Origin of the sequence: Curtobacterium sp. MCBD17_034 (assembly GCF_003234515.1) — a bacterium.
Taxonomy (GTDB): Bacteria; Actinomycetota; Actinomycetes; order Actinomycetales; family Microbacteriaceae; genus Curtobacterium.
In genome coordinates, this window is the sequence record NZ_QKTN01000006.1 from 57672 (window position 1) to 115342 (window position 57671).

The 57671-nt window shown below is 72.1% G+C and carries 48 protein-coding genes and 1 tRNA gene (2 of these 49 cut by a window edge); 19 read left to right on the forward strand and 30 right to left on the reverse strand.

Translation table 11 applies throughout. From position 1 onward, the window contains the following. The 3 genes from DEI92_RS11800 to DEI92_RS11810 all read right to left on the reverse strand — a co-directional run. Positions 1–505: the 5' portion of a CDP-alcohol phosphatidyltransferase family protein gene (locus DEI92_RS11800; protein WP_111013627.1), read on the reverse strand. The gene continues 389 nt to the left of window position 1, outside the view; the window shows 505 of its 894 coding nt (coding positions 1–505); the start codon lies at positions 503–505; its stop codon lies off the left edge, out of view. 1 nt (position 506) lies between these two features. Then, positions 507–1550: a glycosyltransferase family 2 protein gene (locus DEI92_RS11805; RefSeq protein ID WP_111010831.1), complete on the reverse strand. Its 1044-nt coding sequence runs from the start codon at positions 1548–1550 to the stop codon at positions 507–509. A 176-nt stretch (positions 1551–1726) separates the two neighbouring features. Then, a complete protein-coding gene (locus DEI92_RS11810; protein ID WP_258370185.1) occupies positions 1727–3535 on the reverse strand; it encodes a S1C family serine protease in 1809 nt (602 codons plus the stop codon). A 290-nt stretch (positions 3536–3825) separates the two neighbouring features. On the opposite strand from DEI92_RS11810, the gene DEI92_RS11815 reads away from it, so the two are divergent. Continuing rightward, positions 3826–5031, forward strand: coding sequence for an aminotransferase class I/II-fold pyridoxal phosphate-dependent enzyme (locus DEI92_RS11815; RefSeq protein WP_111013628.1), 1206 nt, complete (start codon positions 3826–3828; stop codon positions 5029–5031). Here the strand turns inward: DEI92_RS11815 and DEI92_RS11820 are convergent. The 4 genes from DEI92_RS11820 to DEI92_RS11835 form a co-directional block, all read right to left on the reverse strand. Continuing rightward, positions 5018–5824 carry a carbon-nitrogen hydrolase family protein gene (locus DEI92_RS11820; RefSeq protein WP_111013689.1) on the reverse strand — a complete coding sequence of 269 codons (807 nt, stop codon included), beginning with the start codon at positions 5822–5824 and terminating at the stop codon, positions 5018–5020. The two genes, DEI92_RS11815 and DEI92_RS11820, sit on opposite strands and share 14 nt — an antisense overlap. Positions 5825–5970: 146 nt before the next feature. Further along, positions 5971–6044 (reverse strand) — tRNA-Met (locus DEI92_RS11825). Between the two features lie 80 nt (positions 6045–6124). After that, a complete protein-coding gene (locus DEI92_RS11830) occupies positions 6125–9175 on the reverse strand; it encodes a UPF0182 family protein (RefSeq protein WP_181434875.1) in 3051 nt (1016 codons plus the stop codon). 162 nt (positions 9176–9337) lie between these two features. Beyond that, positions 9338–10450: a PDZ domain-containing protein gene (locus tag DEI92_RS11835; protein ID WP_111013629.1), complete on the reverse strand. Its 1113-nt coding sequence runs from the start codon at positions 10448–10450 to the stop codon at positions 9338–9340. Positions 10451–10585: 135 nt separating this feature from the next. On the opposite strand from DEI92_RS11835, the gene DEI92_RS11840 reads away from it, so the two are divergent. After that, complete coding sequence (locus tag DEI92_RS11840) at positions 10586–11947, forward strand: zinc-dependent metalloprotease (protein WP_111013630.1); 1362 nt, start codon at positions 10586–10588, stop codon at positions 11945–11947. Between the two features lie 81 nt (positions 11948–12028). Next, positions 12029–12988, forward strand: coding sequence for a hypothetical protein (locus DEI92_RS16560; protein WP_181434877.1), 960 nt, complete (start codon positions 12029–12031; stop codon positions 12986–12988). Here the strand turns inward: DEI92_RS16560 and DEI92_RS11850 are convergent. Both DEI92_RS11850 and nudC read right to left on the reverse strand, forming a co-directional pair. Continuing rightward, positions 12879–14594, reverse strand: coding sequence for an ATP-dependent helicase (locus tag DEI92_RS11850; RefSeq protein ID WP_111013632.1), 1716 nt, complete (start codon positions 14592–14594; stop codon positions 12879–12881). The two genes, DEI92_RS16560 and DEI92_RS11850, sit on opposite strands and share 110 nt — an antisense overlap. 71 nt (positions 14595–14665) lie before the next feature. Beyond that, a complete protein-coding gene (nudC, locus tag DEI92_RS11855; protein ID WP_111013633.1) occupies positions 14666–15601 on the reverse strand; it encodes an NAD(+) diphosphatase in 936 nt (311 codons plus the stop codon). A 147-nt stretch (positions 15602–15748) separates the two neighbouring features. On the opposite strand from nudC, the gene DEI92_RS11860 reads away from it, so the two are divergent. Further along, entirely contained in the window at positions 15749–16750 is a 1002-nt protein-coding gene (locus DEI92_RS11860) for a phosphotransferase (RefSeq protein ID WP_111010838.1), read from the forward strand. A 3-nt stretch (positions 16751–16753) separates the two neighbouring features. On the opposite strand, the gene DEI92_RS11865 is transcribed toward DEI92_RS11860, so the two are convergent. Both DEI92_RS11865 and DEI92_RS11870 read right to left on the reverse strand, forming a co-directional pair. Beyond that, positions 16754–20044 (reverse strand): ATP-dependent DNA helicase, encoded by a 3291-nt coding sequence (locus tag DEI92_RS11865; protein ID WP_258370186.1) that lies wholly within the window; start codon positions 20042–20044, stop codon positions 16754–16756. Further along, entirely contained in the window at positions 20041–23244 is a 3204-nt protein-coding gene (locus tag DEI92_RS11870) for a UrvD/REP family ATP-dependent DNA helicase (protein WP_111013634.1), read from the reverse strand. Before DEI92_RS11870 ends, DEI92_RS11865 begins: the two co-directional genes overlap by 4 nt. Positions 23245–23347: 103 nt before the next feature. Between DEI92_RS11870 and DEI92_RS11875 the strand changes: the two genes are divergently transcribed. Together DEI92_RS11875 and DEI92_RS11880 are read left to right on the forward strand one after the other, a co-directional pair. After that, positions 23348–23572 (forward strand): DUF3107 domain-containing protein, encoded by a 225-nt coding sequence (locus DEI92_RS11875; protein WP_111010909.1) that lies wholly within the window; start codon positions 23348–23350, stop codon positions 23570–23572. A 13-nt stretch (positions 23573–23585) separates the two neighbouring features. Next, positions 23586–23888, forward strand: coding sequence for a hypothetical protein (locus DEI92_RS11880; RefSeq protein WP_111013635.1), 303 nt, complete (start codon positions 23586–23588; stop codon positions 23886–23888). 101 nt (positions 23889–23989) lie between these two features. Here the strand turns inward: DEI92_RS11880 and DEI92_RS11885 are convergent, their stop codons facing one another. After that, positions 23990–24703, reverse strand: a complete 714-nt coding sequence (locus DEI92_RS11885; protein WP_258368670.1) for a ferritin-like domain-containing protein — start codon at positions 24701–24703, stop codon at positions 23990–23992. A gap of 119 nt (positions 24704–24822) precedes the next feature. On the opposite strand from DEI92_RS11885, the gene DEI92_RS11890 reads away from it, so the two are divergent. Beyond that, positions 24823–26373 (forward strand): DEAD/DEAH box helicase, encoded by a 1551-nt coding sequence (locus DEI92_RS11890; protein WP_111013637.1) that lies wholly within the window; start codon positions 24823–24825, stop codon positions 26371–26373. An 87-nt stretch (positions 26374–26460) separates the two neighbouring features. On the opposite strand, the gene DEI92_RS11895 is transcribed toward DEI92_RS11890, so the two are convergent. Beyond that, on the reverse strand, positions 26461–27336 hold the full coding sequence (locus DEI92_RS11895; protein ID WP_111010843.1) for a PHP domain-containing protein: 876 nt from the start codon (positions 27334–27336) through the stop codon (positions 26461–26463). Between the two features lie 93 nt (positions 27337–27429). Between DEI92_RS11895 and DEI92_RS11900 the strand changes: the two genes are divergently transcribed. Continuing rightward, positions 27430–28908 carry an aminopeptidase P family protein gene (locus DEI92_RS11900; protein WP_181434879.1) on the forward strand — a complete coding sequence of 493 codons (1479 nt, stop codon included), beginning with the start codon at positions 27430–27432 and terminating at the stop codon, positions 28906–28908. A 30-nt stretch (positions 28909–28938) separates the two neighbouring features. Continuing rightward, positions 28939–29424 (forward strand): GNAT family N-acetyltransferase, encoded by a 486-nt coding sequence (locus tag DEI92_RS11905; protein ID WP_111013639.1) that lies wholly within the window; start codon positions 28939–28941, stop codon positions 29422–29424. A 42-nt stretch (positions 29425–29466) separates the two neighbouring features. On the opposite strand, the gene DEI92_RS11910 is transcribed toward DEI92_RS11905, so the two are convergent. Continuing rightward, positions 29467–30336, reverse strand: coding sequence for a general stress protein (locus DEI92_RS11910; protein ID WP_111013640.1), 870 nt, complete (start codon positions 30334–30336; stop codon positions 29467–29469). 68 nt (positions 30337–30404) lie between these two features. Here DEI92_RS11910 and DEI92_RS11915 point away from each other — a divergent pair, with 68 nt between their 5' ends. The 3 genes from DEI92_RS11915 to DEI92_RS11925 are packed head-to-tail and all read left to right on the forward strand — an operon-like array spanning position 30405 to position 33505. Then, the gene (locus DEI92_RS11915; protein ID WP_111010847.1) at positions 30405–31733 is read left to right on the forward strand and encodes a magnesium transporter MgtE N-terminal domain-containing protein; all 1329 of its coding nucleotides are present in this window, start codon (positions 30405–30407) and stop codon (positions 31731–31733) included. 52 nt (positions 31734–31785) lie between these two features. Next, complete coding sequence (locus DEI92_RS11920; RefSeq protein WP_111013692.1) at positions 31786–32331, forward strand: DUF1003 domain-containing protein; 546 nt, start codon at positions 31786–31788, stop codon at positions 32329–32331. Further along, positions 32324–33505 carry an Mrp/NBP35 family ATP-binding protein gene (locus tag DEI92_RS11925; protein ID WP_111013641.1) on the forward strand — a complete coding sequence of 394 codons (1182 nt, stop codon included), beginning with the start codon at positions 32324–32326 and terminating at the stop codon, positions 33503–33505. Before DEI92_RS11920 ends, DEI92_RS11925 begins: the two co-directional genes overlap by 8 nt. A 110-nt stretch (positions 33506–33615) precedes the next feature. Here DEI92_RS11925 and DEI92_RS11930 read toward each other — a convergent pair whose 3' ends face one another. Then, positions 33616–33975, reverse strand: a complete 360-nt coding sequence (locus tag DEI92_RS11930; RefSeq protein ID WP_111010849.1) for a Sec-independent protein translocase TatB — start codon at positions 33973–33975, stop codon at positions 33616–33618. A gap of 62 nt (positions 33976–34037) precedes the next feature. Here DEI92_RS11930 and DEI92_RS11935 point away from each other — a divergent pair, with 62 nt between their 5' ends. Continuing rightward, positions 34038–34670 carry an O-methyltransferase gene (locus DEI92_RS11935; protein WP_111010850.1) on the forward strand — a complete coding sequence of 211 codons (633 nt, stop codon included), beginning with the start codon at positions 34038–34040 and terminating at the stop codon, positions 34668–34670. On the opposite strand, the gene DEI92_RS11940 is transcribed toward DEI92_RS11935, so the two are convergent. The 4 genes from DEI92_RS11940 to dapE form a co-directional block, all read right to left on the reverse strand. Continuing rightward, the gene (locus DEI92_RS11940) at positions 34671–35393 is read right to left on the reverse strand and encodes an AAA family ATPase (RefSeq protein WP_111013642.1); all 723 of its coding nucleotides are present in this window, start codon (positions 35391–35393) and stop codon (positions 34671–34673) included. A 157-nt stretch (positions 35394–35550) separates the two neighbouring features. Beyond that, complete coding sequence (locus tag DEI92_RS11945) at positions 35551–35721, reverse strand: DUF3117 domain-containing protein (protein WP_111010852.1); 171 nt, start codon at positions 35719–35721, stop codon at positions 35551–35553. A 106-nt stretch (positions 35722–35827) separates the two neighbouring features. Then, on the reverse strand, positions 35828–37072 hold the full coding sequence (locus tag DEI92_RS11950) for a hypothetical protein (protein WP_111013643.1): 1245 nt from the start codon (positions 37070–37072) through the stop codon (positions 35828–35830). Then, entirely contained in the window at positions 37057–38139 is a 1083-nt protein-coding gene (dapE, locus tag DEI92_RS11955; RefSeq protein ID WP_111013644.1) for a succinyl-diaminopimelate desuccinylase, read from the reverse strand. The genes DEI92_RS11950 and dapE overlap by 16 nt, the downstream gene beginning before the upstream one ends. Positions 38140–38353: 214 nt before the next feature. Between dapE and dapD the strand changes: the two genes are divergently transcribed. Beyond that, complete coding sequence (gene dapD / locus DEI92_RS11960; protein ID WP_258370189.1) at positions 38354–39301, forward strand: 2,3,4,5-tetrahydropyridine-2,6-dicarboxylate N-succinyltransferase; 948 nt, start codon at positions 38354–38356, stop codon at positions 39299–39301. A gap of 105 nt (positions 39302–39406) precedes the next feature. On the opposite strand, the gene DEI92_RS11965 is transcribed toward dapD, so the two are convergent. The 7 genes from DEI92_RS11965 to typA all read right to left on the reverse strand — a co-directional run bounded on the left by DEI92_RS11965 (position 39407) and on the right by typA (position 47457). Then, the gene (locus DEI92_RS11965; RefSeq protein ID WP_258376531.1) at positions 39407–40636 is read right to left on the reverse strand and encodes a citrate synthase; all 1230 of its coding nucleotides are present in this window, start codon (positions 40634–40636) and stop codon (positions 39407–39409) included. A 172-nt stretch (positions 40637–40808) separates the two neighbouring features. Beyond that, complete coding sequence (gene dapC, locus DEI92_RS11970; protein ID WP_111013645.1) at positions 40809–41957, reverse strand: succinyldiaminopimelate transaminase; 1149 nt, start codon at positions 41955–41957, stop codon at positions 40809–40811. A 3-nt stretch (positions 41958–41960) separates the two neighbouring features. Then, a complete protein-coding gene (fdxA, locus tag DEI92_RS11975; RefSeq protein WP_111010856.1) occupies positions 41961–42278 on the reverse strand; it encodes a ferredoxin in 318 nt (105 codons plus the stop codon). A gap of 37 nt (positions 42279–42315) precedes the next feature. After that, a complete protein-coding gene (locus DEI92_RS11980; RefSeq protein ID WP_146249150.1) occupies positions 42316–43578 on the reverse strand; it encodes a PIG-L family deacetylase in 1263 nt (420 codons plus the stop codon). Between the two features lie 62 nt (positions 43579–43640). Then, the gene (locus DEI92_RS11985; protein WP_111013647.1) at positions 43641–44228 is read right to left on the reverse strand and encodes a hypothetical protein; all 588 of its coding nucleotides are present in this window, start codon (positions 44226–44228) and stop codon (positions 43641–43643) included. Beyond that, the gene (locus tag DEI92_RS11990) at positions 44228–45421 is read right to left on the reverse strand and encodes an amidohydrolase (RefSeq protein WP_258370187.1); all 1194 of its coding nucleotides are present in this window, start codon (positions 45419–45421) and stop codon (positions 44228–44230) included. Before DEI92_RS11990 ends, DEI92_RS11985 begins: the two co-directional genes overlap by 1 nt. A 113-nt stretch (positions 45422–45534) precedes the next feature. Beyond that, positions 45535–47457: a translational GTPase TypA gene (gene typA / locus DEI92_RS11995; protein ID WP_111013649.1), complete on the reverse strand. Its 1923-nt coding sequence runs from the start codon at positions 47455–47457 to the stop codon at positions 45535–45537. Between the two features lie 86 nt (positions 47458–47543). Here typA and DEI92_RS12000 point away from each other — a divergent pair, with 86 nt between their 5' ends. From DEI92_RS12000 to DEI92_RS12010, 3 genes are all read left to right on the forward strand, one after another. After that, positions 47544–48344, forward strand: a complete 801-nt coding sequence (locus tag DEI92_RS12000) for a CPBP family intramembrane glutamic endopeptidase (protein WP_111010861.1) — start codon at positions 47544–47546, stop codon at positions 48342–48344. A gap of 133 nt (positions 48345–48477) precedes the next feature. After that, complete coding sequence (locus tag DEI92_RS12005) at positions 48478–48957, forward strand: peroxiredoxin (RefSeq protein ID WP_111013650.1); 480 nt, start codon at positions 48478–48480, stop codon at positions 48955–48957. A gap of 496 nt (positions 48958–49453) precedes the next feature. Next, positions 49454–50056, forward strand: a complete 603-nt coding sequence (locus DEI92_RS12010; protein ID WP_111013651.1) for a hypothetical protein — start codon at positions 49454–49456, stop codon at positions 50054–50056. 104 nt (positions 50057–50160) lie between these two features. Here the strand turns inward: DEI92_RS12010 and DEI92_RS12015 are convergent, their stop codons facing one another. After that, entirely contained in the window at positions 50161–51936 is a 1776-nt protein-coding gene (locus tag DEI92_RS12015) for an ABC transporter ATP-binding protein (RefSeq protein ID WP_111013652.1), read from the reverse strand. A gap of 92 nt (positions 51937–52028) precedes the next feature. Here DEI92_RS12015 and DEI92_RS12020 point away from each other — a divergent pair, with 92 nt between their 5' ends. After that, positions 52029–52664 (forward strand): PH domain-containing protein, encoded by a 636-nt coding sequence (locus tag DEI92_RS12020; protein ID WP_111010865.1) that lies wholly within the window; start codon positions 52029–52031, stop codon positions 52662–52664. Positions 52665–52708: 44 nt separating this feature from the next. Here DEI92_RS12020 and DEI92_RS12025 read toward each other — a convergent pair whose 3' ends face one another. The 3 genes from DEI92_RS12025 to DEI92_RS12035 form a co-directional block, all read right to left on the reverse strand. Then, the gene (locus tag DEI92_RS12025) at positions 52709–53725 is read right to left on the reverse strand and encodes an ABC transporter permease (protein ID WP_111010866.1); all 1017 of its coding nucleotides are present in this window, start codon (positions 53723–53725) and stop codon (positions 52709–52711) included. A gap of 31 nt (positions 53726–53756) precedes the next feature. Next, positions 53757–55283: an ABC transporter permease gene (locus DEI92_RS12030; protein ID WP_111010867.1), complete on the reverse strand. Its 1527-nt coding sequence runs from the start codon at positions 55281–55283 to the stop codon at positions 53757–53759. A 278-nt stretch (positions 55284–55561) separates the two neighbouring features. Then, on the reverse strand, positions 55562–57325 hold the full coding sequence (locus DEI92_RS12035) for an ABC transporter family substrate-binding protein (RefSeq protein ID WP_111013653.1): 1764 nt from the start codon (positions 57323–57325) through the stop codon (positions 55562–55564). Between the two features lie 338 nt (positions 57326–57663). Between DEI92_RS12035 and DEI92_RS12040 the strand changes: the two genes are divergently transcribed. Next, positions 57664–57671 carry the 5' end (the start) of a S9 family peptidase gene (locus DEI92_RS12040; protein WP_111013654.1) on the forward strand. Its footprint extends 2026 nt past the window's final position, so 8 of the gene's 2034 nt are visible here — the first part of the coding sequence; its start codon is at positions 57664–57666; its stop codon lies off the right edge, out of view.

Consider the following 57671-nt stretch of genomic DNA (forward strand, 5'->3'; position numbering starts at 1 on the left):
AGGTCGCGGCTCGGACGCCGAGCGCAGCCGGGATCAGGCCCTCAGTCGTGTAGTGCCCGACCTTGTCGAGGAACACCCCCGCGGGCGACCGGGTCCCCCGCCACCGGGCGACCTCACCGTCGGAGCAGTCGACGAGCATCTGGAGTTGTCCGAGCACGAGCGCGAGCGCGGCCCCGAGGAGTCCGGGCACGAGCAACGCGGCCGCCGTGCTCCAGCCGACGAGGATCATGACGCCCGTCACCTGGTTCGCGCTGATCCGGGTGCGCAGCAGGAACCAGGTCAGGTACGGGGAGACGTCGCGCAGGTACAGCGACGCCGTCCAGTGTTCCGCATTCGCGCGTGAGCGGACCTCGTCGGGCTGCGTCACCGCGCGGAGCTCGGCGATGGACCGCGGCCGGTCGTACGCGTGCTCGCCGTGGTCGCCGAAGGGGCGGTCCTGGGGCAGCGACTCGTCGTCCGCTCCCGACTCGCCCGGGACGTGCTCGGGGATCTGGTCGTCGGTCATGTCACCTCCCGGTGTGGGTCGTGAGTTCGGAGGTGCGGGCGAGGAACCCGAGGACGAACCCGATCCCCCACCCGATGTGGATGCACGGCAGCACGACGACGAGCCACGCCCGCGTCACCGGGTCACTGCGGCGTGCGACGACCGATGCACCGACCACCACGAACGCCAGGTACGCGCCCGGGACGACGAACCCGAGCATCGCCCAGGAGAGGGCCGACCGGAGGATCGCCCCGACGACGCCGACGATGCCGGCGATGACACCGCCGGACACCGCCACGACCATGACCGGGGGGACGAAGTACCGCAGACCGTTGCCCGTCGGGAAGCGCCGTGCGAGCTCGCCGCGCCACAGACCGGTCGCCACGAACTGCCGCACGAGGCGACGCAGGCTCGGCCGGGGCCGGTACGTCACCACGAGTTCGGGGGTGAACCACACCGTCCCGCCCGTCATCCGCAGACGACGGTTCAGCTCCCAGTCCTGGCCGCGCTTGATGCCCTCGTCGAACAGACCGACCTCGACGAGCCGCTCGCGTCGGAACACGCCGAGGTACGCGGTCTCGGCCGGACCGGCCTGACCGCCCACGTGGTGCGGGGTGCCACCGAGCCCGACCCGGCTGCCGTACGCGAGCGCGACCGCGCGCTCGAACGGGGTGCGTCCCTCGGCCCGCATGATGCCGCCGACGTTGTCGGCGCCGGACTCGAGCAGCACGCGGACCGCGACCCGCGTGTACTCCGGCGGCAGCACCGAGTGGGCGTCGACGCGGACGACGACCGGGTGCACCGAATGCCGGATGGCGACGTTGAGCCCCGCGGGCGTGGAGCCGACCGGGTTCGGGACGGCGCGGATGCGGGGATCGGCGCGGCTCATCTCCTCGACCAGCTCGTTGGTGCCGTCGATGGAGGGGCCGAGCGCCAGGATGATCTCGATCGGTCCGTCGTAGTCCTGGTCGAGCAGGCTCCCGACCGCCGCACGGACCTCGGTGACCTCGTTGAGGACCGGCATCACGTACGAGACCCCCGGCAGGGGCTGGCCGTCTGGCTGCATTCGATCAGTACCTCGTGGTCCTCGCGGAACGGAGCCGTGGCCCACCGGGGACCGCCCCGTAGAGCGTGCACGAGCCTAGCAGCGCCGTCGACCGCGCCCCTGCGCCGGGCCGGGATGGCGGGAGGCCCGGCCCACCTCGTCGAGGTGGGCCGGGCCTCCCGGTCGGCCGCCCGGCGTCAGCTGGCCTTGTAGGTGCCCAGCGTGACGTCGGCGGTGTGGCTCTGCCCGTTCCGGACGTACGTGACCGCGGTCTTCGCACCGCCCGCGAGGTACCGCACCTGTGCGGTGAGGTCGGTACCGTCGGTGACCTGGACGCCACCGAGCGCCGTCACGACGTCGCCCTTCTGCAGCCCGGCCGACGCCGCGGCGCCACCGCTCGTCACCGACTTGATGACCGCGCCCACCTGCGTGGCGCTCGTGTCGTCGGTCGCGTCGCCGACCGTGGCGCCGAGGAGACCGTGGCTGGCGGAACCGCTGTCGATGATCTCGCCCGCGACGCGCTTGGCGAGGTTCGCCGGGATGGCGAAGCCGACGCCGATGCTGCCCGACTGTGAGTCGGACGACGACGAGGAGCTGCCCGCGCTCGCGATCGCGACGTTGATCCCGATGAGACGCCCCTTGGAGTCGAGCAGCGCACCACCCGAGTTGCCCGGGTTGATCGCCGCGTCGGTCTGGATCACGGGCAGCGACACGACGTCCGATGTGGACGCGCTGCCGTTGTCGCCGTTCCCCCAGAAGTCGTACGGGCCCTGGCCGTTGTTGCCGCCGCCGTCGTTCGAGTCACCGGAACCGCTGCTCGGCGCGCTCGACGTGACCTGGATGCTCCGGTTCAGGGTCGAGACGATGCCGTCGGTGACGGTGTTCGACAGCCCGAGCGGCGCGCCGATCGCCACGGCGGTGTCGCCGACGTTGAGCTTCTCCGAGTTGGCGAAGTCCATCGGGGTCAGGCCGCTCGCGTCGATCTTGACGACCGCCAGGTCGACCGTGGGGTCGGTGCCGACGAGCGTGCCCTTGTAGATCTTGCCGTCCGAGGTCGTGACCTGGATCGTGCCCTTCGAGCTGTCGCCGTCGAGCGTCACCACGTGGGTGTTCGTGACGATGTAGCCGTCCTTGTCGAGCACGACGCCGGATCCGGTGCCGGCCTCGCCGCCCGCGGTCACGTTGATGGTGACGACCGAGGGCGTGGCCTTCGCCGCGACCGCGGTGACCACGGTCGCGGAGTTGTAGTCGTTCACCGTGAGGTGCCCGTTCGAGGTGGTGCCCGACGAGGTCGTCGTGGTCGTCCCGCCGTCGCGGTCGGCCACCGCCCACACGGTGGCCCCGCCCAGCCCGCCGATGACCGCGCCGATGACGAGCATCCCGATGAGCGGCAACGCGCCACGACGTCGGGCGTCGCGCGGCTGACCACTGTCGCCGCCCTCGAAGTACGTCCCGTTCCGCCGGTCGGCGCCGTCCACGTCGCCGAAGGCGCTCGTCGGCGCCTGCGAGGAACCCGGAGCGGTGGTCTGGTGCGCACCCGGTCCGTAGCCGATCGGGTGTCCGTACTGGTCGGTCGCTCCCTGGCCGCCGGCGGACGGAACGCCGTACGCCGAGCCGCCGTGCGACTGCCCGTAGGGCGACTGCTGGCCGTACTGGCCGCCCTCCTGGTGGCCCTGACCGTACTGACCGTACTGACCGTACTGGCCGCTGTCCTGGCCCTGCTGGCCGTACTGCCCCTGCTGGCCGTACTGCCCCTGCTGGCCGTACTGCCCCTGGCCGCCACCGTACTGCCCGGAGTGGCCCTGATCGCCGTAGCGACCCTGCTCGCCCGAGGCGCCCTGGCCGCCCGCGTCGCGGGGGTAGGGGGCCGTGAAGCGATCGGTCTGCTGCGCGCCCTGCGCTCGACCGTCGGAGCCGTACCCCGGCAGTCGCTCGCCGTACCGCGGCTGGTCCGCGTCCCCCGTGTCGGCCCCGGTCGTGCGGGCCTCGTCGTCGTCGGCCGTCATCGGCGTGCTCCAGTTCTCATCGCGGTCGGCTCGTCGGCGCCCCGCTCCGTGGCGGCCGCTCGACGGTCGTCGTTCCCGGTCGGGGTGGTGTCGGTCATGCTCGGCGTGCTCCCTTCCAGCGCAGAGCAGTCTCGCCCACGCACCTGAACGGTCGTCCTGCCACCCCTGGCAGGACCCTAGGTCGAGCATAAGCACCACCTGAACGTCGTGGTCGTCACGCCCGGACACATCGGTCGCCGGGTGCGCCGCGGCCGTTAGGTTGGACCGACCAGCCCAGAGACGGGAGCAGCATGCGAACCACCGGACCCTGGCTCCGCGCCGCCGAGGGAGCGATGCTGCTCGCCTCGGACGGACGACCCGCCCCGACCGTGTTCGCCGAGATGAGCGCGCTCGCGGCGGCCACCGGCGCCATCAACCTGGGCCAGGGGTTCCCGGACCAGGACGGGCCTGCCGCGGTGGTCGAGGCCGCGGCCGCCGCCGTGCTCGCCGGGGTGAACCAGTACCCGCCGGGCCGTGGCATCCCGGACCTCCGCGCCGCCATCGCCGAGCACCAGCGGCGGTTCCACGGCATCGACCTCGACCCGGAGCGCGAGGTCCTCGTGACGGCCGGGGCGACCGAGGCGCTCGCGGCCACCCTGCTCGCCCTCGTCGACACCGGGGACGAGGTCGTCACCTTCGAGCCGTTCTACGACGCGTACGGCGCACTCATCCGCCTCGCGGGCGGGACGCACGTCACCGTCCCCCTGGTCGCACCGGACTTCCTGCCCGACGAGGCCGCACTCCGCGCCGCGGTCACCGACCGGACCCGGGTGATCCTCGTCAACACGCCGCACAACCCCACCGGTCGGGTCCTGCCGCGCGAGGTCCTCGCGACCATCGTGGAACTCGCCGAGCAGCACGACGCGGTGATCCTCACCGACGAGGTCTACGAGCACCTCACGTTCGGCGTCCCGCACGTCCCCATCGCGACCCTGCCCGGCGCGTGGGAGCGAACGGTCACCGTCTCGAGCGCGGGCAAGACCTTCAGCACCACCGGGTGGAAGATCGGCTGGTTGAGCGGCCCGGCCGCGCTCGTGGAGGCGGCGCTCGCGGTCAAGCAGTTCCTCACCTTCGTGAACGGCGCGCCGTTCCAACCCGCGGTGGCGGTCGGCCTCCGGTTGCCGGACGCCGTGTTCCAGGGTGTGGCCGACGACCTGCGCGTCAAGCGCGACCTGCTGGCGGCCGGCCTCACCGCCGCCGGCTTCGACGTCATGCTGCCGGACGCCACGTACTTCGTCATCGCGGACGCGGCCCCCCTCGGCGCTCCGGACGCCCGCGCGCTCTGCCTGGACCTCCCGCGCCTCGCCGGGGTCGTCGGAGTGCCCGTGACCGCATTCGTCCGACCCGACCACGCGGCCGGCTACCGCTCCCTCGTCCGCTTCGCCTTCTGCAAGCGCCGCGAGGTGCTCGAGGAGGCCGCCGGCCGGCTCGCGGCACTTCGCGCTACCGCGGTGTGATCGCGTAACGGCGCAACGCCAGCGACGGGTTGACCGCCCGCACGCGTTCCACGGTCGCGGTCTCGATCGTCGCGGCCAGGAGGCCCGGATCCGCTCCGAGCCCGGCGACGACGACGCCCGACGGGTCGAGCACCACCGAGTGGCCGACGCCGACCGGGGGTGTCTGCCCGGCACCGACCACGTACACGGTGTTCTCGATCGCCCGAGCCGTCAGCAGTGTCCGCCAGTGGTGCTCCTTGCCCGGCCCCCGGACCCACTCCGCGGGCACGAGCAGGACGTCCGCGCCAGCGACCGCGAGCCGACGGCTGACCTCGGGGAACCGGAGGTCGTAACACGTCTCGACGCCGATCCGTACGCCGCCGCGCTCGAACACGGGCTCCTGCTCCGGATCCCCCGGCTCGATCCACTCCGACTCTCGAGCGCCGAACGCGTCGTAGAGGTGCACCTTGCGGTAGGCGAGCACGACGTCACCGTCGGCGCCGACTGCCACGACCGTGTTGCGGAACCGGCCGGCGTCCGTACCGCGTTCGCTCATGCCGGCGACGATGGTGAGGCCCGTCCTCCTCGCGTGCCGCGCGAGCCCCGAGACGAACGGGCCGTCCAGCGGCTCTGCGGCATCGACGTACGAACGGCCGAGCTCGGGCTCGAAGAACGAGCTGTACTCCGGTGCGACGAGGACGTCGGCACCACGGGCGGAGGCGCCGTCCGCCGCCGCACCGATGGTCGCCACGTTCGCTGCGACGTCGGCGACCGGCGCGAACTGGGCGACGGCGATGGTCAGGGTGGCGGGCACGGTCACGAGCGTAGACACCGGCCGGGAGGCACGCGACCCCACCGACGCGCCGTGTCTGCTCCGCCCTCGACCGGCAACGCACCAACGGGGAACACCGGAGCGGGAACGCAGAAGGCCCGGTCCTGGCGGACCGGGCCTTCATCTTGTTGCGGGGGCAGGATTTGAACCTACGACCTCTGGGTTATGAGCCCAGCGAGCTACCGAACTGCTCCACCCCGCGGCACGGTTCAGAAGCCTAACACGGCCCGGACGAGGACGCGAATCGGGGCCGCTCGCACGAGCGAGCGGCCCCGATCCGGCTCACTTGGAGGAGGAACTCGACGAGCTGCTCGACCCCGTGGTCGCTCCGTTCGACTCGGCCTGGAGCGCGTCCTGCACCGCCTGCTGCAGTCGCTTGTCGGCCTCGGCCGCCGCCACGAGGTCGTTGTCGGCGTAGGCCTGCTGACGGTCCTGGAGCGCCTGGCTCGCGTCCTGGAGCGCCTGCTGGAGGGCAGCGTTCGCGCTGACCGATCCCGCGCCGCTCGATCCATCGGAGCCGCTCGCGCCCGAGTCGGAACCCGTGTCGCTCGAGCCGGATCCGCTGGATCCGCTGGTACCCGAACCGGTGCCGCTCGAACCCGTCGACGCGCCCTGGTCGCCCGCCGCGGCACCGGAGTTCCCACCGAACAGCGAGTTGAGCGCGTCGTTGAGGGTGTCCTCGAACGCGATCTTGTCCCCGAAGGCGACGAGCACCTTCTGGAGCAACGGGTACGACGTGTTCGAGGTCGACTGCACGTACACCGGCTGGACGTACAGGAACCCCCCGCCGATCGGCAGCGTCAACAGGTTGCCGCGCTTGATCGTCGTGTCACCCCGCTTCAGGATGTTCAGCTCGGTGGAGACGTCGGTGTCCGCGTTGAACGACGACTGGACCTGACCCGGACCGGGCACGCTGTCGGTCTTCGGGATCGTCAGGAGCGACAGACGCCCGTACGCCTTCGAGCGCTTGCCCTTGCCGCGGCCGCCGGCGTCCGAGTCGACCGACAGGTACCCCGTCAGCACGTTCCGCGCGTTCGACCCCGACTGCTGCGGGATGTAGGTCGAGTAGAGCGTGTAGGCCGTCTGCTCCCCCGGGACCTTCATCGTGAGGTAGTACGGGTCCTGCAGGTCGGCGCTCGAGGTCGTCGTGGTGGTGCCGAGTGCGCTGGTGACCCTCGACGTGGACGAACTCGACGAGCTCGACGACGGGTCCTGCGGCGTGACCCAGGCGTCGTCACCGGAGTAGAACGAGTTCGCGTTCGTGACGTGGTATGTCCCGAGGATGGTCCGCTGCACCTTGAACAGGTCGGTCGGGTACCGCACGTGGTCGAGCAGCTCGGCACTCATCGACGACATCGGCTGGACGGTCGCGGGGAAGATCTTCTTCCACGTCGTCAGCAGCGGGTCCTTCGCGTCCCAGGAGTACAGGGTGACCTTGCCCGTGTAGGCGTCCACCGTCGCCTTGACCGAGTTCCGGATGTAGTTCACCTGGTCGGTGTTGTACCCGGACGAGGTGGTGCCGTTGATGCTGTCCGACAGGCTCGCGCTCTGGGAGTACGGGTACGCGTCGGTCGTCGTGTAGCCGTCGACGATCCAGACGATCCGGTGGTTGACGATCGCCGGGTAGACGTCCTTGTCGAGCGTCAGGTACGGCGCGACCTTCTGCACCCGCTGGAGCGGATCGCGGTCGTACAGGATCTGCGAATCCGCGTTCACCGCGTTCGACAGCAGGATCTGCTCCGACCCGAACTTGGCCGCGTAGACGAGCCGGTTGAACACGTTGCCGATGCTCGGTCCGCCGTTCGCCTGGTACGTGGTCGTCGCGTTGCTCGCCGCAGCGTCCTCGGCGCCCGAGGGGTAGTCGAGCTCGATCTTCTTCGTCCCCTTGGGCGCCCCGACGATCGAGTACGCGGGCGAACTCTCGCCGAAGTACACGCGCGGCTGGTAGTCCCCGAGGTCGCCCGTCGAGGGGATGCCGGACTCGAGGAACACGGGCTTGCCGTCGCTCGTGCGCTGGTTGCCGTACGCGGCGACGACCCCGTACCCGTGTGTGTACACGAACGTGCGGTTGTACTGCGTCGCCGAGGAGCCGAGGCCGTCCACATCGATGTCGCGCACGGCGATCACGGTGTCCTCGGAGGTGCCGTCGATGTCGTAGCGGTCGACGTCGAGGGTGGAGGGGAACTTGTAGTACTGGCGGTACTGCTGCAGCTGGCTGAACGACTCCGACACGATCGACGGGTCGATGATGCGGATGTTCGCCGTGGTCTGCGCGTCCGACGCGAGCGCTCCGGTCTGCGTGTCGGTCCTGGCGTCGTACGAACGCTCCTTCACTCCCGCGACGTCGTACGCGGACCGGGTCGCGTCGATGTTGCGCTGGATGAACGCCGACTCGTAGCTGCGCTCGCTCGGTGCCACCTGCAGGCGCTGGACGACCCAGGGGTAGATCCCGCCGACGACGATGGCCGACACGAGCAGCAGCGCGGTGCCCACGACCGAGATCCGCCACCGGCCGATGACCGCTGTCACGACGAACAGGAGCGCGACGACGGCGGCGATGCCCGCGAGGATCTCGCGCCCGGGGATGGTCGCGTTGACCTCGGTGTACTGCGCACCCGTGATGAGCGAGTTGTCCTTCGAGAGGGTCGCGTACTGGTCGAGCCAGAGGCTGACGGCCTGCAGGGCCACGTACAGGGCCGCGGTGACGGCCAACTGGACCCGAGCGGTCCGCGAGATCCGGACCTCCCGGCTGCCGAAGCGGAGCGCGCCGTACAGGTAGCTGGCGGCGACGGCGGCGAGTCCGGCGATGAGCACGACAGCGGAGGCGAAGGCGACGAGCGCACGCCAGAACGGCAGGTCGAACACGTAGAACGCGATGTCGAGGTGGAACTGCGGGTCGACGCGGCCGAACGGCGTGCGGTTGAAGTAGGCGAGCACGAGGCTCCAGCGCGGCGCGGTCGCGAGGCCGGCGAACAGTCCGAGGACCGACGGCACGCCGAACATGACGGCGCGGCGGAGCGGTTCGATGACCTGCTGGTAGCGGTCGAGTTGGGCGTTGAGCTTGGCGTAGACCGGCCGGAACCGGTAGGCGACGGCGATGCTGACGTACACCGGCACCGCCATGCCGAGGAAACCGGCGAAGAACATCGCGGTGCCGGCGAGCCACCGGGTGGTGAGGACGTGTTGGAACCCGAGCTGCGCGAACCAGAGGTAGTCGGTGTACAGGCTCGCGAAGACGAAGAACGCGATCACCAGCGCCGCCAGCACGATGATCGTGACGACGATCGGGATCCGCGGCGAGCGCCGCCGGACAGCGGACGATGTGTTCGTCACCAGGTGAGCTCCAGACGTGTCGACACGACGGCGTCGCAGCCGTCGGGACCCTGATCCTATGGGTTCGGGCTGACGATCACGCTGGGCGGAGCGCAGGCTGTGGAGCGTCGGTGGAACCGCCCGGAGCCGCCCCGGCGTGCCATGGACGGCGGCAGACCCCGGTCAGGATCCGCAGCGCGCCAGGTGGGCGGTGCTCGCGCCGCTCCGGACGACGGACAGGTCGTGCACGGCCTGCCGGAGCGTCGACACCGCGTAGACGTCGAGCCCGTCGGGGACGTGTCCGGCGACCTCGTCGCAGTTGCTCTCCGGGGCCAGGAACACCGTCGCGCCCGCCGAGCGCGCACCGTAGAGCTTCTGCCGGATCCCGCCGATGGCACCGACGTCGCCGTCGACGTCGATCGTGCCCGTCCCGGCCACGTGGGCTCCGCCGTTGAGGTGCCCGGGCGTCAGCTTGTCGATGGTCCCGAGCGCGAACATCATGCCGGCGCTCGGGCCACCGACGTCCTGCAGGCGGATCTTCACCGAGAACGGGAAGTCGTAGTGCTGGCTGACGCCGATGCCCAGGAGCACCGCACCGTCGGAGGCCTTCGGTGTGATCGAGACGGTCCGGGTGGCGCCGTCGCGACGGACCACGAGGGTGGCGGCCTTCCCGGCGCCGTTCGCGGTCACGCGCGCGCGGAGGGTGCTGGCGTCGCTGTCGTGCGTCAACGACCTCCCGTTGATCGACTCGATGACGTCGCCCTCGCGCAGGACGCCGTCGGCCGCCGACCGGGGTTCGACCGCCGAGACGGTGAGCGTGGAGCGGACCGTGAACCCCTGGTGGACGAGGGCCGCCGCGACCGCCGCCTGCTGGGAGTCCGCCATGTCGGCGGCGTCCTGCTGGTTCACCTGCTCGGTCGTCTCGCCGGTCGGGTAGATCGCCTCGGCGGGGACGACGGCCTCGGACTTCGTGAACAGCGCACGGATGACGCTGAGCCACGACGGGCGTTCGGTCTGGGTGCCCTCGACGCTCACGGTGAGCATGTCGAGCGCGCCCGCCGTGGGGTAGGTCGGGTGTCCCGACACCTGGATGAGCTGCACCCGCTTCGGCTTCGCCGCGGTGCCCTGCTGTTGCGTGCCGATGGTGTTGAACACCGGGCCCGGCAGTTCGATGACGTACGGGCTCGGCAGCACGGTGGCGAGGAGGGCGAGGACGACCGCGGCGACGACGAGCACCCAGCCGACGGTGCGAGCGCGGGAACGCGGGCGGGCAGGAGCCGGGGCGAAGAGGGTCAACGAGGTCCTTCCGACGGGCCGGTGCTCCGCGCGTCCCGGTCACGGGAGCGCGTGTTCGCCCACGGCGGAGCGCGAACGGGCGTCCGAGGGGCACGTCCCAGGTCCGGGTGCAGGGCAGCGGTTAGCGTAGTGCGCATGGCTGATGATCCGCAGCGGCAACCGGACGACGAGTTCCAGGAGATGCTGCGCCGCCTCCTCTCCGGCGGTGCCGACATCGATCCGTCCCAGCTCGCGGGCGCCGCGGGGCTCCCGAACGACCCGGCCTTCGTCGCCCGGCTGATGGGGCAGTTGCAGGACGCCGTCCGGGGCGGCGGCGACGGCATCGACTTCTCGGCTGCCACGGAGCGCGCGGTCGCGATCGCTCGCGAGGGCGGCCAGGGCGTCGACCCGGCGACGAGCGCCGCGTTGACGCAGGCGTTCCAGGTCGCCGCACTGTGGCTGGACGACGTCACCTCGGTCGCCGAGCTCACCGCGGCGCCGCGCCTCATGACGCGCGAGCAGTGGGCGTCCGCGACGATGCCGGTCTGGAGCCAGATCGCCGAGCCCGTCGCGACGAGCATCGCCGACGCCCTCACCGAGGTCATCGACCAGCAGGCGCCCGAGGAGCTCCGGAGCATGCTCAGCGGTGCCGGTCGCATCATGCGGAGCGTCGGCGGCGCCCTGTTCGCGGTGCAGCTCGGACAGGTCGTCGGGCAGCTCGCGACCGAGGTCGTGTCCGGCGGCGACGTCGGGGTCCCGCTCCTCGACGACCAACAGGCCGCCCTGGTGCCGCAGAACGTCGCCGCCTTCGCCGAGGGCCTCGACGTCCCCGTCGACGAGGTCCGGATCTACCTGGCGGTCCGCGAGCTCGCGCACGCGCGCCTGTTCCGCTCGGCGCGGTGGCTGCGCCTCCACCTCATCTCCTCGATCACCGAGTTCGCACGTGGCATCCACGTCGACACCTCCGCGATCGAGGAACTCGCGAGCGGCTTCGACCCCTCGAACGCCGAGGAGCTGCGCGACGCCCTGTCGAGCGGCGCCCTCATCCCCCCGCGGACGCCCGAGCAGGACCAGGCGCTCGCGCGACTCGAGACCATGCTCGCGCTGATCGAGGGCTGGGTCGACGTCGTGACCGCGGCGGCGACCACGCGCCTGCCCCGGTCGGCCGCCATCGCCGAGATGGTGCGTCGACGTCGCGCCGCGGGCGGTCCCGCGGAGTCCGCGTTCGCCACGCTGGTCGGTCTCGAACTCCGGCCGCGGCGGCTACGCGAGGCCGCGGCGATGTGGCAGCGGGTCGTCGACGAGCTGGGCCCGGGGCAGCGCGACGCGCTCTGGTCGCACCCGGACCTCGTCCCGACGTCCGCGGACATCGACGACCCCGACGCGCTCGTCGCGCGGCTGCGGGACCCGGGCACGGCCTCCGACGACATCGACCGCGCGCTCGAGGACCTGCTCAACGACACAACGGACGACCGTCCGCACGAGTCGCCGGACGGCACGGCGCGCGACGACGACTAGCGCTCGTCCACAGGTCCCGGTTCTCCACAGCTGCCGGGAGGTCCGGGAACCGTCCGCCCCGCACCGGCGAGACTGCCGGACATGGGCATCCGCATCGATCCGTCGCTCGAGTTCGTCTGGCGCGACCTGCACACGGTGCAGATCGGGGTGGATCCGCCACGGGCTGTGGTCCCCGTCGCCTCCGTGGCGGAGGAGCGCTTCCTGACGTCCCTCCGGCGTGAGACGAGCCGTGAGGCCCTCCCCGCTCTCGCCGCCCAGGCCCGGTGCAGCCCGGCCGCGGCGGCCGGCGTGCTCGCGGCGGTCGCGCCCGTGCTGGTCGACCGGCCGGTCGCACGCCGACGGTGCGTCGAACTCCACGGATCCGGGCCGGTCGTCGACCTGCTGCAGGGGCACCTGCGCAGCGAGGGCGTGACGGTGGCCCAGCCCGATCCTCCAGCGGGGGAACCGCATGGACCGGCGACCCCGGAGGCCGACCTGGCTCTGGCGGTCGCGGACCACGTCCTCGATCCCGCCCTGCGGTCGGCGTGGCTGCTCCGCGACCTCCCGCAGCTCACCGTCGTCGTCGGCGACGGGCGCGTCCGGGTCGGCCCCGTCGTCGAGCCGGACCGCGGTCCGTGCCTGCACTGCGTCGAGCTCGCGCGGGTGGACGAGGACGATCACTGGCCCACGCTCGCGACACAACTGTGGGGGCGACGCGCCGCGCCGTTGTCACCCCACCGCGCGGCAGCGGTGGCCGCGATCGCGTGCCGCCTGGCGCTCGACCGGCTGGGCACCGGGACGGCCGCCGGACCGATCACGACCTCGGTCACCGACGGCGAGGGCGAGGGCGAGGGCGTCGGCGACGGCGACGGCGACGCGTCCGCTGACCGGGACGCCACCACCGGTCACGCGGCTGGCGTGCAGGTGTTCGTCGACCGCGAGACGCTCGCGGTCACGAGCCGGACGCTGCTGCCGCATCCACGGTGCGCGTGCCGAGCGCTGCCAGGAAACGACTCGGCTGACGGTCTCCTCCGCGCCCCGATCCCCGCCGCGCCCACGTGACCGTCAGCGAGGCCCGCGCCCGCGTGACCCCGACGTAGAACAGGCGGCGCTCCTCGTCGACCTCGGCGTCCGTCGTCGCGTACGAGATCGGCAAGAGGCCCTCCGACGCCCCGACGATCGTCACGTGCGGCCACTCGAGCCCCTTCGCCGAGTGGAGGGTGGAGAGCGTGACGGCCTCGACCTCGGGCTCGTGATGGGTCGCCTCGCGGTCGACGAGGTCCGCCGCGAAGCGCTGGAGAGTGGTGCCGGGCGCGGCCTGCTCAGCGAGGCCCATGATCGCCTGGAGCGCCTCCCACCGGTCGCGCACTGCACCCGCACCGGCGGCATCGGGCGGCGACGCGGCCCAGCCGAGGGACCGCAGGACGTCGGACACGGTCTTCGTCACCGGCTCGTCCGTGATGCTCATCGCCGCACCCCGGAGGAGCAGCACGGCCTGGCGCACCTCGGGCCGGTCGAAGAACCGTGGGCCGCCCTGCACGCGCGTCGGGACACCCGCGCGCCCGAGTGCCGCCTCGAGCGCCGCGGACTGCGCTCCGATGCGGAACAGCACGGCGCACTCCGACGGCCGCGCCCCGCCGGCGATGCGATCGGCGACGCGGCGGGCGACCTCGCGCGCCTCGGCCGCGTCGTCGGCGACGGGGACGACCTCCGGTGGGTGCCCCGGCTCGTCCGTGCGGGCCTCCAGGTCGAGCGCCCCCGGCTGCCCGCGCATGAGCGTGTTCGCGACGTGGACGACCTCGGTCGTCGACCGGTAGTTCCGCTCGAGGCGGACGACCGAGGCGCGGGGGAAGTCGGTGCCGAAACCGAGGAGGTACCGGCTCGACGCACCCGCGAACGAGTAGATCGTCTGCGAGGCGTCCCCGACGACGCACACGTCGTCGCGGTCACCGAGCCACGCTCGGAGCAGGTCGTGCTGCACCGGGGAGACGTCCTGGTACTCGTCGACGACGAAGAAGCGGTACTGCTGCCGGACGTACGACGCGACCCGCGGTTCCGACTCGACCATGCCGAGCGTCGCGAGCAGGACGTCCTCGAAGTCGAGCTGCCGACGATCGTCCTTGAGGTCCTCGTACGCACGCATGAGGTCGACGACCCGGCGCGGCGTCGTCCCGGTCGGGATCGCGCGATCGGCCGCGGCGGCCTCGTACTCCTCGAGTGTCAGGCGTTGCACCTTCCGCCACTCGACCTCGGCGGCCAGGTCGCGGAGGGCAGCGGTGTCCACACCCATGCCGATCGTGTCGGCCGCGTGCGCGATGAGGCGGCCCTTCGACTCGACGATGCGCGGCGCCGGACCTCCGATGGTGTCGGGCCAGAAGTAGCTCAGCTGGGACATGGCGGCCGCGTGGAAGGTGCGGGCCGCGACCTGACCGGCGCCGAGTGCTCGGAGGCGCGCGCGGAGCTCGCCGGCGGCGCGGGTCGTGAAGGTCAGCGCGAGCACGTGGCTCGGCGCGTACGTCCCCGTCGCCACGCCGTACGCGATGCGGTGTGTGATCGCACGGGTCTTGCCGGTCCCGGCACCCGCCAGGACGGCCACCGGTCCGAGCAGGCGCCGTGCGACGGTCCGTTGCTCCGGGTCGAGCGCCTCGAGCAGGCGTTCGGGGTCCATGGGCGATCTCCCCTCTCGTGCGGTTCGGTCCGGCTCGTCAGCGGGACGCCGGGACGCCGGGCCGATCGACGTCAGGGGACGTCGAGTTCGGCTCCGTACCAGTCCTCGATGATGGCGCGAGCGATCGAGGTCCGACCGGGCAGGTGGACCGAGCGTCCGGCGACCGCCGCGAGGTCCGCACGCGAGAACCAGCGGACGTCCATGATCTCGACACCGTCGGGCCGGATCGTCGAGGCGTCCCCGCCCACGGCGCGAGCGCGGAACCCGAGCATGAGGGACGCGGGGAACGGCCACGGCTGGGATCCGAGGTAGACCGGGTCCTCCACGTGGACGCCCGACTCCTCGAAGACCTCGCGGCGCACGGCGTCCTCGAGGCTCTCGCCCGGTTCGACGAAGCCCGCGAGGAGCGAGTACCGGCCGGGCTCCCAGGCGGCGTTCGAGCCGAGCAGCAGGCGGTCCTCGCCGTCGGTGACGCCCACGATGATCGCCGGGTCCGTCCGGGGGAAGTGCTCATGGCCCTCCGGGTCGCGCCGCACCCACCCGCCACGCTCGGTCGTCGTGGCGCTGCCGGTCCTCGGCGAGAACCCGTGCACCGCGTGCCAGTTCGCCATGGCCACGGCCTCGACCGCGATGCCGGAGTCACGGGCCGAGAGCTCGGTGCCGAACATCCGGAGGTTCTCCCACGCCGTGTCGTCCGGCTCGATCGCGGTGGCAGTGGCGTCGTCGACGAAGGCCGCGACGAACCGCGTACCGCGCGGTGCGTCCGGGGCGTCCGCGAGCGCGCGCCCCAGGTACAGCAGCGTGGTGCCCTCGGGGATCGCGGCCGCGTCGACGAACCGCAGGACACCGTCCGGCTCCCGCAGCAACGCGGCGCGGCGGACGGGCAGGAACCGCGTCTCGCGGTCGGCTCGGAGCAGCCGCTCGAGGTCCGGTGTCTCCCGGTACTCGCCGTCGCGGTCGAGCTCGTTCCGGGCGAGCGGCAGACGATCGACGAACTCCTGCGACACGATGCGGTCCTCTCTGCGATGCGCCCGGGCGGACGCCGAGACGGTGGGACGCCAGGCGGGACCGCCGCGTCGAGTGCGCGGCGATGATCGTCCGGGAGACAGCGTGGCGTCGGTTCGACACCAGGGCACCGACCTACCCTTGAGGACATGGCGGGTTCCCACTTCACTCTAGCGGCGTTGGCCACCACGGCCGTTCCGGGGCTCGTGGTCACCGGCACCCGGACGCTCGGTTCCGCGCAGGCCGGGGACTACGACTCGGCGGTCCTCCGTGACGCCGAGGGCGAGCAGCTCGTCATCCGACGTCCACGCAGCCAGCGAGCCGAGGGGCGTCAGTCGGCCGACCTCGTCGCCATCCGTGCGCTGAGCACCGGGATCCGGACGCGCCTCCCGTTCGCGGTGCCGGAGTACCGCGGACAGGCGCCCATCGGCCAGACCCGTGCGATCGTGACCACCTACGTGGACGGCACGCACGTCGACCTCGGCGCGCTCGTCGAGCGACCCGATCTGGCGACCGCGCTGGGCGGCGCGATCGCCGCGGTCCACGCGCTCCCCACGAGCTTCGTGACGGACGCGGGACTGCCGTCGCTGACACCGTTCGAGATCCTCCGCTCGGCGGTGTCGGTGATGGACCGGGCCGTCGCCACCGGGCTCGTGCCGGCGGCGCTCACGGAACGGTGGGAGGGCGCCGCGCGCGACCAACAGCTGTGGCAGTTCACCCCGACGGTGGTGCACGGCGGTCTCGCCGCGGATCGGGTGCTCGTCGTGGGCGACCACGTCAGCGGCGTCCTCGGCTGGGGCGAGCTGCGGCTGGGCGACCCGGCACGAGATCTCGCCTGGGTCCTCAGCGCACGGAACGCGTCCGCCTTCGAGACGGTCATGCACGCCTACACGGCCGGCGGCGGCGCCCGGGACCGGCAGGTGCCGCAACGGGCGCGGCTCTACCACGAGCTCGAGACCGCCCAGTGGCTCCTGCACGGCGTCCAGGTGAAGAGCACCGAGGTGGTGGACGACGCGGTCGCGATGATGCACCGCCTCGTCGACGTGGTGCACTCGCCCCTCGCCCAGCCGCTCCAGGCCGCGTCGCCGGACACGATGGAGATCACCGAGGTGGAGCAGCTGCTGTCGTCGACGGAGCGTCGGCACGCCTGACGATCAGCCGATCGCACGCACCCACGCGCGCTCCAGACCGGCTCGGTCGAGCAGTTCCGCTGGACGCACCTCGAGGTCGTCCGCGACGAAGTAGAAGACCGCGTCGACGTCCTCGACCGGCCGTCCGGTGAACTCCGCGTACGCCACGCGGTAGAGCGCGAGTTGGAGCTGCCGCCGCTCCAGGTCCTCGGCCCCGGACGGCGCGCGCCCCGTCTTCCAGTCGACGATCTCGATCCGCCCGTCGATCTCGTACACGGCGTCGAGCTTGCACACGACGCTGTGCCCCAGGAACGGGATGTGGATCTCGCGCTCCACCTCGACCGGGGTGCGGTCGGCCCAGCGGGACCGTGCGAACGTGGCCTGGAACTCGGCGAGCCGCCGGGCGTCGTCGTCGGACGGGGCAGCGGCCGTGCCGCCGTGCTCGTCGACGTCGGCGTCGAGCTCGCCGTCCCAGGCGTCGAGGGTCTCGAGCGACCCCGACGGCCGGGCCCGGCGCTCGACCCACTGGTGGAACAGGGTCCCGAGGCGGGTCGCCCGGTAGGGCCGCTCCGGCATCGGGCGACGGAGCCGCTCCGCGACCGCGGCGGGTTCCGTCAGGTAGTCCTTGAACCCCGAGGCCGGGATCCGGTGGGGCACGGTCACGACGTGCCGGTCGCGGTGAGCGGCGCGTCGCTCGGCGAGCAGGAGGTCGAGGTCGGCCGCGTACCGTCCGGCAGCACCCGGGTGCGCTGCCCGCACCCGGTCGGCGGCCGCCAGGACACGCGCGCCCCGTTCGCCGAACGGCAGGTGGGGCCACGGCATGGTCGCGCCGGAGTCGGCGAGCGGGTTCTCGTCGAACTCGGTCCCCGCCGGGATCGCGTCCGGATCCACCACATCGGCGGCGACGAGGTCGGCGAGGTAGCGACTCGGCTCCGTCGGGCGCACGCCGGTCCCCCAGTACGAGCCGGTCACGAGCAGCGCCTGCCGTGCGCGGGTCAGCGCCACGTAGGTGAGCCGGCGCTCCTCGTCGAGGTTGCTGCGCCCGACGGCCTCCTTGAAGGTCGCGATCGCGTCCGCGACCGCCTTCTGGGTCTCGGCACCCCGCCAGGCGAGATGCGGGAGCTCGTCGGCGTCGCCGCGGAACTCGTACGGCAGCCGCCCGAAGCCGAGCCAGCCGGTCGAGCCCTCCTGCGGACGGGCCGGCAGCGCGCCCTCCACCATCCGCGGGACCGCGACGGCGTCCCACTCGAGCCCCTTCGCCCCGTGGATGGTCAGGATCTGGACGGTGCCGGGTTCCGGCTCCTCGCTCCGCGGCCCCATGTCGTCGCGGCGCGCGGCCGCGTCGAGCCAGCCGATGAACGAGCCGAGGTCGGCTCGGTCGTCCGTCGCCACGAACCCGGCGAGTTCGTCGAGGAAGGCGTCGAGGTGGTCGGACGCGCCCTGCTCGTGCGCCGCGACCTCGACGTCGAGCCGCATCTCCTGCACCACGAGCGTGACGAAGTCGACCAGGTCACCGCCGGCGCGGGCGCGGAGCGCCGCGAGTGCGGCACCGAGCGCCCGCATCCGGAGTCGCCCCTCGGCGCTGATGTCGGCGGTCGCCCCGTGCTCGTCGGGTGCGGTCGCGACGAAGTCGAGGGCGTCGACGAGCGACCCGTGCTCGCCGGCCGCGACCGAGCCCCGGAACGCGTCCGCGACCGCGGGGTCGAGACGCGCGTGCGTGTGGTCGCGCTCGAACAGCCACCGGCCGACGCGCTGCAGGGCGACGACGTCGGCGGGACCGATGCGCCAGCGTGCGCCCGTGAGCAGGCGGATGAGCTCGTTGCCGGCGGACGGGTCGTGCAGCACCCGCAGGCAGGCCACGAGGTCGACGATCTCCGGCCGCTGGAGCAGGCCGCCGGTGCCGAGCACGCGGTAGGGCACCTCGCGGTGACCCAACGCCGCGGTGAAGGCCGCGAGGTCCTTCCGGGCCCGGAGCAGCAGTGCCATCGACGTGCCGCGTCGCGCCGCCCGGCGGGCGGCGAACCAGTCAGCGACCGCAGCGGCTTCCTCCGGCAGGGTCTCGGGGAACCGTGCCTCGACCGTGCCGACCTCCGCACCCGGTCGGGGGCTGAGTTCCTCGACGCGGACGCGCGCGGCCTCGGTGAGCGGCGCCACGAGGGCGTTCGCCCCGACGAGCACCGACACGGGGTTCCGCCAGCTCGTCGAGAGCGCGTACGTCCTGGGCGATGGGTCGTCCGCGCCGAAGTCCCGGGGGAACCGTGCGAGGTTGGCCGCGCTCGCCCCGCGGAACCCGTAGATGGACTGGTGCGGGTCACCCACGGCCATGACGGGGTGCCCGCGGAACAGCCGCGCGAGGAACCGGGTCTGGACGACCGACGTGTCCTGGTACTCGTCCAGGAGCACGACCCGGTAGCGGGCGCGCAGGTCGTCCGCGACGCGCGGTGCCGCCTCGGCCGCGGCGAGGGCGAGGGCGATCTGGTCGGAGAACTCGACGAAGCCCCGCTCGGTCTTCTGGCGTCGGAACGTCTCGACCAGGTCCACCAGCGGCGCGAGTCCGCCGACGGCCGGCACCGTCCCGACCAGCGCGGCCGACGGCTTGCCCCGGGTGGCGGGGAGCTCGAGCAGCGCGGTGAACTGCTCCGCGAAGCGACGGAGCCGGTCCGGGTCGACCAGGTGCTCGCTCATCGCGCCGTTGAGGGCGACGAGCGCCGCGGTGACGGTGTCGACGTTCCGGCCCAGACCCGCCAGGCGGTCGTCCTGCGCGGCGACCACGACGCGTCGCGCGAGCTGCCAGGCCGACGGCTCCGTGAGGACCTGCGACTCGCCGTCACGCCCGACGAGCAGGGCGTTCTCGCGGAACACCGCGTTCGCGAAGGCGTTGTAGGTGGAGACCGTCGGGGCCTCGAAGGCGTCGGCGGGCTCGATCAGCCCGGCGCCCTCGAGCGCGGCGATCCGGTCGTTGATCCGCACGCCGAGCTCACCGGCGGCCTTGCGGGTGAAGGTCAGGCCGAGCACCTCGTCCGGGCGCACCGCGCCGTTCGCGAGCAGCCACACGACCCGGGAGGCCATGGTCTCGGTCTTCCCGCTCCCCGCGCCCGCCACGACGAGCGCCGGCGCGAGCGGCGACTCGATCACGGCGCGCTGCTGGTCGGTGGGGCGAGGCCGCCCGAGGGCGTCGGCGATCGCGTCCGCCGAGTACCGCGCCGCAGGGCGGGCCGCCGCGTGCATCGCAGCCGACGGGACCGCCGCGTCCGCCGATGCCGTCGGCGCGACCTCGGCGTGCCGGTCCTGCTCCGCGGCGGGGGCGCCCGTCACCAGGTGACCTCCCCGACGACGTGGATCCGGCACTCGACACCGGTGCGGGCGCGCTCGCAGTGGTCGTCGACGTGGGCGACGAACACCCGCCCCGCCATGCCTTCGGCGACCGTGTGCAGGCGCTCCCGGTAGGACGCGCGGGCGTCGTCGTCGAACGCGGGCTGGATCCGTTCCGTGAACCCGTGCCCGCCCTGCCCGCTCGCGACGAACACGAGCCGCGCGTCCGACACGGGCACGTCGGCCGGGAGGCCCTCCACCGCCCCGTCGGCGAGCGCGAGCTGGTACGCACCCAGCTGTGCGTGCTCCGGCATGGCGGACTTGCCCGGCATCGTCGTCCCCGTCTTCAGGTCGACGACGCTGACGGTGCCGTCGGGCGCTTCCTCGATCCGGTCGATGCTGCCACGGAGGCGAGCGGGGCCGGTCACCAGCACGAACGACGCCTCGGCACCGAGGACGCGACGGCCGGCGGCAGCAGCGGTGCGGAGGTAGTCGCTGAGACCCTCGATCATCCGCCGCGTCCGAGCGCGTTCCCGCTCGGCGATCCAGTCGGACTCGAACACGAGCTCGGACCACCGGTCCTCGACGCGGCGCCAGAGCGACTCGACGTCGACGTCGGTCGCGTGCTCCATGGCGTCGTGGACGATCGTCCCGATGCCCATGGCCGGGCTCGGTGCGCCACCGCCGAAGGACTGGGCGAACCAGTGCAGCGGGCACTCCTCGAAGGTCCCGATGCGCGACGGCGACACGGCGACGGTCGGGGGCACGGCCACCCCGCCGTCCTCCGGCACCACCGGTTCCGCCGTCAGGTCGACGAGGGGTCGGTCGGTGCTCGGCTCGGCGATGCCGTACCACTCGTCCGGATCGGCCCCGGGGACGCCCTCCGCCGCCAGGCGTGCCAGGGCCGATGCGGCTTCCGGATCGCCGGTGGTCACGACCCGTCGGCGCAGGGACCCGGCCATGCCCCGGAGCGAGAGCGGGTGGGGGTTCGGCGTGCGGTCGGGTGGCACCGGGACGAGCCGGAGGAAGGGGCTCGGAGCCTCGTCGTCGTTGGCGATGCTGCCGAGCACCACCTGGGTCGTCGCGCGGGACACCGCCCTGGCGAACAGCCGCAGCTCGTCGGCGACCACGGCGGCGCGCTCGTCGGTCGGTGTGCGCTCGATCCCGGCGGCGGCCCGGACGAGGCCGTCGGGGTCGAGCAAGCTGCCACGGACGCGGGTGTTCGGCCACACGCCGTCCTGGAGTCCGAGCACCACCACGACGTCGCACTCCACCCCGATGGTCGCGAGCGGCGTCACCACGCGGACCCGGCCGGCGGTCCGGTCGGGTCCGATCGTGTCCTCGGGCAGGTCGGCGCCGAGCAGGTCGTCCACGAACACACGCGCCGGGGCGTCCGGTGTGCGTTCGACGAACCGCTTCGCCGCCGTGAACAGACCGACCACCGCGTCGAGATGCCGGTCCGCCTCGGCCGCGCCGACACCGCCGGCGGCCGACTGCCCGCCCCACGTGCGGGCGAGTCCGCTGCGCTCCCACAGCCCCCAGAGCAGTTCCTCGATGCTGGCGCCCCCGGCGGCATCGCGGCGCGCCCGCTCGAGGCTCGCCGCGAGGCGTCCGGCTCGGCGCGCGAAGCCCGCGTCGATCGTCGTGAAGCGGTCCGGGCCGGAGAGCGCCTCGACCAGCAGGTCGTCCGCGGGACGCGTGCCCCCGGCGGCGAGCTCCTCGCGGCGCAGGGCGAGCCGCAGCCGCCGTACCGCGAGGGCGTCGAGGCCGCCCAGTGGCCCGGACACGAACGCGGTGGCGAGGGCGGGGTCGAGCGCGTGGACCCCGAGGGCGACCGCCGCCGCGTCGATGAGCGCCCGAGCGGCGACGTCGTCCCGCGGGCGCGCCGGAGCACTCGCGGCGGTGGCGGGGACCTCGGCAACGGCCAGGGCGCGGACGAGGTCCGGCACGGCTGCCCCGCTCCGCGTGACGACGACCATGCGCTCCCACGGCACGCCGTCGAACAGGTGGTGTTCCCGCAACCGACGGGCGACGGCGGCCACGAGGCCGGCGCGGCTCGGGGCCTCCAGGTGCACCACGGCGTCGGCCCGGTCGTCCGCACCCGCGGCGGCCGCCACCCGCTGCCGCCCCGCGGCCGCAGCACCGATCCGGGCGGTGACGGCGCTCACGAGCGCCCGGATCGCGGGCGGGTGTCGGTGGACGGTGTCGAGCACGACCTCGTGCACGGCCGGCACGCCGAGCCGGACCGCCAGGCGGCCGAGCACGTCGGGCTCGGCGCCGCGGAACGCGCTCGAGGCGATGTCCGGATCGCCGAAGGCGACGATCCGCACGCCCCGTCGGGCGAGCGCACCGAGGAACGCGACCTCGCCCTCCACGAGTTCCTGGGCGTCGTCGACGAGGACGTGGCGGAGCGCGGCGACCGCGGGCGGCACCTCGCCCCGCGCCACGGCCGCGGTGGCGAACGCCACGAGTTCCGCCGCGTCGAGTGCGGTCTCGCGGTACGCCGTGACCGCCGCGCGGTACTCGTCGACGAGGTCCCCGACGGCCGCCCACTCTGGGCGCCCGTGGTCGCCTGCGAGCTCGCGCATGTCGTCGGGCTCGATCCCGGCGGCGACCGTGCGCATCATGACGTCGCGCAGCGCGGTCCGGAAGCCGGCACGTTCGCGGACGGCAGGGGTGATCGGATCGGGCCAGGCCGGGCCGGTGCCGTCAACGGCGTGCCCGGCGATGAGGTCGGCGAGGACCGCGTCCTGTTCCCCACCGGTCAGCAGCGTCGGGGCCTCCTGCCCGACGAGCGCTGCGGCGTGCGTGACGACCTGGAAGGCGAGCGAGTTCACGGTCCGGGCGAGCGCGCCGGGCACCACGCGGTCCGCGGCCGCCGCCAGGCGGTCCCGCAGGGCGGTGGCGGCCGGACGCGACGACGTCAGGGTCAGGACGCTCGTGTACCCGTCGGCGCTGACGCCGCCGGGCTCGGACAGCAGGTGGGCGACGAGCTGCGCGAGCACCGTGGTCTTGCCCGTGCCCGGCGCACCGATCACGGCGGCGCACGTGTCGTGCGGCAGCGCGAGCACGGACCGCTGCGCGGGGTCCAGGAGGACCGGGGCGACGACCACCGCGGCACCCGCCCGCCCGCGACCGGTCAGCCCGGCGTCGCGCAGGACTGCACGGCGGGGCGCACTGGTCGTCGAGGTCGCGGTCGGCACGCCGTCACGCTACCGAGGGCCGCCGACACCACCGGGACGGCGCGCATGTGCGCTGTGGGTGAACGCCGGAGCCCGCCCCTGGGCCCTCGGATACGCTGTGCTCGTGGACATCAAGATCGGCATCACCAACAGCCCGCGTGAGATCGCCTTCGAGACCAAGCAGACGGCCGCCGACATCGAGCAGGCCGTGTCGGCCGCGCTCTCCTCGGGCGCCACGCACCTGTCGCTCCAGGACGACAAGGGCCGACGGTTCATCGTCCCGGTCGCGTCCCTCGCGTACGTCGAGGTCGGCTCCGAGGAGTCGCGCCGCATCGGTTTCGTCGCCTGACCCCTCGGTCCACATGGAACTCCTCTTCGCCGTGCTCGGCGGGATCCTGACCGGCCTGTTCGCGCAGATCGTCGTGCCGTGGCACGTGACGCGGGGCGTGTTCCTCGCCCCCGCCGTGGGCGGGGCCGTCGCGGGCGTGCTGTGGGAGGCCCTCACCTGGGCCGGGTGGTCGTACGGCGAACCCTGGATCTGGGTGGTCACGCTCGTGGTCGCCGGCGTCGTCGCGCTGGTGACGGCGTGGTCGGTCGGGCGCCGGCGGGAGCGCGCGGACGCCGCGTTCTTCGAGCGCCTCCGCACCGTCGGTACCGCTTCCTGACGCATCGGCCGGGAGGCCCGGGCGGCCGGGAGCACCACGCTCCGGAGCGGAGACCCGGACCGGGTCCGGGATCCGCACCGGGTCCGGTCACCCGGTTCGGCTCAGGCGGTCAACCCGAGGGCGTCCATCCGCCGGGTGTGGGCCGCGATGAGCTCGGTGAACACCGGCTCAAGGCGCTCCTCGTCCTCACGGGCGTGCGAGGCGAGCGCCGACCGCGCCACGAGCAGCGTGTCACCGACGAGGCGCCGCCCCCACATGGCGAGGCGCGAGGCCACGAGCGGGTCGCGGGCGATGTCCGCCGTCAGTTCCTCGACGACCGCGGGCTCCTCGCGTGCGTCGAACACCCCACGCAAGCGGTTCCGGACGTCCGTCGGCAGCGACCGGGCGAGGTTCGCGAACAGGTCGTTGAGGATCCCGGCCGTCACGTAACCGGTGAGGATCGACTCCGCCCAGTCCGCACCGGCCGTCCGTCTGAGGAACGCGTCGATGGCCTCGCGGTGGGGCTCCATGAGTTCCGCCGGCTCGTGTCCGGACCGTTCGATCTCGGCCACGATGGCGCGGTGCCGATCGAGCGCGGTCGTGGCGAGCACGCCCGTGACGAGGCGCCCCGACATGGTCGGCGCCGAGGCACCGGCCCGCCCCATGGCCTCGTACAACGACAGCTGCAGGTACGCGGCCTGGCCCAGGTAGACGGTCAGTTCGGGCGAGACGTCGTCGAGTTGGAGCCGCTCGACGGACGCGGCCGCGCGGGGGTTCCGCGACGCCAGCCAGCTCGCCGCGAGACGCGCGCGTCTCCGGTTCCACCACGACACCACCGGACCAGCATAGGGGCCGCGCTCGTGCCCCATCCCCAGTCCGCCAGCGTCCCGAACTGCGGAAATGCGCAGAACGGTAGACTGAGCGGACTCCCCGACAACGAACAGGGTTGAACTCTTTGACTTTCTCAGATCTCGACATCGAGCAGGACATCGTCGACGCGCTCGCGGCCAAGGGCATCACGGAGCCCTTCCCGATCCAGCAGCAGACGATCCCGCTCGCACTCACCGGCCAGGACATCATCGGCCAGGCCAAGACCGGAACGGGCAAGACGCTCGGCTTCGGCCTCCCCCTCATCCAACGGCTCGGGCACGACCCCGAGCCGGGCGTCAAGGCGCTCGTCGTGGTCCCGACCCGCGAGCTCGCCGTCCAGGTGTTCGAGGACCTCGAGCTCGCCGCGTCGAACCGTCCGGTCAAACTGGCCGCGATCTACGGCGGCAAGGCGTACGAGGGCCAGATCGAACAGCTCAAGGACGGCGCGCAGATCGTCGTCGGCACGCCGGGTCGCCTCATCGACCTCCACCGGCAGCGGGTGCTCGACCTCGGCCACGTGCAGGAGATCGTCCTCGACGAGGCCGACAAGATGCTCGACCTCGGGTTCCTGTCGGACATCGAGCGCATCTTCCAGTCGGTCCCGGCGGTGCGCCACACCATGCTGTTCTCGGCGACCATGCCGGCCCCGATCGTGGCGCTGGCCCGGCGGTTCATGTCGAAGCCGATCCACATCCGCGCTTCCGACCCGGACGAGGGCCTGACCCAGGCGAACATCAAGCACCTCATCTACCGGGCGCACGCGCTCGACAAGGACGAGGTGATCGCCCGGATCCTCCAGGCCGACGGGCGCGGCAAGACCGTCGTCTTCACGCGGACCAAGCGCGCCGCGGCCCGGCTGATGGAAGAGCTCCAGGACCGCGGGTTCAACGCCGCGGCGGTGCACGGCGACCTGAACCAGGAGCAGCGGGAGCGCGCGATGGCCGCGTTCAAGGCCGGCAAGCGGGACGTGCTCATCGCCACCGACGTGGCAGCGCGCGGCATCGACGTCGACGACGTGACCCACGTCATCAACCACACGATCCCGGACGACCCGGACACCTACCTGCACCGGGCCGGGCGGACCGGCCGCGCGGGCAAGACCGGCATCGCGGTGACGTTCGTCGACTGGGACGACCTCCACAAGTGGTCGCTCATCAACAAGGCGCTCGACTTCGGGCAGCCGGAGCCGACCGAGACCTACTCGTCCAGTCCGCACCTGTACACCGACCTCGACATCCCGGCCGGCACCAAGGGCCGTCTGCCCGGTTCGTCCCCGCACGCGGCCGCGCCGGCCAAGCAGCGGTCCGAGGGCGGCCGGTCCGAGGGCGGCCGCTCCGAGGGCGGCCGCTCCGAGGGCGGCCGGTCCGGGTCCCGCTCGCGCCCCCGGTCGGGAGGCCCGACCACGACGAGTGCGCCCGCCGCGGGCTCCGACGCGGTCGGCGCGGAGCCGGAGGCGGCGGAGATCACCGCCGGCACGACCGGTCCCGAGGGCAGCTCGCCGCGGCGTCGGCGTCGCCGCCGTCGTGGTGGCAGTGGTCAGGCCGGGACGACGGCCGCCGATGCGGCGGCCACCGGCGGCGAGTCCGCGGGGTCCGCGTCGAGTTCGTCCGCGGCGAGCGGTCCGGCTGCCGAGTAGTCCGCACACGGTGGTCGTCCGGCGACGACCACCGTGACGGGTCCCGTCGACGCGCGTCCAGCCTCCCGGCCGGACGCGCTTCGCTCGTCAGACGGTGAGTCGGGATCCCTCGCCGACGACCGGTTCGGAACCGGTCGCGGACGCGACGATGGTCCGGAACGCGCGCTCGGCGGTGCGGTGCTCGCCGAGCCGGTTCGGCTTGCCGGTGCCGTGGTAGTCACTCGAGCCGGTCACGAACAGCCCGTAGCGGTCCGCCCAGTCGAGCAGGACGCGCTTGCCGTGCGTCAGGTTCTCGCGGTGGTCGACCTCGAGCCCGCCGAGTCCGGCCTCGACGAGATCCTCGAGCGCTCGCTCGTCGAGCACGATCCCCCGGGTCGACGCCGCCGGGTGCGCGATCACGGGGACCCCGCCCGCGGCACGGATGAGCTCGACGCCGGCCAGCGGCGACGGTGCCTCGTGGGGCTCGTAGTAGCCCGCGGCGGGGTGCAGGATGCCGCGGAACGCCGCGCTGCGGTCGGCCTCGAGCCCGGCGGCCACGAGTGCGTCCGCGATGTGGGGCCGGCCGATCGTGGCACCCGGGCTCGCCTGCGCGATGACGTCCTGCCACGACACCGGGTGGTCGCGGGCGATCCGCTCGACCATGCGCATCGCACGATCGACGCGGCCCTCGCGGATCCGCTGCGTCTCGGCGACGAGTCCGGGGTGGGTGGGATCGACGAGGTACCCGAGGACGTGCACGCTCCGGTAGCCGATCCGCGTGCTGAGTTCGAGCCCGGGCAGGAGCGTCATCGGGAGCGTCCGGGCCGTCGCGATGGCCTCGTCCCACCCGGCCGTGGTGTCGTGGTCCGTCAGCGCCAACGCGTCGAGGCCCGCGGACGATGCCGCACGCACCAGGTCGGCAGGCCGCTCGGTGCCGTCCGAGACGCTCGAGTGCGTGTGCAGGTCGATGAAGGGATCGGGCACCCGGCCATGCTAGCCGTGGACTCCCCGGTGCCCTGGCGATCGACGCCCACGGCGCCCGGGTCGGTGCGCGACGCATGGTGGGATGATGTGAGCATGGCCGAGCCGACTCCCCGCGCGACGAGCAACCGATCGACGACCCCCGGGTCCTCGACCTTCAAGGACCACATCGCTTCCAACTGGGCGGAACACGACCGCGCACTGCCCGACGCACGCGAGCAGGCATCGTTCGCTGCGGAGCGCCGGGCACGGCTCTCGGCGCTGCACCCGGGCCGGACCCTCGTGGTCCCCGCCGGCCAGGCGAAGGTGCGCTCGAACGACTGCGACTACCCGTTCCGACCGCACTCCGCGTTCGCCCACCTGACGGGCTGGGGCACGGACGCGGTCGTCGGGTCGGTCCTCGTCCTGACGCCGAGGGCCGACGGCCACGACGCGACCCTGTACTTCCGCGCGAGTGCGGGCCGGGACTCCGAGGAGTTCTACGCGAACCCCGAGATCGGCGAGTTCTGGGTCGGACCGCGCCCGTCGCTCGAGGCGGTCGCGGCGGACCTCGGCATCGCGACGCGCGATCTCGGCGCATTCGCCGACGTGGCGGACCGGCTCGACACCGACGCGCTCCTCGTCCGTGACGCCGACCCCGCGTTCACCGAGGCGCTCGACGGCCGGCTCGGGGTCGCGGTGGGCGGGATCGACGCCACGAGCGACACGCCCGGGACGGACGACGTGCTCGCCCGCGACCTCAGCGAGATGCGTCTCGTCAAGGACCCGTACGAGGTGAACGAGATGCGTCGTGCCGTCACCGCGACCAAGCACGGGTTCGACGACGTCATCGCGGACTTCGACACGGTCCTGGCACACCCCCGCGGCGAGCGCATCGTCGAGGGCACGTTCAACCGTCGCGCCCGGGCGGACGGCAACACCGTCGGGTACGACACCATCGCCGCGGCGGGCTCCCACGCCTGCATCCTGCACTGGACCCGGAACGACGGTGCCGTCGCGCCGGGCGACCTCATCCTCATCGACGCCGGGGTCGAGGTCGAGAGCCTCTACACAGCCGACATCACGCGGACGTTGCCGGTCTCCGGGCGCTTCACGGAGGTGCAGCGCCTGGTCTACGACGCGGTACTCGAAGCCGCGGACGCCGCGTTCGCCATCGTGCGCCCGGGCATCACCTTCCGCGACGTCCACGCGACCGCCATGCGCGTCATCGCCGAGCGGACCGCCGAGTGGGGCTTCCTCCCGGTGAGCGCCGAGGAGTCCCTGCGCCCGGAGGCCCAGTACCACCGCCGCTACATGGTGCACGGCACGAGCCACCACCTGGGGCTCGACGTGCACGACTGCGCGAAGGCCCGTCGCGAGCTCTACCTCGACGGCACGGTCGAGGCCGGCATGGTGTTCACGATCGAGCCGGGCCTGTACTTCCAGGAGGACGACCTGACCGTCCCCGAGGAGTTCCGCGGCATCGGCGTCCGCATCGAGGACGACATCCTGGTCACCGAGGACGGCGCGGAGAACCTGTCCGTCGGCATCCCCCGCACCGCCTCGGACGTCGAGGCCTGGGTCGCGAGCCGCTGAGCCCAGAGGTCGACCGGTACCCTGCTGCCCGTGAGCACCCCCGAGACGCGCCCGTTCACGATCGCGCCGGAGCACTTCGACGCCCCTGACGCCGTTCGCCTGCGCGCCGCCCAGCGCATCGAGATCGACGGCACGTACGGGCGCGACACCGAGCCCGGCGAGAAGCCCACGGCCGAGTCCATCGCGGTGTTCTTCGTCGCCCGCGACACCCACGGCGCGCCGCTCGGCTGCGGCGGACTGCGGGTGGTCGAGGACGGCGTCGTCGAGATCAAGCGCATGTACGTGCGGTCCGAGGCGCGCGGCACCGGGGTCGCCGCGGCGCTCCTCGCCCAGCTCGAGGTCGCCGCACGGGCCCTGGGGGCTCCGGCGCTCGTCCTCGAGACCGGGACGGAGCAGCGTCGGGCGATCCACTTCTACGAGCGCGAGGGCTTCACCCGCATCGCGAACTTCGGCCCGTACGTCGGCGCTCCGTTGTCGGTCTGCTACGCCAAGGTGCTGACGGCCCCCGAGGCGTGACCGACTGACCCGCCTGCGGCTGGCCCCGCGCCGTCCACGTGCTCAGTCGGCCTGGTCGTCCCGCCGGCCGCCCTGGTGGCCGCGGTCCTCGGCGCCCTCGTGGTCGCCCGAGTCGTCGGATGCCGGCTGCGCGGGCGTCGGCGTCGGCGTCGGTGTCGGTGTCGGTGTCGGTGTCGGGCTGACCCGTTCCCCGTAGCGCGGCGGCTCGTCCACCGGTGCCTGGGGGCCCGGCTGGCCGGGGCGGGCCTCCTGTCCGGACGGCCGCTCGGCCCGGACGGCGCCCGGTTGCCCCTCCTGCCCGTACGGCGGCTGCTGCTGCTGCCCGTACGGCGGCTGCTGCTGCCCGTACGGAGCCTGGCCGTGCCCACCCTGGGGCGGTCGGCCGGGGTACTGCGGCCCGCCGAACTGCTGGGGCCCCGCCGCCCAACCGCCCTGCTGCTGACCGAGCAGCTGCCGGGCCCGCATCGTGAGCTGGGGGTCGACGATGATCTGGTAGTTCATGGCGAGGACCTGGTGCACGCTCGTGAAGTCGCGCTGCCGCCGCGTCACCGAGAAGCTCACGACCCCGTAGAGCATGCCGAACGCGGCGCCGATGAGCGCGGCGGCCCAGAACGACCCGCCCGGCGCTCCGGAGAACAGCGTCAGCACGATCCCGAAGAAGAACCCGAGCCACAACCCGCTGAGTGCACCGGCGAGCGCCGCGCGTCCGTAGGTCAGCTTGCCCGTGACCCGCTCGACGGTCTTGAGGTCGTTGCCGACGATCGACACCTGTCGGACGGGGAAGTCCGCCGCGGCGAGCTGAGCCACGACGCGCTGGGCCTCGGGGTACGTCTGGTACGTGCCCAGGACGTCGCCGCGCGGTGGGGTGGGGAACGCGGCGCCGGGACGACCGAACGGGCTCTGAGTACTCACACAGGGCATCTTCCACCAGCACCCTTGGCGCCCGACGTGAACCAGGTGCGAGCGACTACGCTGGACGGGTGAGCGCCACGAAGGTCTTCGTCGCCCGCCTGGCCGGGTGCTCCGTCTTCGACCCCGCGGGCGATCGCGTGGGCCGCGTCCGTGACGTCCTCGTCGTCTACCGCCGAGCGGATCCGCCCCGGGTGGTCGGGCTCATCGTCGAGGTCCCCGGCAAGCGCCGCATCTTCGTCTCGATCGGCCGGATCACCTCGATCGGCGCCGGACAGGTCATCACGACGGGGCTCGTGAACATGCGTCGCTTCGAGCAGCGCGGGGGCGAGGTCCGGGTCATCGCCGAGATGCTCGGTCGCCGGGTGCTCGTGACGCGGGACCGCGTCCGCGCCACGATCGAGGACGTCGCGATCGAGGACCGCGGCCAGGGTGACTGGGAGGTCGCGCAGCTCTTCCTCCGCAAGCCGAAGACGACCCCTTCGCCGTTCGGCAAGGGCCCGACGACGTTCGCGTCCTGGAACGAGGTCACCGAGGAGGACACGCTCCCCGGCGAGTCCCAGTCGGCCGAGCACGTCATCGCCGCGTACTCCGACCTGCTGCCGGCCGACCTCGCCTCGACACTGCTCGACCTCCCCGCCGAGCGCCGACTCGAGGTCGCGGGCGAACTCCCCGACGACCGTCTCGCCGACGTGCTCGAGGAGATGCCGGACCAGGAGCAGATCGCCATCCTCTCGGGCCTCGAGGACGCCCGCGCGGCCGACGTCCTCGACCAGATGCAGCCGGACGACGCGGCGGACGTCCTCGCGCAGATGCCGGACGAGCGGAGCGAGGCCCTGCTCGAGCTCATGGAGCCGGAAGAGGCCTCCGACGTCCGCATGCTCCTCGAGTACGCGCCGGACACCGCCGGCGGGCTCATGACGACGGAACCGGTGATCGTCTCGGCCGACGCGACCGTCGCCGAGGGTCTGGCACTCATCCGCCGACACGAGCTCGCCCCCGCGCTCGGCGCCGCGGTGTGCGTCACCCTGCCGCCGTACGAGCCGCCCACCGGACGGTTCCTCGGCTTCGTCCACTTCCAGCGCATGCTGCGATACCCGCCGAACGAGCGCCTCGGCACGCTCGTCGACACCCAGCTCGAGCCCGTCCGCGTCGACGCCAGCGCGGCCGAGGTCACGCGGATCATGGCCACCTACAACCTCGTGTCCGTCCCGGTCGTCGACGACGCCCACCGTCTCGTCGGGGTGGTGACGATCGACGACGTCCTCGACCACGTCCTGCCGGATGACTGGCGAAGTCAGGACGGGCCCTCCGGCCCGGCCTCCAGACCACGGCAACGCACGCGCAGGACCCCGGTGACAGCCGGAAGGAGGACCACAGGTGGCACGAGCACGAGATGACGACCGTCGCCGCACCGACCGCAACGAGCTCCGCCTCGACTCGCCGAAGGGCATGCGGACGCGGGTGCTGCCGAGCCGACGCCGCGGCCGAGGGGACGCCTTCGGCCGACTGACCGAGGCGATCGCCCGCGGCATGGGCACGCCGTGGTTCCTCGTCGGGCTCACGCTGTTCGTCGTGGTCTGGATGGGCTGGAACACGCTCACCCCGGCGGCCTGGCAGTTCGACTCCGCGGCGATCGGGTTCACCGCGCTGACGCTCGTGCTCTCACTGCAGGCGTCGTACGCGGCACCCCTCATCCTGCTGGCGCAGAACCGGCAGGACGACCGCGACCGCGTGCAGTTCGAGCAGGACCGGCAGCGCGCCGAGCGGAACCTCGCGGACACCGAGTACCTCGCCCGCGAGGTCGTCGCGCTGCGCCTGGCCGTCCGGGACATGGCGTCGAAGGACTTCATCCGCTCCGAGCTCCGGTCGCTCCTCGAGGAACTGGATCGTCGCGACGAGGCAGCGGCCGCCGCGGCCGCAGCGGCGGCGTCCGACGCCGCCGACGCCGCCGCGAAGGCCGGACAGGAGACGGCGGCGAGCGGTCTGCATGGCTGAGGTCGCGCCTCCCGGCCGACCCGCGACGACCGGCGACGTCGCGCTCGCGGGTGCCGTCGTGGCCGCGCTCGGTCGTGTGCTCGACCCGGAGATCCGCAGGCCGGTGACCGAACTCGACATGGTCCGGAGTGTCGACGCCGAGCCGGGAGGCACGGTGCGGGTCGACCTGCAGCTCACGATCGTGGGGTGCCCGGCCGCCGACACCATCGAGCGCGACGTCCGCGCGGCCGCCGCGAGCGTGCCCGGCGTGGCCGACGTCGTCGTCGATGTGTCCGTGATGTCCCCGGCCCAGCGGTCGGCCCTGACGGAGCGGCTGCGCGCGGGGCGTCCGCGCGGGGTGCAGTTCACCCCCGAGACCCTCACCCGCGTCGTCGCCGTGACGAGCGGCAAGGGCGGCGTCGGCAAGTCGACCGTCACCGTGAACCTCGCGGTGGCGCTCGCCCGCCGTGGGTTGCGCGTCGGCGTCCTCGACGCGGACGTGCACGGGTTCAGCGTGCCGGGCCTCCTCGGGCTCACCGACGAGCGTGGGCGGGCGCCGCGGCCGACCCGGGTCGACAGCATGATCCTGCCGCCGGTGGCCCACGACGTGAAGGTCGTCTCGATCGGGATGTTCGTCGACGACGCCTCGACGGCCGTGGCCTGGCGCGGGCCGATGCTCCACCGCACGATCACCCAGTTCCTCACCGACGTGTGGTTCGGCGACCTCGACGTCCTCCTCCTCGACCTGCCGCCCGGCACCGGTGACGTCGCGATCTCGGTCGGGCAGCTGCTGCCCCACGCCGAGGTCCTCGTCGTCACCACACCGCAGGCGGCGGCGGCGGACGTCGCCGAGCGGAGCGGCGTCGTGGCGCGCCAGACCGGTCAGCGGGTCGTCGGTGTCGTCGAGAACATGGCCGGCCTCGTGCAGCCGGACGGCAGCGTCCTCGAGCTCTTCGGGTCGGGCGGCGGTGCCGAGACCGCCCGACGGCTGTCCGTCGGGCAGGACGAGCCCGTGCCGGTGCTCGGGAGCGTGCCGCTGTCGGTGGCGCTGCGCGAGGGCGGGGACGCCGGTGTCCCGGTCGTCGCGGCTCACCCCGAGGACCCCGCTGCCGTGGCGCTCACCGCCGTCGCGGACCGTCTCGTCGCGATGGGCCGCGGTCTGGCGGGCCGGAAGCTCGGGCTCGGCGTGCGGTGACCCGCTCGTCGGGGCGTCGGCGCGGTCGCACCGCTGGATTCCGGTCGAACACCGGGATCACGCGGTTCGACCGGAAGCGAGCGGTGCGTCCCGGCGTCGGGAGGCTCGGGTCAGGTCGCTTCGCCGTCGTACGGCGCCGCCTCGCCCGCCTCGAGGGTCTCGACGGGCGCGGTCGCCCGGACCGCCGGCGGGGTGATCGGCTGCGGCGTCTCGCCCACCGAGTCGGCCAACAGCGCGTCACGGATGATGCGCCGGGGGTCGTACTGTCGCGGGTCGAGCTTCTGCCACTCGATGTCGTCGAAGTCCGGCCCCATCTCGTCCCGCATGCGGGTCTTCGCGGTGTCGGCCAGGCCGCGGAGCATCTTGACGAACTGCGCGAGCTTCTGCGCGTACATCGGGAGTCGCTGCGGGCCCAACAGGAACACGGCAATGATCCCGATGACGAGGATCTTGTCGAACGAGATGGACACGGGAGAAGGGTAACGCCTCCGGCGGTCAGGTCACCCGTAGAGTTGATGGCCGAGGAGTGTGCGTGTCAGAGAAAGAGTCGAACTGGAAGTTCGCGGAGGACATCGTCGCGGAGCCCGAGGTCGTGGCCCGTGCGCGGGAACACTCCCTCGAGCTCGGCGTCGAAGCGGTGTCCCCCGCCGTCGGCGCCCAGATGAGCGTCATCGCGGCGGCGTCCCGCGCCACGGGCATCATCGAGATCGGGACGGGGCTCGGCGTCTCGGGGCTGTACCTGCTCGCGGGTGCCCCTGACGCCACGCTCACGACCATCGACGTCGAGGTGGACCACCAGCAGTACGCGCGCGACGCGTTCCTGCACGCCGGTGCCGTGCCGAGCCGCGTGCGCCTCATCCCCGGTCGCGCCGCCCAGGTGCTCCCCCGCATGAACGAGGCCTCGTACGACGTCGTCGTCGTCGACGCGGACCCGGAGAACGTCATCGAGTACGTCGAGCACGGGCTGCGGCTCGCGCGGATCGGCGGGACCGTCCTCGTCCCCCACGCCCTCTGGCGCGGCCGGGTCGCCGATCCCACCAAGCGCGACCGGGCGGCGACGGACTTCCGCACGCTGCTCACCGAGGTCTCGACGTCGGGGGCGGTCCGGAGCGCGCTCTCGCCCGCCGGTGACGGTCTGCTCCAGATGACGAAGGTCACCAGCTGATCAGAGCAGGTGCCGCAGGTACCGCTCCGGCGCGTCCAGGTAGGCGCGCCAGTTCCTGACGAGCTCGAGGTCCTCCCAGGCGGACGGCCGGATGCCCCACCCGCCGACCTCGTGCACGCTCGCACCGGGGAACGACGCCAGGATCGGCGAGTGCGTCGACAGCACGATCTGCGCCCGCGGATCCGTCAGGACGTCCTGCATGAGCCGCATGAGCTCGAGACACCCCTGGAACGACAGCGCCGACTCGGGCTCGTCGAGCAGCCAGAGGCCCGGCCAGGTGGACCGGTCGGCGACGAAGTCGAGGAACGCCTCGCCGTGGCTCCGCTCGTGGAACACCGGTTCGGGCCGTCCGCCCGGGTGCTGCTCCAGGTAGGTGAAGAACCCGTACATGGTCTCCGCGCGCAGGAACGTGCCGTTGCGCTCCGCGCCGGGGTCCCGGACGAGCCGCAGGTGGTCGCCGAGTGTCGACTCGGACGCACGCGTGCGGTGCACCGCTCCGGTCGACCCGCCCTCGGCGTTCAGTCCGAAGGCGATGGCGAGCCCCTCGACGATCGTCGACTTGCCCGCGCCGTTGTCGCCGACGAGGACCGTGCACCGATCGAGGTCGAGCCCGGACTCGAGGACCTGCGCGACCGGTGCGAGGGTCGCTGGCCACACGCCGCGGGGCATGGGGTCACCCCCGCGCTCCTCGATCCGACGGACGGGCAGGCGCGAGGCGGGCATGCGCTCATCCTGCCCGATCCGGGAGGCCCGCTGACCGCCGTCCGGGGAGGCGCGGCGACGGCGATCCGGGCGGCCCGGCGACGGCCGCTCCGGCGGCGGAGACGACGAACCGCCCGGGTCCGAGGACCCGAGCGGTTCGTGTGGTGCGTCGTGACGACTACACCGAGACGACCTCGGCGAGTGCGTCGTGGAGTTCCTTCGCCTCGGCATCGTTGACCGAGACGACCAGACGGCCTCCACCCTCGAGCGGAACCCGCACGATGATGAGTCGACCCTCCTTAACAGCCTCCATCGGCCCGTCACCGGTCCTCGGCTTCATGGCTGCCATCAGATGTCCCCTTTCGTGCAGTACATGCCCCTCCATTATCCGGCACGGAGGGCCGATCTGCGAAACCATCCAGCTCGACGTACCCCGAACCGCCCCGGGAGCCGGATCACGGCGGCGTCCAGTCGTACCCGTTGATCCACCAGCAGGAGTACATCCACGCCACCTGCAGCGCGATCGAGACGGCCACCACGGCGACGCGGTACGTCACCCATCGCGGGCGGGCGACGATCGCGAGCATCGGGAAGAGCGGCATGAGGATGCGCCAGGTGCTCGACTGCGGGAAGAACACCGCGAGCAGGTACACGAAGTACGACGCCGACCAGATCCGCAGCTCCGGCCCGATCGCCCGGGCGGCCGGCATGAGGAGGAACCCGGCGAACCCCGCGAGCACGAGCACGAGCAGGACGCCGCCCGCGGGCTCGTGGAACCACCAGTCGAACCCCTGGATCCACGGCGCGAACGGGACGAGTTCGTGTCGGCCGATGTAGGACTGCCGCCAAGCGAGCTCGGTGTCCGTGTACGCCTTCGGCACCCCGGTGACCGCCCACGCGATGGTCGGCCACGCCAGCCCGACGAGCCCCGCGACCACGGCCACGACCGCCGACGGGATCGCGGCGCGCAGCGACAGGGGGTCCGCGGCACTGCGGCGCACGAACCGCAGCACGAGGTAGCCGACCATCATGAGGGCGATCGCCAGGCCGGTCGGCCGGGTGAACCCGAGGACGACCACGACGGGCAGCATCCACCAGAACCGGCGCGTGACGAGCAGCCACAACGCGAGCGTCAGGAGGAACACCCCCATCGACTCCGCGTAGGCCACCTGGAACATCGTGGACACGGGGGCCACGCAGAACAGCACCGTCGCGAAGGTCGCCGTGCCCTCGGGCAGGAACCGGCCGACGAGACGCCGGAAGAGCAGGGCCGCCGCCCATCCGAACAGCACCGAGACCGTCACCGCGACGACCGCGTACCCCGCCCCGGTCGCCTCCATGAGGCCGCGGACGAGGAACGGGTAGGCGGGCATGAAGGCCCAGGCGTTCTCCGTCACGGCGCCGTCGGTCCCGATCGGCAGTGTCGCGGGGTACCCCGTCTGGGCGATGAGGGCGTACCAACGGCCGTCCCAGATCGTCGCGAAGTCGAGGTAGCGCGGCGAGGCCAGCGTGAACGAGTTCTGGGTCTGGACGCGCGCGAACGCGGCCAGCAGCCCGAAGGTCACGATCCGCGCGAGGACGTACACGATGGTGACGCGGAACCACCACGGCACCATCCGGTACTGCACGAGCAGCCGGACCCGGACCGGCCGTCGCGGGCGCTCCCGCTCCGGCCTCGCGGTCGTCAGGCCGTCAGCCACCGCCGGAGGCCCTCCTCGACCGCGGTGATCTGCGCGACCGGCACGCGCTCCTCGTCGTGGTGGGCGAGCGCCGGGTCCCCGGGGCCGTAGTTGACGGCGGGCACGCCGAGCGCCGAGAAGCGGGCGACGTCCGTCCACCCGTACTTCGGCTTCGGGGCGGCGCCCCCGACCGCGGCGACGAACTCCTGCGCGAGCGGCGCGTCGAGCCCGGGGCGCGCACCGGCCGCGAGGTCGACGATGGTGACGTCGTACCCGTCGAACAGTTCGGTGACGTGCGCCACGGCCTCGTCCGCGGAGCGGGAGGGTGCGAAGCGGTAGTTGACGTGGAGCATGACCTCGTCGGGGATCACATTGCCCGCGATGCCGCCGGTGATCCCGACGGCGTTGAGGCCCTCGCGGTACTCGAGACCGTCGACCTCGACCGTGCGCGGCTCGTAGGCGGCGAGACGGTCGAGCGCCCCGGCGATCTTGTGGATGGCGTTGTCACCGATCCAGGAGCGGGCACTGTGCGACCGCTGGCCGTACGCGCGGACCTCGGCGCGGAGGTTCCCGTTGCACCCGCCCTCGATCTGGGCGTTCGACGGTTCGCCGAGGATCGCGAAGTCCCCGGCGAGCAGCTCGGGCCGCGTGCGAGCGAGGCGCCCGAGGCCGTTCAGGGCGTCGCTCACTTCCTCGTGGTCGTACCAGACCCACGTGACGTCCACGGTGGGGTCGACGAGGTCGTGCGCGAGCTTGAGCTGGACGGCACACCCGCCCTTCATGTCGACGGTGCCGCGGCCCCACAGGACCTCGGCGTCCGCTTCGGTGCGGGTCTGGGTCGGCAGGTTGGCGTTGAGCGGCACGGTGTCGATGTGACCGGCGATGACGACCCGGCGGTCACGGCCGAGCCGCGTCCGCGCCACGATCGCGTCGCCGTCGCGCACGACCTCGAGGTGGTGGAGCGGCGTGAGCACGGCCTCGATGGCGTCCGCCAGTCCGCCCTCGTTCCCCGACACGGACTCGATGTCGCAGATCGCGCGCGTGATGTCAATGGACGAAGCGGTCAGGTCCAGCGTGGCGACGGGCATGGGGGCAGCCTAGCGGGGCCGCCCCGGCACCCGACCGGGAGGCCCGCGACCGCCCGCGTGGACACGCAGGACGAGCGGCTGAGGGGGGCCGGGCCTCCCGTCCGGACGGTCCGCGGACGGACGGAGGGGCGCCGCTACCCTGGTGCCCGTGACCGAATCGAGCAGCAGCACCGACGCCCAGCAGCGTGACCCGGACGCCGTCGGCGACGACCGGGTGCCGACACACGCGTGGGGGCACGGTCTCGCGACGATCGCCGCGGACGGCACGGTCCTCGACACGTGGTTCCCGGCACCGCGGCTCGGCCGACGGCCCGAGGGCACGGACGGTGCCGTTCCCGCCGACCTCGCCGAGGCCGCCGACGACGACCCGCGCCGCGGCGTCCGGCTCACGGTGACGACCGTCGAGATCACCCTCGACGCCGCGCCCGCCTCGACCCCGGATGCGTACCTCCGGCTCCACCTGCTCAGCCACCTGCTCGTGCGGCCGAACACGATCGCGCTCGACGGCGTGTTCGCGCACCTGCCGACCGTGGTCTGGACGAACGCGGGTCCGGTCGCCGCCGACGACTTCCCGCGACTCCGACCGGCACTGCAGCGGGCCGGGATCGTCGCCCACGCGATCGACAAGTTCCCCCGGCTCCTCGACTACGTCGTGCCCGACCGCGTCCGCATCGCGGACGCCGCACGCGTCCGGCTCGGCGCGCACCTGGCCCCGGGCACGACCGTCATGCACGAGGGCTTCGTCAACTTCAACGCGGGCACCCTCGGCGACGCCATGGTCGAGGGCCGCATCTCGCAGGGCGTCGTGGTGGGGCACGGCAGCGACATCGGTGGGGGCGCCTCCATCATGGGGACGCTCTCCGGCGGCGGCACCCAACGCGTGCGCATCGGGGACCGCGCGCTCCTCGGCGCGAACGCAGGGCTCGGGATCTCGCTCGGGGACGACTCCGTCGTCGAGGCGGGCCTGTACGTCACGGCGGGCACGAAGGTCACGCTCGTCGGCGCGGCCCCCGCCCCCGACGGCACCCCCCGGACCGTGAAGGCCGTCGAGCTGTCCGGCGCGCCGAATGTGCTGTTCCGCCGCAACTCGCGGACCGGCGCCGTGGAGGCCCTGCCCCGGTCCGGCACGGGCATCCAGCTCAACGCGGCGCTGCACGCCTGACGGGCGGCCGGTCCGGCCGGCGCCGGGTTGGCTGGCCGGCCACCGCCCGGCCGGCCGGGCCGCTCCCGTTCCGTACGGGGATCAGCCGCGGGGCAGCTGCGGGGATCAGCCGCGGGGCGGCAGGTCGCGCTCGGGGTGGCCGAGGTACAGCTGCTGCGGCCGACCGATCTTGTTCTGCGGGTCGGTGTTGAGCTCGCGCCACTGGGCGATCCACCCGGGCAGCCGGCCGATCGCGAACAGCACGGTGAACATCCGCGGCGAGAACCCCATCGCCTTGTAGATGACGCCCGTGTAGAAGTCGACGTTCGGGTACAGCTTCCGCGACACGAAGTACTCGTCCGCGAGCGCGATGCCCTCGAGCTCCATGGCGATGTCGAGCAGGTCGTCCTGCACCCCGAGTGCCTCGAGGACCTCGTGGGCGGACTCCTTGACGAGCTTGGCCCGGGGGTCGTAGTTCTTGTAGACCCGGTGCCCGAAGCCCATGAGCTTGACGCCGTGTTCCTTGTTCTTCACACGCTCGACGAACCGCGACACCGGCTCGCCCGAGTCACGGATCTTCGCGAGCATCTCGAGCACGGCCTCGTTCGCACCACCGTGCAGCGGACCGTAGAGGGCGTTGATGCCCGCCGAGATCGACGCGAACATGTTCGCCTTCGTCGAGCCGACGAGTCGCACGGTGGACGTCGACGCGTTCTGCTCGTGGTCCTCGTGCAGGATGAGGAGCCGCTCCAGCGCCTTCGACAGGACCGGGTTGACCTCGAACGGCTCGGCCATGGTGCCGAAGTTGAGCCGCAGGAAGTTGTCGACGAAGCTCAGCTGGTTGTCCGGGTACAGGAACGCCTGCCCGATGCTCTTCTTGTGCGCGTAGGCCGCGATCACGGGGAGCTTGGCGAGCAGGCGGACGGTCTGCAGCTCGACCTTCTCGGGGTCGTCGACGTCCATGTCGTCCTCGTAGTAGGTCGACAGGGCGCTCACCGCGCTCGACAGGACGGACATCGGGTGCGCCGAGTGCGGCAGGGCGTCGAAGAGCCGCCGGAGGTCCTCGTGCAGCAGCGTGTGCCGCCGGATGCGGTCGTCGAACGCCGCGAGTTCGTCCGCCGTGGGGAGCTCGCCGTAGATGAGGAGCCAAGCGACCTCGAGGTACGTGCAGTTCGCCGCGATCTGCTCGATCGGGTACCCGCGGTACCGGAGGATCCCCTGCTCGCCGTCGATGTAGGTGATCGAGCTCTTCGTCGCGCTCGTGTTCACGAAGCCGTAGTCGAGCGTCGTGAAGCCGGTCTGCTTCGTCAACGTCGCGATGTCGATGGCCGACGCACCGTCCGTGCTGCGCAGGATCGGGAACTCGGCGGTGCCTCCCGGGTAGTGGAGGACCGCGGTGGGTGCCGCCTCGTCCGGGGTGCCGGTCGAGGGCAGTGTGGCCGCCTTCTGAGCGTCATTGGCAGTGTCAGTCACGACGACAGCCTAAACCGACGACCGTGGCGCACGCGCACGGGAGGCCCGGCGCCCGTCAGCGCGGAACCGGCGACTCCGCCGCGTGGTCGGCGACCGGACCGGTCCCGGACGACCGCAACCGCACGACCGCGGCATCGATGCGCTCGTCGGTCGAGGTGAGGGCGATGCGCACGTGCGAACCACCAGCACTGCCGTAGAACGTGCCTGGCGCGACGAGGATCCCGAGTTCCGCGAGCGCCGCGACCGTGGTCCAGGCGTCCTCGCCGCGCGTCGCCCAGAGGTACAGCCCGGCCTCGCTGCGGTCGATCCGGTAGCCCGCCGCCACGAGTGCCGACGCCAGGCGGTCGCGCCGTCCCGCGTACCGCGCCTTCTGCTCGCGGACGTGGGCGTCGTCGGCGAGCGCGACGATCATCGCCTGCTGCACCGGCGCCGGGGGCATCATGCCGGTGTGCTTGCGGACGGCCAGGACCTCGGCCAGCACCCGCGCGTCACCCGCCACGAAGCCGGCGCGGTAGCCGGCGAGGTTCGACTGCTTGCTCAGCGAGTACACGCTGAGCACGCCGTCGTGCGTGTCTCCGACCACGCGGGGGTCGAGGATGCTCGGCGTCGGGGTGTCGTCGTACGGCGGCTCCCACCCGAGCTCCGCGTAGCACTCGTCGCCCGCGATGACCGCGCCGAGGGCACGGGCTCGCTCGACCGCGACCCGGAGCTCCTCGATCGACAGCACGCGGCCGTCGGGGTTGCCCGGCGAGTTGAGCCAGACGAGCTTCGTCGACGCCGGCCACGACGCGGGGTCATCGGCGGCCAACGCCTCGGCGCCGACGAGGGCCGCGCCGAGCTCGTAGGTCGGGTAGGCGGCCTCGGGGAACACGACCGTGTCACCGGGGCCGATGCCGAGCCACAGCGCGAGTCCGGCGATGAACTCCTTCGACCCGATCGTCGGCAGGACCTCGTCCGTCGTCAGGGTGATCCCCTGGCGTCGGCCGTACCAGGCGACGATGGCCTCGCGCAGCGCGGGGGTCCCGGCCACCTGCGGGTAGGCATGGGCGTCCGTGGCGTCGGCGAGAGCGCGACGGACGAGCTCGGGCGTCGGGTCCACGGGCGACCCGACGCTCAGGTCGACGATGCCGTCCGGATGGCCGCCCGCACGATCCTTCGCGGCGGCGAGCTGGTCCCAGGGGAAGTCCGGCAGGTCGAGCGGCACGGGTCAGCCCCGCGGCGGCTCGGCGAGCACGACCGGGTGGTCCTGATGGATCACACCGACCTTGGCGGCGCCGCCCGGCGACCCGATCTCCTGGAAGAACTCGACGTTCGCCTTGTAGTAGTCCGCCCACTCCTCGGGGAGGTCGTCCTCGTAGTAGATGGCCTCCACCGGGCACACCGGCTCACACGCACCGCAGTCGACGCACTCGTCGGGGTGGATGTAGAGCGAGCGGTCGCCCTCGTAGATGCAGTCGACCGGGCACTCGTCGATGCAGGCGCGGTCCTTGACGTCCACACAGGGCTGGGCGATCACGTACGTCACGGTTCTTCGGTGTCCCTTCGAGGCGGCAGCGTCGAGTCTACTCCGGGCGGGTGGGCGTCCCCGCCGTCGGCGCCGTGACGTCGACGCCGGCCGGACCGCGCTCTCGGCCGTCGGCGGGGACCGTGCCCGCCGGCGGAGCGCCGCGAGGGGGCAACGACGGCCACGCGAGCACGAGCATCGCGATCACGGCCGGCCCGAACGTCCACACGTACCCGGCCGTGTTCGCGAGGACGAGCGGCGAACTCGTCCCGCCGACCGCCACGAGCACCTGGGTGACGAGCAGGACCCCGAGCGCCGCCGCCGTCACCATCCACCGGGAGCGGAAGACGAGCCGGACGCCGAGCAGCAGGCACGCGACGAGCAGCGTCGTGATCACCATGCCGACCGGGAGGCTCCCCAGGGTCTGCTGGTGGGTGATCGTGCCGAGGCCGCCGACCACGGCCCCCGCTGCGAGCGCGGCGACGACGAGCAGTGACTGCACCCCCCGGCCGTGCTCGGCGAACGTCTGCGCCGCCGGCGCTGCGGGTGGCGCGTCGTGCCGGAAGCCCTCGCGCGCGGGCGCCTCGAGCCGTGCGCCGTGCGGCATGACGTACGTCAGGCGCTCGGGCTGCTCGGGGTCGAGGGGATCGACCGTGAGCTGGCTCCGGTACTGCTCGAGCGCGGCACGCACCCGGGGGCGCACCGGCAGCACGTCGACGACGAGGTCGGCCTGACCGCTGTCGGCGTCGACGATGGTCGAGAACGGGACGTCCTCGGCACGGGCGGCGTACCGGGCAGCCGCATGCACCCGCACGTGGTCCGGGTGTCCGTACCCGCCGTCGTCCGCGTAGCTGACCACGGCATCGGCACCCGTCGAGCGGATCGCCGCGCGCACGTCGTCGACGACCTCCCCGAGGTCCGCCGCGGTGAGCGAGTCGGCCGGCGCGTCCGCGGCGGCCGTCGCCCGCCCGTCCGCGGCCCACCGCATGCCGGAGTCGCTGTACCGACGCGGCGGCAGGTCCGTGGGACGGGCGCCGGGGCCGCCGAGCCACAGGTGCCGAGGCCCGCCGAGCGCGGCGAGCGCGGCCGCGATCTCGGTCTCGCGGTGCGCGGCGACCCGGGGCGCGTCGCCGAAGAGCGGCGCGAGCGCCGGCGTGAGCATCTCGCCGCGTTCACCCCGCGTCGCGGTGAGCACCGTCACGTCGGCACCGAGTTCGACCAGGGTCGCGATCGTGCCCCCGGTCGCCAACGTCTCGTCGTCGGGGTGGGCGTGGACGAACAGGACACGCTCGGGGCGCGTCGCCGGGGTGGGCGTGGACATCGCCACCCAGGGTACGGGATCGGCTGGGATCGGCTCGGTGGCGGAGCGCCGCCGGACGGCGGTCAGCGCGGGGTGACGATGTACGTCGCCGTCACGCCGTCGTGGCCGGTCGAGAAGGCGAGCACCACGCGGTACCGGTCGCTCCGGAAGAGGCCGAACGCGCTGCGGGCGTCGCTCCGCACGGCACCGTCCGCGAAGCCGTCCGCGGTGAGCCGAGCGTGTGCCGTCGTGAACTCCGCGACCGAGGCGACGCGGACCTGCACCACCCAGCCCGACCCGGCGGGTCCGCTCCCCCCGCCGAGGACCGTGCCGTCGACGAGCGGGACGGCGTGGGTCGGGAACCCAGCGGGGACCGCACCGTCGGTCGTCACCGCCGCGCCCCGCAGGGCGGCGTCGAGCGCGCCGTCGATGCCGCCGGCCACCTGCCGCATCCCGCGCTGGATCGAACCGCCCGTGACGCCCTGGAGGCCCGACCGGACGCCCGACGCCACCGACGACGCGACCGCCGTCCCGACCCCCGAGACGTGGTCGGTGATCCCGGCGCAACCCGTCAGCCCGACGGCGAGGACCGCCAGGACCGCGGCCGTCGGCACGACCCGCGGTCGCGCCGCACGGCGATGCGCCCGACCGGAACGCGGCGTGCGCGACATCAGGCGAGCCAGGCCCGGGTCGCCGCGACGAAGGCGTCCACCCCGACCGGGATCGACGCCTCGGCGAGCGGGGCGAAGAACGGCGAGTGGTTCGTCGGGACCTCGGCGCCGTCGGCGAACAGCGCCGGGTCCGTCGTGCCCGTGAACCAGTACACGATGGGGGCCTCGGCCGCCGTCGCGAGGTCGCCGACGTCCTCGCTCGCCATGCCGAGCACCGAGTCACCGGCCACGAGCGACGGCACGACCCCCTCGAGGGCGGCCAGCACGCGCCCGGCGGCGTCGGCGTCGTTCACGAGGACGTTCGCCCCCGGCCGCACCCGGACGAGTGGCTCCTCGAGGCCGCCCGCCGCCGATTCCGCCGCGACGATCCGGCGCACCGCCTGCTCGACCTGGTGCCGGGTGTCGTCGGTCTGGGCACGCGTGCTCACCTCGATCGTCACCTCGTCGGGGATGATGTTGGCGCGGGTGCCACCGTGGATGCTGCCGACGGTGACGACCGCGGCCTGCCGGGGACCGACCTCCCGGGCGACGACCGACTGCAGCCGGACGACCGCCGACGCGGCGGCGACCACCGGGTCACGGGTCGTCTGCGGCGCGGAGCCGTGGCCGCCCCGGCCGCGGAACGTGATCGTGAACCGGTCGCTCGCGGCCATCACCGGCCCGGACCCGACCGTCACCCGTCCGACCGGCTCGGGCGCGGTGTGCTGCCCGAGCACGACGTCGGGGCGGGGGACGCGACCGACCAGGTCGTCGTCGACCATCGCGCGGGCACCGCCGATGACCTCCTCGGCCGGCTGGAACACCGCGACGACGGTCCCCGCCCACGAGTCCCGCGTCGCGATGAGCCGCTCGAGCGCACCGAGCAGCCAGGTCATGTGCAGGTCGTGACCGCAGGCGTGCATCGTGCGGGTCTCGGAGCCGTCCTCGTCGACGGCGGTGTGGACGCTCGCGTACGCCAGGCCCGTTCGCTCCGCGACCGGCAGGCCGTCCATGTCGGCGCGGAGCCACACCACCGGGCCGGCAGCGTTCTCGAGGACCGCGACCACGCCCGTGCCACCGACCCCCGTGGTCGGTTCGAGGCCGAGCGATCGGAGATGGTCCGCGACGACACCGGCGGTCCGGTGCTCGGCGAACGCGAGCTCGGGGTGCGCGTGCAGGTCGCGGTAGATGTCGAACAGCGGGAGCGTCGTCACCCGACAACCGTAACCGGCTGCCGTCGACGCGACGGGCATCTCGTCCGGGAACGACGACGCCCGCCGGCTCCGGAGGGGCTGACGGGCGTCGTCGTGTGCGGAGGGACCGCGGCTCAGGCGTCCTGGCGCTTGAGACGCGCCGTGGCCCGGGCCCGGGACTGGGCGTCGAGCTCGACCTTGCGGATCCGGACGGCGTCGGGGGTGACCTCGACGCACTCGTCCTCGCGCGCGAACTCGAGGCACTCCTCGAGCGAGAGCTGCCGGGACGGCGTCATCGACTCGAACGTGTCGGCCGTGGACGACCGCATGTTCGTGAGCTTCTTCTCCTTGGTGATGTTGACGTCCATGTCGTCGGCGCGCGAGTTCTCGCCGATGACCATGCCCTCGTAGACCTCCTCGGTCGGGTTGACGAAGAACGTCATCCGCTCCTGGAGGTTCGTGATCGCGAACGGGGTCACGACGCCGGCGCGGTCGGAGACGATCGAGCCGTTGACGCGCGTCTGGATGGGGCCGGCCCACTCGCCGTACCCGTGCGAGATCGCGTTCGCGATGCCCGTGCCGCGGGTCTCGGTGAGGAAGGCGGTGCGGAAGCCGATGAGCCCACGCGACGGGACGATGAACTCCATGCGCACCCAGCCCGTGCCGTGGTTCGTCATGTTCTCCATGCGACCCTTGCGCGCGGCCATGAGCTGCGTGATCGCGCCGAGGTACTCCTCGGGCGTGTCGATCGTCATGTGCTCGTACGGCTCCTGAAGCTTGCCGTTCTCGTCACGCCGGGTGACGACCTGCGGCTTGCCGACCGTGAGCTCGTAGCCCTCGCGCCGCATCTGCTCGACGAGGATCGCCAGGGCGAGCTCGCCGCGGCCCTGGACCTCCCACGCGTCGGGACGGCCGATGTCGACGACCCGGAGCGAGACGTTGCCGACGAGCTCGCGGTCGAGGCGGTCCTTGACCATGCGCGCGGTGAGCTTGTGCCCCTTGACCTTCCCGACGAGCGGGCTCGTGTTCGTGCCGATCGTCATGGAGATCGCGGGGTCGTCGACCGTGATGGTCGGCAGCGGGCGGACGTCCTCGGGGTCGGTCAGGGTCTCGCCGATGGTGATGGTGTCGAACCCGGCGACGGCGACGATGTCACCCGGGCCGGCCGACTCGGCGGGGAACCGGTCGAGCGCCTTCGTGATGAGGAGCTCCGTGATGCGGGCGTTGACGACGGAACCGTCGTGCTTGACCCACGCGACCGTCTGCCCCTTCTTCATGGTGCCGTGGAAGATGCGGAGCAGCGCGAGACGACCGAGGAACGGCGAGGCGTCGAGGTTCGTGACGTGCGCCTGCAGCGGGTGGGTGTCGTCGTACGTCGGCGCCGGGACGTGCTGGAGGATCGCCTCGAACAGCGGCTCGAGGTCGTCGTTGTCGGGCAGGGTGCCGTCGGCGGGCTTGTTGCGGCTCGCGGCACCGTTCCGGCCGGACGCGTAGACGACCGGGACGTCGAGGATGGCGTCGAGGTCGAGGTCGTCGACCTCGTCCGAGAGGTCCGACGCCAGCCCGAGCAGGAGGTCCTGGGACTCGGCGACGACCTCGTCGATGCGCGAGTCGGGACGGTCCGTCTTGTTGACCAGCAGGATCACGGGGAGCTTCGCCGCGAGCGCCTTGCGGAGCACGAAGCGCGTCTGGGGCAGCGGGCCCTCGGACGCGTCCACGAGCAGGACGACGCCGTCGACCATCGAGAGGCCGCGCTCGACCTCGCCACCGAAGTCGGCGTGGCCCGGGGTGTCGATCACGTTGATCGTGATGCGTCCGCCGTCGTTGAACTCGGCCGCGTGGATCCCGTTGTAGAGCACCGAGGTGTTCTTCGCGAGGATGGTGATGCCCTTCTCGCGCTCGAGGTCGTTCGAGTCCATCATCCGATCCTCGCCCTCGAAGTGGGCGTCGAACGAGTTGGTCTGCGTGAGCATGGCATCGACCAGGGTGGTCTTGCCGTGATCGACGTGTGCCACGATGGCGACGTTGCGCAGGTCGGACCGGGTGGCGAGCGCCATACAGGACTTCCTTAGAGCGTGAGGGAGAGGATCGGGCAGAATGCCCGGCGTCCGAGTCTACCGGGCGCGGACGACCCGGAGGGACCTTGGACGAGGACGTCGACACGCCCACCGCGAACACCGCTCCGCCGACGTCCCGCGGCCGGCTCGCCGCCGAGGTCGTCATCGTCCTCGCCCTGTCACTCGGGGCGAGCGCCGTGTACTCGATCGTCGAGATCGTCGACGACCTGACGAAGACCACGGCGCTGGCGTCGCAGACGACGACGCTGAACACGTCGCAGGACGACCGCTCGCTCTTCGACCTGCTCGACCAGCTCATCGGCGTCGCCGTGGACCTGGCGCCGGTCGCGCTCGTCGCGTTCCTGCTCTGGCGGAGCGCGCGACCACACCTGGCGCGGCTGGGGATCGACCGCTTCCGCCCGCGTGCGGACCTCGGGGGCGCCGCAGGTCTGGCCCTGCTCATCGGCGTCCCGGGGCTCGGCCTGTACTTCGCCGGACGGGCGCTCGGCATCACGGTCGACGTCGTGCCCACCGCGCTCGGCACGTACTGGTGGACGGTCCCGGTGCTCCTGCTGTCGGCGATCCGCTCCGGCCTGCAAGAGGAGGTGATCGTCGTCGGTTACCTGTACGAGCGCCTCGGCCGGCTCGGATGGGGCCGCTGGACGGTGATCACGTCGACGGCGGTCCTCCGCGGCAGCTACCACCTGTACCAGGGCTTCGGCGCGTTCGTCGGCAACGCCGTGATGGGCATCGTGTTCGGCTGGGTGTACACGCGGTGGGGGCGGCTCCTGCCGCTCGTGATCACGCACTGCCTGCTCGACGCCGCGGTGTTCGTCGGCTACCCGTACGTCGCGTCGGCGTTCCCACACCTCTTCGGTGCGCACTGACCGCTCCGTCGATCGGTTCGGCGCCCACCGACCGCGCATCGGATCGGCCGAGACATCGGCGACGGCCCCCAGATCGAGGGGGTTTCGCAGGTCGGCGGTCCAGTGACCGCCCGAGGACGCCTAGCGTGGACGCATGGCGATCCCCGGCGTCGGCGAGCTGGCTCCCGACTTCACCCTCCCCGGCACGCTCCTGCGCCGCGGAGAGCGGACCGACGACGCCTACTCGCTGCGCGCGCAGATCGGCCGGACCGTCGTGCTCGCCTTCTACCCCGGGGACGCGACGCCCGTGTGCACGGCGCAGATGTGCAGCTACGAACGCGAGCTCGACGAGTTCCTGGAGCTCGGGGCCATCGTCTGGGGGGTCAGTCGCCAGGGACTCGACTCGCACGAGTCGTTCGCCCGCGGGGCTTCGCTGTCGTTCCCGCTGCTCGCCGACACCGCGGGCGAGGTCGTCCGTGCGTACGGTGTCCAAGCCCCGGGCATCGGTGTCCGGCGCTCGGTGTTCGTGATCGGCCCGGACGGGGTCGTGCGGTGGCGCCACGTCGGCCTCGTCGGCATGCGGTTCCCGAAGGCCTCGACCATCCGCGAGCACGTCGAGGCACTCGTCGCCTGAGGGCCAGGACCGGAACCCGCGCCCCCGGTTCCGGCGCCCACCGCTCCGCCGGGGCGGCACCGCCGACGCGCGGTGTTCCACTGGACACGGCGCGCCCGGGATGACGTCTTCGACCGGGGGGCTTGACACCCGAACAGGGGGTACCCGTTAATTGGTATCGGAGAGTCATCCTCCTTCAGGACTGTCTCCCCGGGGAATCGGGTCTTTCTCCGGTTCGCGGTGCGTGTCACGCCCGCTCGGCAGAATGTCCCCGGGGAGACCTCTCCCCACTCAGGGACCCGCACCGCATGCTCCACCGCAACACGCAGCACTGCAAGGAGGAATCCGCAGACCGCTGCGGCCCCCGCCGACGGGTACGGCAGGAACCGCAGCTGTCGGCTCCGTTCCCACGACGACCACGGGTAGGTCGTCCGGGAGCGTCCGGCGCAGCACCGGCGATGACGACGGGTACGTCATCGCCGGTGCAGCGGCCACTCGTGTCTGCGACCATGGGAGCGTGAGCGTGCCGCACGACGACCCCGTCCCGTTCCGGCTCGTCGCGCCCGGGATGCGCCGCTTCGCCGTCGCCCTCTGGATCGTCGCCGTCGCCCTCGTGCCCATCGGGCTCATCACCGACGGCCCCCGCGCACTGCTGCTCGTCCCCGCCCCGTCCGCGTTCACGGCGTGGTTCGCCTGGACCGCTCTCTGGCGTCCCCGCGTGCTCGCGACCGCCGACGGCGTCGTGGTCGTCGACGTCCGTCGCACGACGCGGATCGCGTGGGGCCGTGTGCTCGAGGTCCGATCACGGTTCGGCCTGGAGGTCGTCACGAGCGAGGGTGACCGCCGCACGTGGATCGCCCCGCGGCGCACCGCGCGTCTCCGCCTGACCCCCGTCGCACCGCTCGGACCGGGAGGCCCGGCGCAGGCAGCGGAGACCACCCTCACCGTCGCCGAGGCGGCGGACCGCCTCCGGGCCTTCGTCCCGTCCCCGGCACCCCTGGAGGGCCCGCCGCCCGCCGAGGTCACGCCCGCTCGGATCGAGCACCGCGTGCACGGCTGGAGCGTGGTGGCGCTCATCGCGCTCGGCCTGCTCGGGTCGATGGCTGGCGCGCGCATCTGAACCGGGCCTCCCGGTCCGGCCCGGCCCGCACATCGGAACCGGGCCTCCCGGTCCGGCCCGGTGCGCCACCGGAACCGGCCGGGAGGCCCGACCAGGGCCTCCCGTCAGGCGTCCGCGCCGGCCGCCAGGATCGCCCGGCGCAGCTCGCGACGCTCGCGCTGGACCTCCGGGTCCGGCAGCGGGACGGCGGCGATGAGGCGCTGCGTGTACGGGTCCTGCGGGTCACGCAGGATCTGGTCACGCGTGCCGAACTCCGCGAGCTTGCCGTGGTGCATCACCGCGATCCGGTCCGCCAGCACGTCGATGACGGCGAGGTCGTGCGTGATGAAGAGACACGCGAAGCGGAACTCACGCTGCAGGTCCTTGAGGAGCTCGAGGACGGTCGCCTGCACGGACACGTCGAGCGCGCTCGTCGGTTCGTCGGCGATGAGGAGCGCGGGCTTCAGCGCCAGTGCCCGGGCGATGCCGATGCGCTGCTTCTGCCCACCCGACAGCTCGTGCGGGAAGCGGGTCGCGTAGGCGCGCGGCAGCCGGACGCTGTCGAGCAGGGACTCGACCTCGCGGTTGAGCGCGCCGCCCTTGAGGCCCTTCGCGAGCAGCAGCGGCTCACCGATCGACTGCCCGATGGTCATCCGCGGGTTGAGCGACGACGCCGGGTCCTGGAACACGATGCCGGCGTTCTTGTGCACCTGACGGACGAGCGACCGCGTGGACTTCGACAGGTCCACGCCCGTGACGTCGAGACGGCCCGAGGTGATCGGCAGCAGCCCGATCGCCGCGCGACCGAGCGTCGTCTTGCCTGAGCCGGACTCGCCCACGAGACCGACGACCTCGCCCTCGTGCACCGTGAGGTCGACGTGGTCCACCGCACGGAACGCCTTGACGCGCCCGCGGCCCGGGTACTCGATCACGACGTCGTCGAACGCGAGGACCGGCTTGCCGACCTCGGGCACGTCGTGGTGCACGGGATGCACGACGGCGACCGGCTCGTCCGACTCGACGACGTGTTCGAGCGTCTCGGTCACGTCGATGGCCTCGCCACCGGCCTGCCCGAGCCGCGGCACGGCGTCGAGCAGCGTCCGGGTGTACTCGTGGCGGGGGTCCGCGAAGACCGTGGCGACCGTGCCGGTCTCGACGGCCTCCCCCTGACGCATGACGACGATGCGGTCCGCCAGGTCGGCGACGACGCCCATGTCGTGCGTGATGAGCAGGACCGCGCTGCCGAGCTTGCCCGCGAGGTCACGGATCAGGTCGAGGATCTCGGCCTGCACCGTCACGTCGAGCGCGGTCGTGGGCTCGTCGGCGATGAGGAGCTTCGGATCGCACGAGATCGACTGCGCGATCATCGCCCGCTGACGCTGACCGCCGGAGAGCTGGTGCGGGTACGAGTCGAACGCCTTCTGCGGGTCGGGCATCTCGACCATGGCGAGGAGCTCGATCGCGCGGTCGCGTGCCTCGTTCGGCGAGATCCCGTAGTGGATCCGCAGCGTCTCGACGATCTGCGAGCCCACCGTGAACACGGGGTTCAGCGCGGTCATCGGCTCCTGGAAGATCACCGCGATCTCCTTGCCCCGGTAGTCCCGCATCTGCGCCGGACGGAGCCCGAGCAGTTCTGTGCCCTGGAAGCGGACCGAGCCGTTGACGCGGGCGTTCCTGGGCAGCAGCCCGAGGATGGACATGGAGCTGACCGACTTGCCCGAACCGGACTCGCCGACGAGCGCCAGGACCTCCCCGGAGCGGATCTCGTAGCTGAGGTGCTTGACCGCGGGGGTCCAGTAGTCGTCGACGGCGAAGTCGACGTCGAGGTCGGTGACCTCGACGATCGGCGCACCGACCGTGGTCCGGGCGGCAGTCGCGGAGGCGGGCGTGCTCGTGCTCATCGACGTCCGGTCCTTTCCCGGCCGCACGAGGCGACCGCGTGGTTGGTGATGACGATGTGCGGAGCGCTGTGGCGACCTGCGACGATGGCCGCATGGTCTCCCCCGCGCCGGATCCGCGCACCGTGTTCGTCTCGAGGTTCAACCGCGTGCTGGCGATCGCCCTCTGGGTCATCGTGGCGGCGCTGCTCGCCGCCGGCGTGGCGAACGGCCACGACTGGCACCGCTGGCTCGGCCTCGTGCCCGCGGCGTTCGGCGGACTGCTCGGCTGGACCGCGCTCTGGCACCCGCGCCTGGTCGTCGACGACGACGGCGTCGAGGTGGTCAACGTGTTCCACACCGCCGACGTCCCGTGGGCGGCGCTCGTGCACGTCGACACCCGCTTCGCGCTGACGCTCGTCACGCCGCACCGCAAGGTCGCCGCCTGGGCGGCCCCCGCGCCCGGCCGAGCGGGCGTCGCCCTCGCGCGGCGCCGCAACCAGCGCCACGGCCGAGTCGGACTGACCCCGACCACCGCGCCCGGCGAACGAAGCGCCGGTGACCTGCTGTCGACGGAGTCCGGCGACGCGGCGTACCTGGTGCGTGAGCACTGGGACGGCCTGCGCGAGTCCGGTCGGATCGAACTCGGCGTCGCCGACACGGTCGCCGTCCCCGTGCGCCTGCACGTCGTGACGATCGCCCTGCTCGTGGCGACGGGCGTCGGCGGCTGGTTCGCGATCGCCGCGCAGTGACGCCCGCGCGGCTCCGCGACCGCTGACGGTCAGGACCAGGGCGGTCACGCGCTGATCATCTCCGACTCGGAGGAGTTGTGGAGCTCGCGCTCCTTGGTGCGACGGATGCTGAACCGCTTCGAGCGCGGGTCGAACGCGTCACGCAGGCCGTCACCGACGAAGTTCACGCACAGGGCGAGCAGCACGATGAACGAGGCCGGCCACCAGAACAGGTACGGCCGCGTCTGGAACGCCGACTGGTTCTGGCTGATGAGGAGACCGAGCGACGAGTCCGGCGCCTTGATGCCGTAGCCGAGGTAGCTCAGGGCGGTCTCGAGCAGGATCGCGGTGGCGATGAGCAGCGTCGCGGAGACGATGATCACGCCGATCGCGTTCGGCAGGATGTGCCGGAAGATGATCCGGATGTCGGACGCGCCGGCGACGCGGGCCGCCTCGACGAACTCGCGCTCGCGGAGCGACAGGAACTCGGCGCGCACGAGTCGGGCGATGACCATCCACGACACGAGTCCGAGCAGCAGCGCGAGACCCCACGCCCCGAGGCCGTTCGCCGTTTTGCCGACGACGGCACCGATGACGATCGCCGGGATCACGATGAAGATGTCGGTGATGCGCATGAGGATCGCGTCGGTCTTGCCGCGGAAGTACCCCGCGACCGCGCCGACGACCACGCCGATGAAGGTCGCGAAGACGCCGATCACGATCATGACGAGCACCGAGTTCTGGATGCCCCGCATGGTGAGCGCGAAGTAGTCCTTGCCGATGCGGTCCTGGCCGAACGGGTGGTCACTGCTCGGGGCGCCGCCGCCGACGAGCGGGTTGAGCGCCTTGTACGAGTAGTGCCACCACCCCGGGATCGGACCGAGTCCGATCGCCGAGATGCTGAACAGGATCACGAGCACGTAGACGACCAGCGAGATCACCGCGAGCTTGTTGCCGAGGAACCGACGCAGGATGATGCGGCCCTGGCTCTCGCCGGGCTCGTGTTCCTGACCGGAGGCCGCGTCGTCGAAGCCGTCGCTGATGTTCGGCTCGAGCGGGGCGCCGCCCTGCAGGGTGCTCATCGCATGTCCTCCGTGTTGGTCGTTGCCGTGCTCATCGGACGCGCACCCGCGGGTCGAGCACCGAGTAGGCGAGGTCGGCGAGGAAGTTGAAGACGATCGCGGTGATGGCGATCACGAGGAAGTACCCCATCACCGGATTGACGTCCGTGATCGACAGGCCGCTGTTGAACAGGGCGCCCATGCCGGAGATCGCGAACACGGTCTCGGTGATGATCGCGCCACCTAGCAGGGCGCCGATGTCCGTCGCGACGAGCGTCGCGATCGGGATGAGCATGTTCCGCAGGGCGTGCCGCACGATGACGGTCCGCTCCGGGAGGCCCTTCGCACGCGCCGTCCGCACGTAGTCCTGCTCGAGGACCTCGAGCATGCCGGACCGCGAGTAGCGCGTGTACGACGCGAAGCTGATGAGCAGGAGGCTGATCGACGGCAGCAGCAGGTGCGTGTAGGTGTCGAGACCCGTGATCCAGAAGTCGGCCTGGAGGCCCGGGGTGCCCGATCCGACGGTCGCGATCGGTCGGCCGCCCACGAAGTTGATCGAGTAGTTGTGCCACGAGCGCATGAAGCGGTCGAGCACGATCACCCCGGCCGTCAGGAACGCGGTCAGCGCACCGATGCGCATCATCAGGCCGCGGTCGTGCCCACCGACGAAGTACCCGGAAGCGAGACCGACGACCACCGCCGCGACCGCGAGGATGAAGATGGTGCCGCCGGACGAAACGTTGAGCAGGCCCTGCAGCGTGAAGTAGCAGATGATCGCGATGAGGACGTTGATGCCGCCGACGAGCCAGGCACGGTTGTTCCTGGTGCCGGCGAGCATCGTCACCATCGCGAGTCCGAGACCCGCGCTGAACAGGATCACGAACACCGGGCCCAGCGACGGGTCGTTGAACCAGCCGGTGGCCTCCATGAGCAGGAGCATGCCCGCGGTCACCACGGCGGTCAGGCCGAAGACGATGGCGCGGCGGCGGGCGTCGCCTCCGACGACGAGTTGCACGATCGCCCCGAGCACGACGGCGATGACGATGAGCGTCGTGACGGCGATGTGCGGCTTCGCGAGGAAGTTGTTGTAGTCGAGCGCGACGAACGACTTGAGGAGGACCGCCATGAGGAACGACGGCAGGGAGTACAGGAAGAAGCTGACGAGCGTGACGCCGTAGTCGAAGCCCGAGTAAGCGCGGAGCGCGGTGACGATCCCGAGCCCGATGCCGAAGATGATCGCGAGCACGAACGAGAAGGTGACGAGCTGGAGCGTCGACTGCATCGCCTGGGGCAGGAGCTGGGTCACCGGCTGGTTGTGGAACGTCGTGCCGAGGTCGCACTGTCCGATGACGCACTTGCCCACGCCACCGATCCAGATCCCCCAGCGGAGCGGCGGGATGACGTCGAGGTGCTGCGTCGCGACGCGCGCGGCGATGAGCGCTGCGCGGTTCGGGGAGTTGCTCCCCTGGAGGTCCTGCAGGGGGTTCCCCGCGATCGCCGCCAGGTTGTACATGATGAACGAGGCGGCGATGAGGATGAGGACCGAGACGAGGATCCGTCTCGCGATGAAGCTCACCATGGGCGAAGGGGCCTCTCCGGTGTGGGAAGGGTGCAACGGTCGATCACGTTCGTGACGCGCCGACCAAGGGTAACGGGTGCCGCTGAGCCCGACGAGCCCGGTTGGGGCGCCGGACGGGGCGGTGCTGCAGGGTCGCTCAGGCGGGGGGCCGCCGGAGTGACCGACGGGGCGGGGCGGGGATCGCAGGGCGTCCCCGCCCGCCCACACGGGAGGGCGCCGGACTCGTCGAGCCCGGCGCCCCCGCCGCGGTGGTGCTCAGGATGCGGTGGTCCTGGGGATCAGCCCTTGGTCCAGTCCCACACGTTCCAGAAGATCCCGTTCTGGCCGCCGAAGTACTTCACGCCGTGGAGCGTGGAGTTCGTGGCGAAGATGCCGGGGAGCTGGAACAGCGGCAGACCGTAGGCGTCGTTGAACGCGATCTTGTCGATGTCGACCTTCATGGACTGCAGCTTCGACGCGTCGAGGGTCGTCTGCGTGTCGACCGCGAGCTTCGAGGCCTTCTCGTCCGCGAACCGGTTGTAGTTGCCGGAGTTGCCGGTCTGGAACAGCTGCGGGACCGCCGCGTTGCCCGCACCCGGGTTCACCCAACCGAACAGCGAGGCGTCGTAGTTGCCGCCGGTGAGGAGCGAGCTCCAGTCGGGCGAGCCACCGTCGACCACCTTGAAGCCGGCCTTCGCCGCCGAGGCCTGGATGGCCTGGAACGTGTCGACACGGTTCGGGTTCTCGGTGTTGTAGAGGATCTTGACCGTCGGCGTCGCGCCGTTGAGGAGCTTCTTGGCGCCGGCGATGTCGACCTTGTCGTACTCGTCGGAGTTGTTGTTCTTGACCGCCTCGTCGTAGCCCTTCTGACCCGGCAGGAACAGCTGCGAGTTCAGGACCTTGGCGCTCTTGTTGATCGGGGTGACGATCGAGTCGAGGATCTGCTGACGCGGGATGGTCATGAGGAACGCCTTGCGGACGTTCTCGTCCTTGAACACGCTCGAACCGAAGTTGAGGTCGAGGTGGTCGTAGGCGACCTGGCTGCCCTGCTGGATCTTGATGCCGGACGCCTGCTTCAGCGCCTTGACCGTGTCGGCCGAGGCCTGCGGCTGGATCGCGTCGACCTCGCCGTTCTGCAGGGCCGTGACCTGGGCGTTGGCGTCACCGATGAAGCGCATGACGAGCTTGTTGAACTGGACCTCGTGCTTGCCCTTGTAGTACGGGTTCTTGCTGAAGGTCATCGACTGCTTCGGCGTCCAGGCGCTGACCTGGAGCGGGCCGCCCGAGACGAGGAGCTTCTTGTCGCTCGGCAGGCTCGTCTGGTCGTAACCGGTGTTGATGAAGCTCGCGACCTTCTTGAGGGTGTCGTTCGCCGGGGCCGGGCTCGCCGTGTTGCCGGCGGGGGTGTCCTTGAGCGCCTTGATGAAGGCGGACTCGGAGACACCGGCCTCCTGCGACACGATGTGCGCGGGGAACTGGATCGGGTTCACGAGATTCCAGTCGACGTACGGCTTCTTGTACGTGATGGTGATCGACTGCTTCGTGATGTTCGTCGGGTAGTCCGTCTGGAACGGGTAGCCCGCGGCGGACGCGAAGTACTGCGTGCCCTTGGTGACGTTGCCGTCCGCGTCGGTGGTGGCCGACTCGTAGTAGCCCGACGACTGCGCCCATCCGAGGAGGAGGTCGTCCGAGGTCATCGGCTTGCCGTCCGACCACTTGGCGTTCTTGTTCAGCGTGTACCGGACCTTCAGCGGGGAGCTGCTGATCTTCTTGTACGTGCCGAGGTCGGTGTTCGGCTCGACCTTGTAGTTCGTGCCGAGGGTCATGAACTGGGGCTGCGTGAGCTGCCAGATGAACCCGTTGGTGTCCAGGTTGCCCTGCGGGGTGTTGTAGTTGAACGAGGTCGCCTCGTTCACCTCAGCGACCGTCACGGTGCCGCCCGAGCTCGACGTCTCGCTGTCGCTCGACGTCGAGGTGGTGCAACCGGCAAGCACGACGGCAGCCGAGCCCGCGATCGCGACGGATCCGATGACCTGTCGCCACCGCCTCTTGGTGATGTTCACTCTGTGATCCTCCTGGATGGAATGTGATCGAACCGCTGGCGGCAGGGCGCACCGGCGCGTTCGCAAAGAACCATAGGTGGGCCTCGCGAGCACCTCAAAATCCAGCGGGAACTTGTTACACACCGGAAATGACGGCGCAGGATCCATGCACCAGCCGCCGTTTCGTTGCTTGTGGTTCACCGATTCGCAATGATTCTGCTTGCGCTCACGCGTCCGCGCGGCACGTCGCAGGACCGATCCGCACGAACCGCACCGCACGCCGCCCGTCTCCTGCCGTCCGGGAGGACCGGGGTACGGCCCCACTCCCCCTCCCGCCGACCGGTGATTAGCGTTGCACCATGCACCC

Bases quoted from the DNA above. Each gene is read 5' to 3' on its own strand.
- DEI92_RS11985 (WP_111013647.1), bottom strand. From the start codon at position 44,228: ATGTCGCGCACGCCGCGTTCCGGTCGGGCGCATCGCCGTGCGGCGCGA.
- DEI92_RS12015 (WP_111013652.1), bottom strand. From the start codon at position 51,936: ATGAGCACGAGCACGCCCGCCTCCGCGACTGCCGCCCGGACCACGGTC.
- DEI92_RS12025 (WP_111010866.1), bottom strand. From the start codon at position 53,725: ATGAGCACCCTGCAGGGCGGCGCCCCGCTCGAGCCGAACATCAGCGAC.
- dapE (WP_111013644.1), bottom strand. From the start codon at position 38,139: ATGCCCGTCGCCACGCTGGACCTGACCGCTTCGTCCATTGACATCACG.
- DEI92_RS16560 (WP_181434877.1), top strand. From the start codon at position 12,029: ATGGGCATCCGCATCGATCCGTCGCTCGAGTTCGTCTGGCGCGACCTG.
- DEI92_RS11925 (WP_111013641.1), top strand. From the start codon at position 32,324: ATGGCTGAGGTCGCGCCTCCCGGCCGACCCGCGACGACCGGCGACGTC.
- DEI92_RS11850 (WP_111013632.1), bottom strand. From the start codon at position 14,594: ATGGACCCCGAACGCCTGCTCGAGGCGCTCGACCCGGAGCAACGGACC.
- DEI92_RS11815 (WP_111013628.1), top strand. From the start codon at position 3,826: ATGCGAACCACCGGACCCTGGCTCCGCGCCGCCGAGGGAGCGATGCTG.
- DEI92_RS11940 (WP_111013642.1), bottom strand. From the start codon at position 35,393: ATGCCCGCCTCGCGCCTGCCCGTCCGTCGGATCGAGGAGCGCGGGGGT.
- DEI92_RS11810 (WP_258370185.1), bottom strand. From the start codon at position 3,535: ATGACGGCCGACGACGACGAGGCCCGCACGACCGGGGCCGACACGGGG.
- typA (WP_111013649.1), bottom strand. From the start codon at position 47,457: ATGGCGCTCGCCACCCGGTCCGACCTGCGCAACGTCGCCATCGTGGCA.
- DEI92_RS12020 (WP_111010865.1), top strand. From the start codon at position 52,029: ATGGTCTCCCCCGCGCCGGATCCGCGCACCGTGTTCGTCTCGAGGTTC.
- DEI92_RS11860 (WP_111010838.1), top strand. From the start codon at position 15,749: ATGGCGGGTTCCCACTTCACTCTAGCGGCGTTGGCCACCACGGCCGTT.
- DEI92_RS11900 (WP_181434879.1), top strand. From the start codon at position 27,430: ATGGCCGAGCCGACTCCCCGCGCGACGAGCAACCGATCGACGACCCCC.
- DEI92_RS11805 (WP_111010831.1), bottom strand. From the start codon at position 1,550: ATGCAGCCAGACGGCCAGCCCCTGCCGGGGGTCTCGTACGTGATGCCG.
- DEI92_RS12030 (WP_111010867.1), bottom strand. From the start codon at position 55,283: ATGGTGAGCTTCATCGCGAGACGGATCCTCGTCTCGGTCCTCATCCTC.
- DEI92_RS11880 (WP_111013635.1), top strand. From the start codon at position 23,586: ATGGAACTCCTCTTCGCCGTGCTCGGCGGGATCCTGACCGGCCTGTTC.
- DEI92_RS12005 (WP_111013650.1), top strand. From the start codon at position 48,478: ATGGCGATCCCCGGCGTCGGCGAGCTGGCTCCCGACTTCACCCTCCCC.
- DEI92_RS11920 (WP_111013692.1), top strand. From the start codon at position 31,786: ATGCGGACGCGGGTGCTGCCGAGCCGACGCCGCGGCCGAGGGGACGCC.
- DEI92_RS11840 (WP_111013630.1), top strand. From the start codon at position 10,586: ATGGCTGATGATCCGCAGCGGCAACCGGACGACGAGTTCCAGGAGATG.
- DEI92_RS11945 (WP_111010852.1), bottom strand. From the start codon at position 35,721: ATGGCAGCCATGAAGCCGAGGACCGGTGACGGGCCGATGGAGGCTGTT.
- DEI92_RS11980 (WP_146249150.1), bottom strand. From the start codon at position 43,578: ATGTCCACGCCCACCCCGGCGACGCGCCCCGAGCGTGTCCTGTTCGTC.